46 protein-coding genes (1 of these 46 running past the window's edge) are annotated in these 57,671 nt (G+C 65.2%); 23 read left to right on the forward strand and 23 right to left on the reverse strand.

The genetic code is table 11. From position 1 onward, the window contains the following. Nucleotides 1-77: 77 nt before the first annotated feature. From QOL62_RS12315 to QOL62_RS12345, 7 genes are all read right to left on the reverse strand, one after another. Nucleotides 78-1,484, reverse strand: a complete 1,407-nt coding sequence (locus QOL62_RS12315) for an NAD(P)H-dependent flavin oxidoreductase (RefSeq protein ID WP_283406475.1) — start codon at nt 1,482-1,484, stop codon at nt 78-80. 30 nt (nt 1,485-1,514) lie between these two features. After that, nucleotides 1,515-2,282 carry a class I SAM-dependent methyltransferase gene (locus tag QOL62_RS12320; RefSeq protein WP_283406476.1) on the reverse strand — a complete coding sequence of 256 codons (768 nt, stop codon included), beginning with the start codon at nt 2,280-2,282 and terminating at the stop codon, nt 1,515-1,517. A 97-nt stretch (nt 2,283-2,379) separates the two neighbouring features. Continuing rightward, nucleotides 2,380-3,507 (reverse strand): peptide chain release factor 2, encoded by a 1,128-nt coding sequence (gene prfB, locus QOL62_RS12325; RefSeq protein WP_283406570.1) that lies wholly within the window; start codon nt 3,505-3,507, stop codon nt 2,380-2,382. 121 nt (nt 3,508-3,628) lie between these two features. Then, nucleotides 3,629-4,180: a peroxiredoxin gene (locus QOL62_RS12330; RefSeq protein WP_103730579.1), complete on the reverse strand. Its 552-nt coding sequence runs from the start codon at nt 4,178-4,180 to the stop codon at nt 3,629-3,631. 40 nt (nt 4,181-4,220) lie between these two features. Beyond that, nucleotides 4,221-4,451, reverse strand: coding sequence for a biotin/lipoyl-containing protein (locus tag QOL62_RS12335; RefSeq protein ID WP_103730634.1), 231 nt, complete (start codon nt 4,449-4,451; stop codon nt 4,221-4,223). A gap of 194 nt (nt 4,452-4,645) precedes the next feature. Further along, a complete protein-coding gene (locus QOL62_RS12340) occupies nt 4,646-6,061 on the reverse strand; it encodes an acyl-CoA reductase (protein ID WP_283406477.1) in 1,416 nt (471 codons plus the stop codon). Beyond that, nucleotides 6,058-7,407 carry a hypothetical protein gene (locus QOL62_RS12345; protein WP_283406478.1) on the reverse strand — a complete coding sequence of 450 codons (1,350 nt, stop codon included), beginning with the start codon at nt 7,405-7,407 and terminating at the stop codon, nt 6,058-6,060. The genes QOL62_RS12340 and QOL62_RS12345 overlap by 4 nt, the downstream gene beginning before the upstream one ends. A 128-nt stretch (nt 7,408-7,535) precedes the next feature. On the opposite strand from QOL62_RS12345, the gene QOL62_RS12350 reads away from it, so the two are divergent. The 4 genes from QOL62_RS12350 (at nt 7,536) to QOL62_RS12365 (ending at nt 11,530) form a co-directional block, all read left to right on the forward strand. Continuing rightward, complete coding sequence (locus QOL62_RS12350) at nt 7,536-8,186, forward strand: TetR/AcrR family transcriptional regulator (RefSeq protein ID WP_283406479.1); 651 nt, start codon at nt 7,536-7,538, stop codon at nt 8,184-8,186. A gap of 56 nt (nt 8,187-8,242) precedes the next feature. Continuing rightward, nucleotides 8,243-9,484: an MFS transporter gene (locus QOL62_RS12355; RefSeq protein WP_283406480.1), complete on the forward strand. Its 1,242-nt coding sequence runs from the start codon at nt 8,243-8,245 to the stop codon at nt 9,482-9,484. Nucleotides 9,485-9,509: 25 nt separating this feature from the next. Continuing rightward, on the forward strand, nt 9,510-10,370 hold the full coding sequence (locus tag QOL62_RS12360; protein ID WP_283406481.1) for an SDR family NAD(P)-dependent oxidoreductase: 861 nt from the start codon (nt 9,510-9,512) through the stop codon (nt 10,368-10,370). A 281-nt stretch (nt 10,371-10,651) separates the two neighbouring features. Then, nucleotides 10,652-11,530, forward strand: a complete 879-nt coding sequence (locus QOL62_RS12365) for an HpcH/HpaI aldolase/citrate lyase family protein (RefSeq protein ID WP_283406482.1) — start codon at nt 10,652-10,654, stop codon at nt 11,528-11,530. Nucleotides 11,531-11,594: 64 nt separating this feature from the next. On the opposite strand, the gene QOL62_RS12370 is transcribed toward QOL62_RS12365, so the two are convergent. Beyond that, nucleotides 11,595-12,965, reverse strand: coding sequence for a M28 family peptidase (locus QOL62_RS12370; RefSeq protein WP_283406483.1), 1,371 nt, complete (start codon nt 12,963-12,965; stop codon nt 11,595-11,597). Between the two features lie 217 nt (nt 12,966-13,182). On the opposite strand from QOL62_RS12370, the gene ettA reads away from it, so the two are divergent. The 3 genes from ettA (at nt 13,183) to QOL62_RS12385 (ending at nt 16,769) form a co-directional block, all read left to right on the forward strand. Then, entirely contained in the window at nt 13,183-14,862 is a 1,680-nt protein-coding gene (gene ettA / locus QOL62_RS12375) for an energy-dependent translational throttle protein EttA (RefSeq protein ID WP_103730571.1), read from the forward strand. Between the two features lie 188 nt (nt 14,863-15,050). Beyond that, nucleotides 15,051-15,965, forward strand: coding sequence for an RcnB family protein (locus QOL62_RS12380; protein ID WP_283406484.1), 915 nt, complete (start codon nt 15,051-15,053; stop codon nt 15,963-15,965). A 138-nt stretch (nt 15,966-16,103) separates the two neighbouring features. Then, entirely contained in the window at nt 16,104-16,769 is a 666-nt protein-coding gene (locus tag QOL62_RS12385; RefSeq protein WP_283406485.1) for a prolyl hydroxylase family protein, read from the forward strand. A gap of 43 nt (nt 16,770-16,812) precedes the next feature. Here the strand turns inward: QOL62_RS12385 and QOL62_RS12390 are convergent, their stop codons facing one another. From QOL62_RS12390 to QOL62_RS12400, 3 genes are all read right to left on the reverse strand, one after another. After that, complete coding sequence (locus tag QOL62_RS12390) at nt 16,813-18,411, reverse strand: lysine--tRNA ligase (protein WP_283406486.1); 1,599 nt, start codon at nt 18,409-18,411, stop codon at nt 16,813-16,815. Between the two features lie 104 nt (nt 18,412-18,515). Next, nucleotides 18,516-18,806 (reverse strand): DUF2218 domain-containing protein, encoded by a 291-nt coding sequence (locus QOL62_RS12395; protein WP_283406487.1) that lies wholly within the window; start codon nt 18,804-18,806, stop codon nt 18,516-18,518. 2 nt (nt 18,807-18,808) lie between these two features. Beyond that, a complete protein-coding gene (locus QOL62_RS12400) occupies nt 18,809-19,462 on the reverse strand; it encodes a PadR family transcriptional regulator (RefSeq protein ID WP_283406488.1) in 654 nt (217 codons plus the stop codon). A 143-nt stretch (nt 19,463-19,605) separates the two neighbouring features. Between QOL62_RS12400 and QOL62_RS12405 the strand changes: the two genes are divergently transcribed. Continuing rightward, nucleotides 19,606-22,335 (forward strand): ATP-dependent DNA helicase, encoded by a 2,730-nt coding sequence (locus tag QOL62_RS12405; RefSeq protein WP_283406489.1) that lies wholly within the window; start codon nt 19,606-19,608, stop codon nt 22,333-22,335. 36 nt (nt 22,336-22,371) lie between these two features. Next, nucleotides 22,372-22,917 carry a SixA phosphatase family protein gene (locus QOL62_RS12410; RefSeq protein ID WP_103730564.1) on the forward strand — a complete coding sequence of 182 codons (546 nt, stop codon included), beginning with the start codon at nt 22,372-22,374 and terminating at the stop codon, nt 22,915-22,917. Between the two features lie 45 nt (nt 22,918-22,962). Here the strand turns inward: QOL62_RS12410 and trxB are convergent, their stop codons facing one another. Beyond that, nucleotides 22,963-23,937, reverse strand: coding sequence for a thioredoxin-disulfide reductase (trxB, locus tag QOL62_RS12415; protein ID WP_103730563.1), 975 nt, complete (start codon nt 23,935-23,937; stop codon nt 22,963-22,965). A 171-nt stretch (nt 23,938-24,108) separates the two neighbouring features. Between trxB and QOL62_RS12420 the strand changes: the two genes are divergently transcribed. Beyond that, entirely contained in the window at nt 24,109-24,981 is an 873-nt protein-coding gene (locus QOL62_RS12420; RefSeq protein WP_283406571.1) for an alpha/beta fold hydrolase, read from the forward strand. A gap of 455 nt (nt 24,982-25,436) precedes the next feature. On the opposite strand, the gene QOL62_RS12425 is transcribed toward QOL62_RS12420, so the two are convergent. Then, on the reverse strand, nt 25,437-26,219 hold the full coding sequence (locus QOL62_RS12425) for a tyrosine-protein phosphatase (RefSeq protein ID WP_283406490.1): 783 nt from the start codon (nt 26,217-26,219) through the stop codon (nt 25,437-25,439). 103 nt (nt 26,220-26,322) lie between these two features. After that, a complete protein-coding gene (locus tag QOL62_RS12430; RefSeq protein ID WP_283406491.1) occupies nt 26,323-26,526 on the reverse strand; it encodes a hypothetical protein in 204 nt (67 codons plus the stop codon). A 324-nt stretch (nt 26,527-26,850) separates the two neighbouring features. Between QOL62_RS12430 and QOL62_RS12435 the strand changes: the two genes are divergently transcribed. The 4 genes from QOL62_RS12435 (at nt 26,851) to QOL62_RS12450 (ending at nt 29,389) form a co-directional block, all read left to right on the forward strand. After that, a complete protein-coding gene (locus tag QOL62_RS12435; protein WP_283406492.1) occupies nt 26,851-27,231 on the forward strand; it encodes a winged helix-turn-helix domain-containing protein in 381 nt (126 codons plus the stop codon). A 65-nt stretch (nt 27,232-27,296) separates the two neighbouring features. Continuing rightward, the gene (gene modA, locus QOL62_RS12440) at nt 27,297-28,070 is read left to right on the forward strand and encodes a molybdate ABC transporter substrate-binding protein (RefSeq protein ID WP_283406493.1); all 774 of its coding nucleotides are present in this window, start codon (nt 27,297-27,299) and stop codon (nt 28,068-28,070) included. A gap of 10 nt (nt 28,071-28,080) precedes the next feature. Beyond that, nucleotides 28,081-28,782, forward strand: a complete 702-nt coding sequence (modB, locus tag QOL62_RS12445) for a molybdate ABC transporter permease subunit (protein ID WP_283406494.1) — start codon at nt 28,081-28,083, stop codon at nt 28,780-28,782. After that, nucleotides 28,772-29,389, forward strand: coding sequence for an ATP-binding cassette domain-containing protein (locus tag QOL62_RS12450; protein ID WP_283406495.1), 618 nt, complete (start codon nt 28,772-28,774; stop codon nt 29,387-29,389). The genes modB and QOL62_RS12450 overlap by 11 nt, the downstream gene beginning before the upstream one ends. Here the strand turns inward: QOL62_RS12450 and QOL62_RS12455 are convergent. From QOL62_RS12455 to QOL62_RS12475, 5 genes are all read right to left on the reverse strand, one after another. After that, nucleotides 29,386-29,706 (reverse strand): 2Fe-2S iron-sulfur cluster-binding protein, encoded by a 321-nt coding sequence (locus QOL62_RS12455; RefSeq protein WP_283406496.1) that lies wholly within the window; start codon nt 29,704-29,706, stop codon nt 29,386-29,388. The genes QOL62_RS12450 and QOL62_RS12455 overlap by 4 nt on opposite strands. A 9-nt stretch (nt 29,707-29,715) precedes the next feature. Then, nucleotides 29,716-30,924 carry a cytochrome P450 gene (locus QOL62_RS12460; protein ID WP_283406497.1) on the reverse strand — a complete coding sequence of 403 codons (1,209 nt, stop codon included), beginning with the start codon at nt 30,922-30,924 and terminating at the stop codon, nt 29,716-29,718. Between the two features lie 138 nt (nt 30,925-31,062). Then, nucleotides 31,063-32,220 (reverse strand): isovaleryl-CoA dehydrogenase, encoded by a 1,158-nt coding sequence (locus tag QOL62_RS12465; RefSeq protein WP_103730556.1) that lies wholly within the window; start codon nt 32,218-32,220, stop codon nt 31,063-31,065. Between the two features lie 100 nt (nt 32,221-32,320). Continuing rightward, on the reverse strand, nt 32,321-33,808 hold the full coding sequence (locus tag QOL62_RS12470; protein WP_283406572.1) for an MFS transporter: 1,488 nt from the start codon (nt 33,806-33,808) through the stop codon (nt 32,321-32,323). Nucleotides 33,809-33,991: 183 nt separating this feature from the next. Further along, complete coding sequence (locus tag QOL62_RS12475) at nt 33,992-35,053, reverse strand: LacI family DNA-binding transcriptional regulator (RefSeq protein WP_103730555.1); 1,062 nt, start codon at nt 35,051-35,053, stop codon at nt 33,992-33,994. A 274-nt stretch (nt 35,054-35,327) separates the two neighbouring features. On the opposite strand from QOL62_RS12475, the gene QOL62_RS12480 reads away from it, so the two are divergent. From QOL62_RS12480 to QOL62_RS12495, 4 genes are all read left to right on the forward strand, one after another. Next, on the forward strand, nt 35,328-38,102 hold the full coding sequence (locus QOL62_RS12480) for a TonB-dependent receptor (protein WP_283406498.1): 2,775 nt from the start codon (nt 35,328-35,330) through the stop codon (nt 38,100-38,102). Between the two features lie 205 nt (nt 38,103-38,307). Next, on the forward strand, nt 38,308-40,131 hold the full coding sequence (locus QOL62_RS12485) for an alpha-amylase family glycosyl hydrolase (RefSeq protein WP_283406573.1): 1,824 nt from the start codon (nt 38,308-38,310) through the stop codon (nt 40,129-40,131). A gap of 40 nt (nt 40,132-40,171) precedes the next feature. Next, nucleotides 40,172-41,788 carry an alpha-amylase family glycosyl hydrolase gene (locus tag QOL62_RS12490; RefSeq protein ID WP_283406499.1) on the forward strand — a complete coding sequence of 539 codons (1,617 nt, stop codon included), beginning with the start codon at nt 40,172-40,174 and terminating at the stop codon, nt 41,786-41,788. Beyond that, entirely contained in the window at nt 41,785-43,839 is a 2,055-nt protein-coding gene (locus tag QOL62_RS12495; protein ID WP_283406500.1) for a glycoside hydrolase family 97 protein, read from the forward strand. The genes QOL62_RS12490 and QOL62_RS12495 overlap by 4 nt, the downstream gene beginning before the upstream one ends. A gap of 16 nt (nt 43,840-43,855) precedes the next feature. On the opposite strand, the gene QOL62_RS12500 is transcribed toward QOL62_RS12495, so the two are convergent. The 3 genes from QOL62_RS12500 to QOL62_RS12510 are packed head-to-tail and all read right to left on the reverse strand — an operon-like array spanning nt 43,856 to nt 46,901. Then, nucleotides 43,856-44,506, reverse strand: coding sequence for a TadE/TadG family type IV pilus assembly protein (locus QOL62_RS12500; protein WP_283406501.1), 651 nt, complete (start codon nt 44,504-44,506; stop codon nt 43,856-43,858). Nucleotides 44,507-44,514: 8 nt separating this feature from the next. Further along, nucleotides 44,515-45,108, reverse strand: coding sequence for a TadE/TadG family type IV pilus assembly protein (locus QOL62_RS12505; RefSeq protein ID WP_283406502.1), 594 nt, complete (start codon nt 45,106-45,108; stop codon nt 44,515-44,517). After that, nucleotides 45,105-46,901, reverse strand: coding sequence for a pilus assembly protein TadG-related protein (locus QOL62_RS12510; RefSeq protein WP_283406503.1), 1,797 nt, complete (start codon nt 46,899-46,901; stop codon nt 45,105-45,107). Before QOL62_RS12510 ends, QOL62_RS12505 begins: the two co-directional genes overlap by 4 nt. Before the next feature lie 239 nt (nt 46,902-47,140). Between QOL62_RS12510 and QOL62_RS12515 the strand changes: the two genes are divergently transcribed. From QOL62_RS12515 to QOL62_RS12535, 5 genes are all read left to right on the forward strand, one after another. After that, nucleotides 47,141-50,242, forward strand: a complete 3,102-nt coding sequence (locus QOL62_RS12515; RefSeq protein WP_283406504.1) for a response regulator — start codon at nt 47,141-47,143, stop codon at nt 50,240-50,242. After that, the gene (locus QOL62_RS12520; RefSeq protein WP_283406505.1) at nt 50,239-51,105 is read left to right on the forward strand and encodes a CheR family methyltransferase; all 867 of its coding nucleotides are present in this window, start codon (nt 50,239-50,241) and stop codon (nt 51,103-51,105) included. Before QOL62_RS12515 ends, QOL62_RS12520 begins: the two co-directional genes overlap by 4 nt. After that, nucleotides 51,095-52,918, forward strand: coding sequence for a response regulator (locus QOL62_RS12525; protein WP_283406506.1), 1,824 nt, complete (start codon nt 51,095-51,097; stop codon nt 52,916-52,918). Before QOL62_RS12520 ends, QOL62_RS12525 begins: the two co-directional genes overlap by 11 nt. Before the next feature lie 247 nt (nt 52,919-53,165). Next, on the forward strand, nt 53,166-53,948 hold the full coding sequence (purC, locus tag QOL62_RS12530) for a phosphoribosylaminoimidazolesuccinocarboxamide synthase (RefSeq protein ID WP_103730545.1): 783 nt from the start codon (nt 53,166-53,168) through the stop codon (nt 53,946-53,948). Between the two features lie 161 nt (nt 53,949-54,109). After that, complete coding sequence (locus QOL62_RS12535) at nt 54,110-56,941, forward strand: M16 family metallopeptidase (RefSeq protein WP_283406507.1); 2,832 nt, start codon at nt 54,110-54,112, stop codon at nt 56,939-56,941. Here QOL62_RS12535 and QOL62_RS12540 read toward each other — a convergent pair. After that, on the reverse strand, nt 56,938-57,671 hold the 3' portion of the coding sequence (locus QOL62_RS12540) for an isocitrate lyase/PEP mutase family protein (protein WP_283406508.1). It continues 145 nt past the right edge of the window; only the last 734 of its 879 coding nucleotides appear in the window; the start codon falls outside the window, past its right edge — the gene reads right to left on this strand; the stop codon is at nt 56,938-56,940. The genes QOL62_RS12535 and QOL62_RS12540 overlap by 4 nt on opposite strands.

A 57,671-nucleotide genomic window follows, 5' to 3' on the forward strand; every position in this document is an offset into this window, starting at 1 on the left:
CATGTCCTCAGACCCCGATACACGACGACCGACGCCGAAATCTCCGCGCCGGTCGTTCCTGGTAGTCCGTTGCCCGATCAGTCGCCCGTGAGGATGCGATCGACGAGTTCTTTTACCGTGGGCGTGAAGCCGTTGGAGTAGAACGGATCCTGCTTGAACTTGTACGCCGCATGCCCGGCGAACATGAGATTCTGGTCCACTGGTCCGCCGTGGGCGATGTCCTGCAAGGTCTTCTGGATGCAGAAGCTCCGGGGATCGGCGAGCCGCCCGGTGGTGTAGTCGTCGTGATCCTTCCAAGACGAAAACCCGCAATGGGAAAGACAGCCCATGCAGTCAGCCTGGTCCTGACGGATCTCGTCACGCTCGGCCGGGTTCACGAAGATAATCGTATCATCCGGGGTGCGCAGTCCTTCAGTGAAGCCCTGCGCCGACCAGTTGCGGGCACGTTCCAGATCGCGGGGCGCAACCCAGAAGTTCTTACCCTTTACCCCGACGTCCAGGCGCACGGTGTGCTCGCCCGCTTCCACCTTGGAATAGGGAATCTGGCGTTCTGACCGCGCTTCGAGATTGCGCAGGAAGGGGTTGCGCACTGCCGAGGAATAGAAACCCGTCGGCGAAAAGCGATGCAGCAGGACATCGCCCGGCTCAAGCTTGCGCAGTTCATCCTTCCAGGCTTGCGGGATCGGGCTTTCATGCGTGAGCAAGGGACGGGTGCCGTACTGGAAGGCGATGGAGCCGAGTTCCGGATTGTCGATCCAGTCGTTCCAGTCGCGCAGAAACCACACGCCGCCGGCCATGACGATGGGAACACTGTCGGGGATGCCTTCGGCACGCATCGTCTCACGCAGCGCCTTCACGCGCGGATACGGGTTCTCGGGCTTGAGCGGATCTTCCGCGTTCGACAGGCCGTTATGCCCGCCTGCCAACCACGGATCTTCGTAGACCACCGCCGCCATGAGGTCGGCGACCTTGTGGTATGCGCGCTTCCACAAGGCACGGAACGCGCGGGCGGAACTCACGATGGGCAGGTAATTGACGTTGAAGCGGGCGGCGATTTCCGACAGCTTGTAGGGCATGCCGGCACCGCAGGTGACACCCGCCACCATCCCGCGGGTCTTTTCGAGAACGCCTTCAAGGACAGGCTGCGCACCGCCCATTTCCCACAGCACGTTGATGTTGATGGCACCCTGGCCATTCGAGATCTCGTACGCCCGGCGCACCTGCTCGACGGCACCGTCAATTGCGTAGTTGATCAGTTCCTGGTGCCGCTCCTTGCGCGTAAGGGCATTGTAGACCTGCGGAATGATCTTGCCTTCAGCATCGTAGCTGTCGGCATTCACCGCACTGACCGTGCCGATACCACCAGCTGCCGCCCAAGCGCCGGAGCTCATGTGGTTCGTTGCGGCAACGCCTTTGCCGCCCTCGACCAGCGGCCACACTTCCCGGCCGCCGTACATGATTGGCTTGAGACCCTTGAAACTCATCGTACTCTCGTCTTTCCCTAGGCTTGGCGTTCAGCCCTGCGATCCATGATTTTTCGGCGCCGCTTCGCCTGAAATGCGGCACGGCGTGATAGCCGCCGGCTCCGGCCGTGCTCCTACGGCCTCAAACTGCGCATAATAGCCCTGAAGCTCGGGCTTGCGAACAAATTCCGTCAGTCGAAATCCCACTGCCGCGAATTCGCAGAAAAGCAAAGGCGGCGCGATCCCGTGGCGATCCGTAGGCCGATCCACGTCGACCACGATCACCCGCCCCCCCGGTCGAAGCGACGGTCGCAGACGCCACAGGAAGGCGTAAGGCTCGCTCACTTCATGATACATGTGGACCATGAATACGCGATCGAAGCTCTTGGCAGGCAGCCGCGGATCGTCTTCCGTGCCGAGCTTGATGGACACGTTGTCCAGTTGCTCGCGCAGCACGCGACTGCCCAGCCGCTCGTTGGCTTCCTGGTTGATGTCTTCCGCGAGTACCCGTCCCTGGGGGCCGACACGCTGTGCTAGGCGCACCGTATAGTAGCCCTCACCCGCGCCGATATCAGCCACGCTCATTCCCGGAACGATCCTGGCGAGGTCCATGACCACATTGGCCTCGTTCACGCTGTCGCGCTGCGTCTCCGACGCGAAGTTCGCGGCGTCCGCCTTGGAAAAGGGGCGATCGGCCGTGGGAAAGGCGCGCGCCGTTTCCGCTCTTCCATCATCGGAGACCGGTTGCTGACAACCGCCAACCGCGAGGACAAGGCCAAGCAGGTAAGCCGCTGAAACAAGAGCGCGCGCGCGAAACATTGCGGCCCCTTAGCGAGTCCCCGCCGACTTGGCAAAACGGTTCGATTCCATCAAGCCTCCCCGCGCGTCCCGCGGGGAGACGCTCGCCCTCGCGCCGTCAATCGGCCTCGTCGACCTCGACCTTTTCGCCTGTCACGCGCTGCGACAAGGCCGCGGCCATGAACGGATCCAGTTCGCCGTCGAGGACATCGTCCGGCGAAGTCGAAACCACGCCTGTCCGCAGGTCCTTCACCTGCTGGTACGGCTGCAGCACGTACGAACGGATCTGGTGGCCCCAGCCGATATCGCTCTTGCTGGCGTGCTCGGCGCTGGCGGCCTCCTCACGCTTGCGCATCTCCTCCTCGAAGAGGCGCGCCTTGAGCATGCCCATCGCGATTTCGCGGTTCTTGTGCTGCGAGCGATCGATCTGGCTCGCCACCACGATGCCGGAGGGTTGGTGCGTAATACGCACGGCCGAATCGGTCGTGTTGACGTGCTGTCCGCCCGCGCCCGAGGCACGATAGGTATCAATCTTCAGGTCGGCCGGATTGACTTCGATCTCGAAGCTATCGTCGATGACCGGGTAGACCCAGACTGAAGAGAAGCTGGTGTGCCGTCTTGCGGAACTGTCGTAGGGGCTGATGCGGACCAGGCGGTGCACGCCGCTTTCGGTCTTGGCATAGCCGTAGGCGTTCTCGCCCTTGATCAGCAGGGTACAGCTCTTGATGCCCGCAGCTTCGCCAGCATGGTAATCGACCAGCTCGACCTTGTATCCGTGACGTTCTGCCCAGCGGGTGTACATGCGCTGCAGCATCTCGGCCCAATCCTGGCTTTCCGTTCCGCCGGCACCGGCATGAACTTCCAGGTAGGTGTCGTTCGCATCGGCCTCACCCGCGAGAAGCGCCTGCACCTTGTCGGCATCGGCGCGATCGGCGAGAGCCGCCAAGGTCGCGATGCCCTCGTCGACCGTGGCTTCATCGCCTTCCATTTCGCCAAGCTCGATGAATTCGATCGCATCCTGCATTTCGCGACTGATCGTGTTCACCGCGCCGATCGAGGCCTCAAGCCGACGGCGCTCCTTCATGACCGCCTCGGCCTCCTTGGGCTTGTCCCACAAGGTCGGATCTTCGACGCGCGCGTTCAACTCATCGAACCGCCGCAAGGCGCGGTCCCAGTCGAGGAACTTGCGGACCAGCGCGAGGGCCTTCTCGATACGCGCAATGTGGGCCTGCCCTTCGGCACGCATGACGACAAACTCCAATGAACCGCCGAGATTTGCCCGGCCGGACAAGATCAAGCCGCACCGCTTAGCGCAGTACGCCCGATTGTAAAGTGGCGCTCACCGCGCCGGCCGCATTAAGGGAAGCTCAGCCCGGACGCTTCGTCCTCATCGCCTTGATGGCCGCAAGCGTCATCCTCACGTGCGCGCGGTAGTCCATGTCGGCATGGACGAACGCCACCTGTCCGCTTTGGTCGATCACGTAGCTGACCCTCTGGGTCATGTTGCCGGACATTCCGGGCCGCGAAAGCGCTACGTCATAACCCTTGATCACTTGCGGGCTCGCTGTCGCGACCGTGAATTTATCCCGGCACTCCTCTTTGGAGAACTTTTTCAGAGTGGGAAGGTCGTCAGCGGACATGCCGACCACGGTAGCGCCCAGCGCCTCGAACTCTGGCGTCGCCTCCGCAAAGGCATGCGCCTCCAGCGTGCAGCCCTGCGTGAAAGCCTTCGGGTAGAAGTAGAGTACGACCGGCCCGCGGCTCAGGGCCTGGCGAAGATCGAAATCGACCGCCTTTCCGGCTCTCGCGCCTTTCGCGACGAAAGCAGGCGCCTTGGCACCGACCGGCAGGCTTGCTCGGGCCGGACTGGAGACGGCAAGAAGCCCGAAGGCCGCGGCGACTGCAAGAAGACGATCCATGCGTGGATAGTGATCCCCCTATCCACGCCTGTCCAGTACCTTACTCGATCCAGCCAAGAACGGTGCCGACTTCGTAGGTTTCGCCGGTCTTGCCTACGATCTTGAGAGTGCCCGAAGCCGGAGCCTCGACTTCGTTCGTGGACTTGTCCGCCTCCAGAGAGAATAGCGGCTGACCTTCAGTCACTTGCGCTCCATCGGCTACCATCCATTCGGCGATCTGCCCCTCCTGCATGGAGAAACCGATCTTCGGAAGCAGGATTTCGACGGCCATGGTGTTGATGATCCCCTCAGAGGCCTCGCAGATGCGGGCTGTCTTGACGTTGGGTAGCGCACTCCCGGGAGCAGGCAAGCGGCAGCGGCGCATATCCGCATCGGCGATGTTGCGCGTGCTTGCAATGCCGCCACGCTTCAACCTGCAAGGCGTGCCGGTAGCCCGGCACCCGCCTTGGTGGCGGTCTCACGGCATCACCGCTTCCCGTCCTCATGCGCAGTCCAGTGCACGAAACGGTGCAGCGGATACATCGCGTCGTGCGGGTTGCCGATCGTGGAGGGCCCCGCTTCGCCGAGATGGACCACCCGCTGCGCCCCACCCGCTGCAAGACGGTCGCGGTAAACCGGCATCCTATCGAAGGGCCAGAAGCCGACGGTCTGCGTGGCCACGTTGATCCACTTCACGGCATCATCCAGACTATCGACGCGGACGACATTGGCGGTCTTGTTTATCGGGTGGAAATCGACCGGCTCGTCCGACCTCACCACGAGCCCGCGACCGTCCGTGCGCCCCCAGACGCCAAATTCGTCGTCCATCAGCATCATGGATTCCACGGCTTCGCGCATCTCCATGTCCAGCGGACGCAAATCGCCGCTCTCTGCGGCCCGGCGGGCAACATGATGGTGCAGGCGCTCGCAGAAACGGTCCACCTGCTCTTCGTCTCCCTCCACGAACTGGAAGCGGCTCGCCACGCAGGCCTCCTGGTTCAGCGTCATCACATCGGCCGAGCACAGGTCGGCCACGTGGTCTATCGTAGCTTCATCGACGAGCGCCTCGCGCCCAACCATGGAGATGGAAGTCTTGGGGTCGAACGAGACCAGCTGGAACCCAGGTCCGAGATACTTGATGACGTTGTTTATGGCGTCACCCCCGCCCCAAGCCACGATCTTGTCGAAGTATTGAGGGCGGTACAGAACCCTTTCCGTCGCATCGTCGCCCCCGCGCCAGTAGACGGCGGACATGGAACGAACGATCGGATGGCCAGCGTCGATATCCGCCATCGTGCGCAGGATCGCGACCATCGTGAAGGGATCGGCGCTGCTCATCTTGAACAGGTTCACCCCCTTCACCATCGCCCCCTGAGCCACCGATTTCACGGCCACCCCGGGAGAATTGCCCGGCAGCACATGGATGAGCCTCGGCGCGAAAGCGCGGACGAAGCTCCTGCGGCCGGTGAAGTCCTCTTTCGGCACCCATTCGTCGAGCGCGCGAGGATCCGGAAAGTTCTGCTCCACCTCCGCCATCAGCACCCTCTTGTCGAGATAGGCCGCTGCATGCCGCGCGGTGTTTTCGACGACCGCCCGGGGCAGAATGTGTGTCCGGCACATACGTTCGATGCATTCCTGCATGTGCGTATTGTCGCTGGCGAGCAGGCGCTGGCCTGTCTCAACAAGAAAATCGATGATTTCCGCAAGAGGGACGTTAAGCAGCGGCGGCACTTCGGTGCGGGGAGGAACCACGCGGTCAAAGGGAATTTGCGGGGTTGCGAAAGTCACACCCAGATCGCGTGATTTTTGAATGACGTCCGTTCCATGCAGCACCTCCCCCCTGAGGAAGAACGGCGCCGAGACCAGATCCTCGTCGGCGAGCGGGCGGGTGATCTCGTTCATGCGACACCTCGTACATAGGCGTCCACCGTCCCTGCGCACCCGATCTTGTCGTCTCCCTCAAGATCGGCGTAGCGTACGATGGTGTCTCGAATGGAAGGCCCCTGATTGCCGCAGGCGCATGGGCTGTAGTCCAGGGACACTTTGTCCCCGGTGATCACCCCTCCCCATCGGCCGTCGAGCGACAGATCGAAGAAAGCCGCGCGCCCTTCCTGCTCGCCGCGTCCATGCGTGAGCGGGTTATCGCCGGACTTGTCGAGCAGGATCGGTATCACCCACGGCGGCACGTGGTAGCGGCCGCCCTGACGGCATTTAGGCATTCCGGAGTTCAGCTCTTGCATGGAGTAATTCTGGAAGTGCCGATCGGCCGGTATGTTGAACGTATCGAAAACGTATTCTTGGTAATCGACGGGAAGTTGGGCCCGCTTGAGGCCGCCACCCACGTAAATCGAGTTGTCGGGATCGAAATCCTCGCGGCCGTAGCCGGCGTCGCGCACGGCTTTCGCAACCTGCCAAAGGCCGCTCCAGAGGCCTGAGAGTTGGAGCTTGCGATGGCGGTTCTCAATGATGAACCGGGCGGTGGCCGGCACTGCGTCCGCCACCAGCCGCGCGCGCTCTGCCGAAGTTTGTTCGAAGGCCGCGATCTCATCGGGCCGAGCGGTGCCGTCCGCTATCTTCTTGCGCATCACGACCATCGCTGTCAGCGATCCCACGGTTATCGGCGGCACCGGATAGTTCCAGCGCGGCCACTCCGGATTGGCGAACGCCTCGTACTGGGCCTGGGCGATAGTGGCATTCTTCGGAACGGTCGCCACCGGCGCGCAGCCTACGATGAGCCGATCCTGCGCGGGGATGACACCTGATCCCCATGAGAAGACATTTACCGTGTCCACCTTCGACCATTCCATGTCCTTGCGGGAGGCGATCAGCATGGCGGACTTGCCCGTCGTTCCACTGGAGCACGAAATGAAGTGCCCCTGGTCGGCAAGGCGGGCGATCCAGTCGTCGATATGTTGCACACCGTCGAGTGAGACGCCCGCGACCGGGTGTGCCGAGACGGTCCCCAGCCACTTGGTCAGCCGGTCCCAACGCTCATCCATCAGGTAGCTTTCCGGATAGGATTTGTACGCGGTGTGCGGAAACAGCACCGGCACCACATCCTCAATTCGGGCGATGCGCTCCACCCCTGCATCCCGCGCCCTGAGGCCGAGCAGCTTGATCTGAGCACGGCGCTCCTGAAAGCGCTCGTCCAGAGCCGCGACCTGGGTTTCGCGCAATTCGTGAGCCGAAAACGTGAAACGCTCCGGATCTGCTACCAGCGCCATGAGCTTGTCTGCAGCGGCACCCATATCCCGACTTCTCCTCTCGTTGTCGCACATCGCTGGACAGCCTGCGCCGACTCGCTTAATGGCATCTTATGCGTTTCATTATTCACGCGGCTCTTGGCGAGGCAAGTCAATTCGGCTCCACTGCTGCTATGTTCGAACGATCCCTCCCCGCGGCTCCGGTGCGAGCCGGGCGCCCCACCCGTGAACAGGCGCAGGCTCGGCACGCAGCACTGCTCGACTGCGCTCTTCAGCACTTCCTGGAGAAGGGGTACGACGGTGCCACGATCGAGGCGATCGCAGCTGACGTGAACATGACGAAGCGGACGGTCTACGCCCGTCACCCAGACAAGGCTGCGCTGTTCCGCGCCGCGATCCGCCACGGAACCGAAGCGCGAGCCGCGCCGGCGCACGTGATCGCCGGGACTCGCAGGGAAACATTGAAAGACACACTGATCGCCATAGCGATGCTTCGTATCGCCCTCGTCTCGCAACCGGGGGGAGCCGAGCTCCAGCGGCTGATCAACACCGAGGCCTATCGTTTTCCGGACATTTTCCAGACCTACTACGAAATTGCGGCTCTGCCCTCAGTGCGCTTTCTGGCCGAGATACTGGAGAATGAAACGGAAGCGGGCCGCCTCGCCATCGAGGACGCGATACTTGCCGCGAACGTCTTCATCAGCATGGTCGTGAGTGGTCCCGTCCGCTTCATTGTCGCGGGCAACAGCCTCGCCGACGAAGATGTTGACCGCCGGGTGCGTTTTGCCGTGGACCTGTTCCTCAAGGGCGCTGAACCACGATGATCTGACCTGAAGCCACCGGCGACTCGAAAACGGGCGCATCATGGGAGAGAACGCACGTGACGTACCTGAGGGAATTCCAGGTGAACGGGACGACGCTGCTTGGCGCGGCGCTGGGCGTGGCGCTCGGAGCCGCGCTGAACCACTACATGATCAATCTGTTCGCGCCTGAACTGATCGCGGCCTTCGGCTGGGAAAAATCCCGCTTCGCCCTTGTCGGAACACTCGGCCTTGCAACCATGTTCACCGTGCCCTTCTGGGGCCGGTTCGTCGATCGCTACGGAGCACGGGTTTCAGCCTCGATCGGCTTCATTGCGATGCCGGCCAGCTTCATCGCGTTCAGCTTTATGACCGGCGACATCTACCAGTTCTTCGCGATCACAGTGTTCCAGAACCTGTTCGGCGTCCTCACCACAACACTCGTGTTCACACGGGTCGTCATTCAGAAGTTCGATGCGGCACGGGGTATGGCGCTGTCGGTTCTGATGAGCGGCCCTCCCCTGATCGGTGCCGCGGTTGTTCCGCTGGTGGGCCAGGTGATCGACGCGGAGGGCTGGCGCGCAGGATACCATCTTCTTGCGGCGATTTCGGCTCTGGGTGGCATCGCTGCGATCCTGCTCGTGGGGCGCGAAAGGCCAAAAGACCCAAGCCCGTCCGGAAAGAAGGCGCCGGCGATCACCTGGCCGCGGTTCGTACAACTGGTCCGACGCCCGGCCTTCGTCCTCATGGTGGCGGGCATGTTCTTCTGCAACGTACCGACCGTTCTGGTGTCCTCACAGCTCAAGCTCGTCCTTGTCGAAAGCGGAGCGTCGGGCCAGTTCGCCACCTGGATCATTTCCGTCTATGCCGTGGGCGTGATAATCGGCCGGTTCGCCAGCGGGCTGGCGCTGGACAAGTGTTCCCCGCAAGCCGTGGCGCTGACGGCCCTCGGCCTGCCGGCTGTAGGGTTTCTGATCCTCGCCTCGCCTGCTGACCAGTCCTGGCTTCTGGCGTCCGCGGTTCTTCTCGTCGGCCTGGCCCAGGGAGCCGAAGGCGACATCGGCGCCTATGTTGCCTCGCGAACCTTCCACGTGTCTCACTTCAGCCTCGTCTACAGCTTCCTGATCGCGTCGATGGGATTGGCCACCGCAGTAGGAGCGGTGCTGCTGAGCTCCACCTTGCGGTCGACGGGGCGGTTCGACGTCTTCCTGCTCTTCTCCGCCGGCATAACCATAGTCGGTGCCTTATGCTTCTTCCTGACCGGCAGGGGAGGAAAGCAGCCCGAAGTGGCACAGCCGCTTGAGGCGGCACCTTCCCTCTGAACACCCTCCCGGACAAGGATTGCACATGCGTTCACCGATCGATCAGGTTGCCGTCATCACCGGAGCAAGCTCCGGCATCGGCAAGGCCGCTGCCATCGAATTGCTGCGGGAAGGCTGGCACGTCATCGCGACAGGCCGGGATCCGGACCGCTGCGCGGCTGCGGAAAAGGAGCTTCGTGCACTTCCGGGCGCTCGCGTCGATTTCGTGCGAGGCGACTTCGCCGAGATGGCGGATGTGCGCCGGGTCGCACGCGAAATCGCTTCATTGACGGCTCGGGTTCATGTTCTGGTGAACAATGCCGGGGGTATTCGCGATGGGCTGTACACGTCCTCGGAGGGCCTCGAGGCCACGTTTGCCGCCAACCATCTTGCCCCGTTCCTGCTGACGAGCGAACTGCTGCCTCTTCTTGAAGCGGCGGCAAGGGACAGTTCTCCGGAAACCGTGCGGGTAATTGCTGTCTCCTCCCTTGCGCATGAGCAGTGCCCTTCGATGAATTGGGATGACCTGATGCTGACGGCGAACTTTTCAGCGGGTCACGCCTACTGCCAGGCGAAGCTCGCCAATTTGCTGTTCACGCGTGAGCTGGCCCGGCGCGTCGCTGCCTCTGGTATTGTCGCGCAGGCCATGCACCCGGGCAAGGTGGGCTCCAACTTCTCCAGCCACGGCGAAGCGACGCTTCAGGCCTACATGGCGAGCCAGGACCTGCTTCCCCCTGAAGAGGCGGCGCGTACGATCATCTGGCTTGCGACCGCTCCCGAAGGTGGACGCCCCGGAGGCCGGTATTTCCACGATTTAACGGAAGTTCCAGCGGCCCCGCAGGCGTTGAACGACGAAGCGGCCGTAAGGCTGTGGGCGGAAAGCGAACGCATCCTGAACCAGCTCTGACAGCGTCTCCCCGCGCCCGCTGCTTCGCGAGCGGGTCACGGGGTGACATGTGCGACCCTGGAAGGGCTGCCGCGGCAACTCGGAGCACGGGAGATATCCCCTGTTCCTCGCACGACGCCGAAGCGATCGTTACGGCTGCAGTCTTGATAGCACGTCAGCAAACGATTGCAAGCCACCCTCGCTTGACCGTGCCCCGCCGGCTGCGGCAGGCCCGCTTGACCGGCGGCGGTTGCCAGTTCCAAGAGAGCTCTGACAAATTGCCGTTCAAGGAAAGCCCCGCGATGACTTCAGCCACAGATCGCCCGCGTCGCAGCGCGCTTTATCTTCCTGCCTCGAACGCCAAGGCAATTGCGAAGGCGCGCACTCTCCCTTGCGACGTCGTGATACTCGACCTTGAGGACGCGGTCGCCCCGGAGGCGAAGGCCGAAGCGCGCGCCGCCGCCGTTGCAGCCGTAGAGGAAGGTGGCTTCGGTCACAGGGAAGTGGCTATTCGCACTAACAGCCTCGACACCGAATGGGGCGCCGCCGATCTTGCCGCGGCCGCAGCATCGAGAGTGGACGCGGTGCTCGTGCCAAAGGTGAACGGCCCGGGCGACCTCGATCGGTACGAAGATGCGCTCGCTTCGGCACCGCCATCGCTGCAGTTGTGGGCCATGATCGAGACTTGCGCCAGCGTCCTTGCGCTGGAGCCGATCGCAGCCAGGGCGAGCTCCACCCGGCTTTCGCTCTGGATCATGGGAACAAACGATCTTGCCAAGGAGATGCGGGCCCAGCTCACGCCGGAGCGGACCCCGTTCCTGCCGTTCCTCTCGCAGGCGGTCGCGGCCGCGCGCATGCACGGCCTTGCCATTCTCGATGGGGTCTGCAACGAATTCCGGGATCTCGATGTCTTCGCTTCAGAGGCGCGGCAGGGCCTGCTCTTCGGGTTCGACGGCAAGAGCCTCATTCATCCCGCTCAGATCGAACCGTGCAACGCCACCTTTTCCCCCAGCGAAGCCGATCTGGCCTGGGCCTGCGCCGTCATCGCGGCTTTTGCCGCGCCGGAAAACGAGGGCAAGGGCGCCATCCAGGTCAACGGCAAGATGACGGAGCTTCTTCATCTCGACCAGGCCAGACGCCTCGTCGCCATGGCCGAGCAGATCGCCGCGTCCGGCCGCTGAACCAGCCCCCGGGCGCTCTTGCGACGAAAGGATCGTGCCGGAGCGCCGGGGGAAACGATCCGGCCTACTGCGCCGACGACGGCGCCTTGCCGATCACGCCGGGCGTATTTGCCACGACCTTGAGCACGGCCGTCCAGGCATCGACGTTCTGCTGCAGGGCTGCGGGGTCGACCTTGTCCAGGGTGTCGTCCGGCGTGTGATGCAGGTCGAAGTAGTGCGTCCCGTCCTGGCCGAGATCGATCACGGCCAGATCCTGCGCCTTGATGATGGCGGCGACATCCGCTCCACCGTCGGCCGGGCCCTCGTGCGGCACGATACCCATGGGCCAAAGCGCTGCCGTCACCGCAGCCACAAGCGGCTTGTTTTCAGGCGCCGCCGTGAACTTGACCTGCCAAACGCGATCTGCGCCGAAGTCGCTTTCCATCGCAAGGGCATGAGGTTCGGCGCCATGGACCTTCGCATAATGATCGCCGCCGCCACCGCCGCCCACACCCATTTCCTCGTTCCCGGACCAGAGCACGCGGATCGTGCGCAGGGCCTGACCGTCCTTCTGCACAGCGAGGGCCGCCGCAGTGATGATCCCGCAGCCTGAAGCATCATCCACCGCGCCGGTGCCCAGATCCCAGGAATCCAGATGGCACGCGATGACGATGATCGGCAGCGTCGTGTCCCTTCCGGGCAAGTCCGCGATGACATTGCCCGAGGGCGCATTGGGGAACGGAGCCCCCGTCAGCGTGAGGTCGATCGCGAGCGGCTTGCCGCGCGCCGCGATCCGCGCGACGAGATCGGCATCGGGGTTCGATACCGCGCCCGCCGGGATCGGCTTCACATCGCTCGCGAATACGGTCACGCCGGTGTGCGGGTTGCGGTGGCGGTCCGTGCCGGCCGAGCGGATGACGACGGCCGCCGCGCCCTTGCGGGCCGCTACGCTGGGCCCCTGACGGCGCACTGCGCCATAGGGACCGTACCCCGAGCCATCCTGGGCGGGGCGCATGGCGTGGTCGATGAAGGCGACCTTCCCCTTCAGCGAACCGTCCGGCGCCGCCTCCAGCGCCGCCAGGGTCGGAAAGTAGACGAGTTCGGCCTTCAGCCCGGCCTTGGCCGTGGGCACCGAAAAGCCCAGCGCCGTAATCGCGAGCGGCTGCGTGTAAGGCGCGGTCAGCGTCGCGCTTTCCGCGCCGCGAGTCCAGGTGCGGGTGACGAAGTCCTCGATCCGCACGTTCTGGAAGCCGAGATCCTTCAGCTTCGCCGCGCCCCACTCGCGTGCGGCCTTCTCGGCCGGCGAACCCGCCGGGCGCGGGCCGATCTCGGTCGTCAGGCCTTCGACGATGTCCCAAGCCACGCCGCTGCCCTGCTGCGGGGCCGCAAGTGCGGGAATGGCGGCGGAAAGGGCGACTGCGGCGAGGGTCGCGCGAGCGGTTCGGAGTGTGTTCATGCAAGAGGTGCTACCGGAGCAACAAGTAGCTGCCAAGCTTTGATGAAGGTCCGGATTGTCCGCCGGGACGCGGCTTGCAACCGGTGAGCTTCAGCGGGAAATCCGGGCCGTTCGCCCGCACCCCACGCGGTGCCCCCTCGCCCTTGGCAACTCCGGCTCGCGCCTGTAGAGCGACGACCAACTTCCACGTACTCGAATTTCCATCCAGAGGAACCCGATGGCCGCCCAATACGCCTATGTCATGAAGGGCATGACCAAGACCTTCCCGGCAGCCCAGAAGCCGGTACTCAGCAACATCAGCCTCCAGTTCTACCAGGGTGCCAAGATCGGCATCGTCGGCCCCAACGGCGCCGGCAAGTCGACCCTGATGAAGATCATGGCCGGCATCGACACCGACTTCACCGGCGAAGCCTGGGCAGGTGAGAACATCACCGTCGGCTACCTGCCGCAGGAGCCACAGCTCGATCCCAGCAAGACCGTGCTTGAGAACGTCAAGGACGGCGCGCGCGAGATCGCGGACAAGCTCGATCGCTTCAACGAAATCTCGATGATCATGGGCGATCCGCCGGCGGACGTCGATTTCGACGCGCTCATGGAGGAGATGGGCACGCTTCAGGACCAGATCGACGCGGTCGACGGCTGGTCGCTCGACAACCAGCTTGAAGTCGCGATGGAAGCGCTGCGCTGCCCTCCCGGCGACTGGGAAGTCGAAAGCCTTTCGGGCGGTGAGAAGCGCCGCATCGCGCTGACCCGCCTCCTCATCCAGAAGCCCGACATCCTGCTGCTGGACGAACCGACCAACCACCTTGACGCCGAAAGCGTGAACTGGCTGGAAAACCACCTCAAGGAATACCACGGCGCGGTGCTGATGATCACCCACGACCGCTACTTCCTCGACAATGTGGTGGGCTGGATTCTGGAGCTCGACCGCGGAAAGTACTTCCCCTACGAGGGCAACTATTCGACCTACCTCGAGAAGAAGGCAAAGCGCCTGGCGCAGGAGGACCGCGAGGCGTCCGGCCGTCAGAAGGCGATCAACGACGAACTCGAGTGGATCCGCGCCGGAACCAAGGGCCGCCAGACCAAGTCCAAGGCCCGTATCAAGAAGTTCGAGGAACTGGTCGCCGCGCAGGACAACCGCAAGCCCGGCTCGGCGCAGATCGTCATCCAGGTTCCCGAGCGTCTTGGCGGCAAGGTCATCGAGGCGAAGAACATCTCCAAGGCCTTCGGCGACAAGCTGCTGTTCGAGGACCTCTCGTTCATCCTCCCGCCGGGCGGCATCGTCGGGGTCATCGGCCCCAACGGCGCGGGCAAGTCGACCCTGTTCAAGCTCATCACCGGCCAGGAGACGCCGGACTCGGGCGAGATCGAGATCGGTTCGACCGTCCACCTCGGCTACGTTGACCAGAACCGCGATCACCTGGACGGATCCAACAACGTCTGGGAGGAGATCTCGGACAAGCTGGACTACATGAAGGTCAACGGTCACGACATGTCGACCCGCGCCTACGTGGGTGCGTTTAACTTCAAGGGTCAGGACCAGCAGAAGAACGTCGGCAAGCTGTCGGGTGGTGAGCGCAACCGCGTTCACCTCGCCAAGATGCTCAAGCAGGGCGGCAACGTACTGCTGCTTGACGAACCGACCAACGACCTCGACGTCGAGACGCTGGCGGCGCTGGAAGAGGCGATCGAAAACTTCGCTGGCTGCGCCGTGGTCATCAGCCACGACCGCTTCTTCCTCGATCGTCTCGCAACGCACATCCTGGCGTTCGAAGGCGACAGCCATGTCGAGTGGTTCGAAGGTAACTTCGCCGCGTACGAAGAGGACAAGCGTCGTCGCCTGGGTGACGCAGCGGATCGTCCGACCCGTCTGGCGTACAAGAAACTCACCCGCTGATCCTCGCCTCAAGCGAAACGATAGTGAGCCGTCGCCCGGATGCGGACGACGGCTCATTCATTTTCAGCAATCCAACGCTGAACGAAAGGCTACGAGACGGTTCACCTGTGCGACAGCGCGAGAGTGCTAGAAACATTCCACGATGAGCCGCGATCGCCGTCCGGCAATTCGGTTTGGAGAACCGGAACATGGCAAAGATTAACAAGAAGACAGGAGCGATGCTCACCGCCGCCGCGATGGCGCTTGCGGTGACCAGCTTCGCTCCCCCCAGCTTCGCGCAGCGCGATGATCGGGGCAGCGCGCGTGCGGAACGCCCGCAGCGCGGCGGCGGCTTCGGCGAGCGACGCAGCGCACCGCCGCAACGGGCGCAGCCTGCACAGCGCCCTCAGCCTGCACAGCGCCCTCAGCGGGCGCAGCAGCCGCAGCGCATTTTCCAGGCACCGCGGGAGAACGCGCGTGTCGATCTGGGGACGCAGCTTCGCCAGGCACGCGAGCGCGAGCAGCGGCAGGTGCAGGTGCAACGCCCGCACGACCCGCGCGGCAGCTGGCAGAGCGGCCGGCCCGGGGGCGACCGCAGTCAGCGTCCGGACCGCGGCAATGATGGCCGCGACCGAGGACCGTCCTGGCGGGCGGATAATGATCGTCGCCAAGACGGCGATCGCAACCGCAATCCCGCCTGGCGCGCAGATAACGACCGACGCGACAATGACCGCTGGCGGGACAACGACCGACGCGACAATGACTCGCGGGGCAACGACCGCTGGCGCAACAGCGACGGCGGTCGCTATCAGGCCTGGAACCGCAACAACTGGCGGCGTGACAACCGGTACGACTGGCAGCGCTACCGCGACCGCAATCGCGGCATCTACCGGCCGGGCCGCTACTACGCGCCCTACAGCGGCTACGCCTATCGACGGGTGAGCATCGGCTTCTCTCTCGGCTCGATGTTCTACGGCAACCGCTACTGGATCAACGATCCGTGGCAGTACCGCCTGCCGCCGGTCTATGGCCCCTACCGCTGGATCCGTTACTACGACGACGTCATGCTGGTGGACATCTACAGCGGCCAGGTGGTCGACGTGATTTACGATTTCTTCTGGTAAGACGAGACCGCCACTGATGCTCTGATCGAACTCCCGGAGGATGCCTCCGGGAGTTTTCCTTTGACTTACCCCATGCCGCCCGGCCGATAGCTGTAGCAGGCATTGATCCCGCCCAAGATCCCGATACTCTGCGCTGTCATGGCGACTGCCGTTCATCCTGACCGAAAGGCCCTTGCCCGGATCGGCGCGACTGTTCGCGAGCGCCTCTCGCTCCAGCCGCTTGCCCGCCGCCTGCCCGAGGAACGGGCGGAGATCTATGCGATCGATAACTTTCTTCCCGCCGGCACCTGCGCCCGTCTCATCGCCCTGATCGATGCGGTGGCCACTCCGTCAAGTCTCGTCGAGCAGGACCTCTGGCCGGATTACCGAACGAGCTACTCGGGCGATATCGACGCCGGTGCTCTCTGTGTGCGCCGGCTTGAAAGGAAGCTTTCGGCCCTCACCGGCATCGCCGCCACCTGGGGCGAGGCCGCGCAGGGTCAGCGATACACCTGCGGCCAGTTCTTCCATGAGCATTGCGACTGGTTCGATACCGACGCCAGCTACTGGCGCCAGGAACGGCGCTGCGGCGGGCAGCGCAGCTGGACTGCCATGGTCTACCTCAACGCGGTCGATGAAGGCGGCACCACGGATTTTACGCGGGTCGCGCTGAGCATTCCGCCACGGACCGGCACGCTGCTCTTGTGGAACAACGCCCAGCCGGATGGCACGCCGAACCCGTGGACGATGCACGCCGCGCGACCGGTGCTGCGCGGCGTGAAGTACGTCGTCACAAAATGGTTTCGAACCCGGCTCTGGCAGTAGCAAGGCCGTCCCGTCACCCGGCTCGCGCCGGGCGGCGCGGGGCTCAGGCAGCCAGAGCCTCGGCGATGAGCTTGCGCGTTTCCGCCACCCCATAAAGCGCGATAAAGCTTCCCATGCGCGGCCCCTGCGGTGAGCCCAGCAGCGTCTCGTAGAGCGCCTTGAACCAGTCGCGCAGGCTTTCGAAGCCGTAGGTCTCGTTCTTGCCGATTTCGTAGACGATGTTCTGCAGTTCCTCCGCGGAGGCTTCATCACCGAGAGCGGCAAGCTTGTCATCGAGTTCCCGCAACGCAGCCACTTCGCCGCCAAGGGGAGCACGACGCTGCAGCGTGGGTGCGATGAAGTCCCGGTTGGTGGCGAGCGCGGCCCGCACCATCTCGGCAAGATCGGGATGGGCTTCGGGACTGGCATCGGCCACGTAGTTGCCGAGGTAGGACCAGACCTGCTCCGCCGTGGCATCGGCGCCGAGCACACCGACGAGGTTGAGCAGCAGCGAGAATGTGACCGGCACGGTATCGCCCGCGCCTTCTTCGTCGCCGTTCGCGCGCAGCAGGTGCCACACCGGGTTGCCCAGCTGCTTGTCGAGCGGCTGCCCTGGAAGGTTGCCGCGGAATTGCCAGTACTCGTCCACCGCCTTGGGGATCACGCCCACGTGGAGCTGCTTGGCGCTCTTGGGCTCACGGAAGAGGTAGAAGCCGAGCGATTCCTCGGTGCCGTACGTCAGCCACTGCTCAATGGTCAAACCATTGCCTTTGGACTTGGAGATCTTCTCCCCGTTCTCGTCCAGAAACAGCTCGTAGATCAGGCCCTCGGGCTTGCGACCGCCGAGGATCTGCACGATCTTGCCGGACTGCGTGACCGAGTCCGTAAGGTCCTTGCCGCACATCTCGTAGTCGACGCCCAGCGCGTACCAGCGCATGGCCCAGTCTACCTTCCACTGGAGCTTCGCTTTGCCCCCGAATGCCGATTGCTCAACGACGGTGCCGTCCTCGTCAGTGAAGCGGATGAGGCCGGTGGCGGGATCGAGCACTTCGACCGGAACCTGCAGCACGACGCCCGTCGTGGGCGAGACGGGCAACACGGGCGAGTACGTCTTGCGGCGTTCTTCGCGCAGGGTCGGCAGCATGACGTCAAGGATGGCCTGGTTGCATTCCAGCACCCGGGTCAGTGCGGCGTCGAATTCGCCCGAATTGTACCGGTCGCTGGCCGAGACGAATTCGTAGTCGAAGCCGAAACGGTCGAGGAAGTCGCGCAGCATCGCATTGTTGTGATGAGCGAAGCTCTCGTGCGTGCCGAAAGGATCCGGAATGCGGCTGAGAGGCTTTCCAAGGTTGGCCGCCAGCACATCCGCGTTGGGGATGTTGTCGGGCACCTTGCGCAGCCCGTCCATGTCATCGGAAAAGGCGACCAGCCGCGTGGGCGCGCCGCCGGTCAGCGCTTCGTAGGCCCGGCGCACGAGGGTGGTGCGCAGTACCTCCTGGAAAGTGCCGATATGGGGAAGCCCCGAGGGACCATACCCCGTTTCAAACAGCACGGGTGCGCCGTTTGGTTTGCCCTGCGGATAGCGCTTGAGCAGCTTCTGGGCCTCCTGAAAGGGCCAGGCCTTGGACACACGTGCGGCTTCGATCAGGGCATTGTCAGTCATGCGGCGCTAATTGGCGAAATGCGCGACTTTCGCAAGGCCGGAGTCGCCGCCTTATCGCCCTCCTGCGGGAAGCGAGCGGAACCGGCGCTCCGCTCGCCCTGATTTCAGTTCCGCCAGATCCAGTTGTACTCCAGCGGCGCTTCCCGGAAGGCGAAGCGGTCGATGTGAGTGGCGACCACGTCGGTCAGGCGCTGCACCGCCTCGCGCTCTTCCCCGGTGATGGTGATGGCGATGCTCTCGCCATCGGCGGCCATGGTGCAGACCGCGTTGGGGAAAGTCACGGTTCCCACGTCCCCATCGACCTGCGTTTCCAGCTTGTGGCTCCAGTGCTTGCAAAGCTGGCGGACGTACTTCCCGCCGTTTTCAGTCTTCACGGTGGCTTCGATAGTGTTCACGTCTAAATCCTTTCGATCGTGCGGGTCGCGTCGTCGATCACATCGGCGACCTTGAGTATGAAATCCCGGTCGGTGCCTTCCTGCGACAGCCGGTCGAAAACGGCGGTCTTAAGCGCATGGAACGCACGGCGGACAGGCGCGGGGTCGATGCGGTCCCGCTGCTCCAGCAGGGCGGAAAGTCGGCCCTTGAGTTCAGCGATGCTGTCTTCCTGTTCCCGTACCCTGGCGATGCCCCGCTCCGTGGCGGCGAATGCCTTGCTGCGACTGGCTTCGTCCGCAGCCGGAGCAATGAGGCCCGTTTCCTCCATGAAGATCAAAGCAGGATAAACCACCCCGGGACTGGGAGCGTATTCTCCACCCGAAAGCGCCTCGACCTCCCGGATGAGTTCGTAGCCGTGGCGGGGAGCTTCGACGATCAGGGCGAGCATCAGGAGCTGCAGTTCCGCCTGGTCGAACAGCCGCTTGCGCCGCGCACCACCGCGCGCGCCTCCGCCACCGAAGCCACCGCCGTCCGGGCCCATGCCCCAGCCGCGGCCGCCGCCGCCGGGGAAACCTTTGGCAAAGACGCCACCGCCGGCGTGGCGCCGCGAGCCATCCCGGCCACGCCGGGCGCCGCGTTCGGCGCGGTCTGCGTCAATACACTTCATATCGTTCATCACTTCTCATCTGTTTTGACATCTCCAAGATATATCTTGATAGAGAAGCGGCAAGCCGGAAAAGTGTATCAGTTGGTAATCTTTCTGGTGAACGGGGGCTCGATCCCGTTCCAAATCGTCTGTCGCATCCCTAAGACCGGACCATGGCTGCATTGCCCCTTCCCGCCCTACACGCCAGTCATGGCGGCTGCTGGCTGCGTGAGCAGGACCTGACGGGCAGTGGCACCAGACCCATCTCCAAGGGTGATGCGGTCATGGCGGCAGCCGATACGCCTCTTCTCATCCTCAACGCTCCGCTTCTGGCGACGCGGCTGGGGTATCCCGATCTGTCCGGGCTCGATCTGCTGGAGCTATACGCCTTCGTGCACCCGGCGCGCTTCGTCGTGCCCACGCCCAAGGGTCTGGCTCACGCGCTCAACCTGGAGGAGCCGCAGGGCGATGCGGACGTGCCGCGCCTGTTGCAGGAGGCAGCCGGTGCCCTGCTCGACATGTGCGGCAATCCCGAGTGGCCCGAGCGCGAAGGTGCCTGGACTGCACTGCAATCGCTGATCCGGATGCGATGGCCTTGGGCCACGCTGCTGACGGGGCGGATCCAGCGTCCGTCACAGGCGGAGCGGTGGCTGTTCGCCCGGCTGCCCGAGTGGGAGGAAACGCCGGAGGCTCCGCAGCCGCGTCAGGTCGTCCTCAGCGAGGAGGAGGTGCTGGAACGGCTGACGCGGCTTACCGGATCAACCGCCGAACAGCGCTCCGGCCAGCGTGCCTATGCCGTGGAGGCGGCGAACGCCTTTGCGCCGCGCGAACGCGCCGGACGACCGCATGTCCTGCTTGCCCAGGCCGGCACGGGTATCGGTAAAACGCTGGGCTATCTCGCGCCCACCTCGCTCTGGACCGAGAAGGCGGGCGGCACCGTCTGGGTCTCCACTTACACCAAGGCACTGCAGCGCCAGCTCCGGCAGGAGAGCCGCCGCGCCTGGCCCGAGCACCGGGCCGACGGCACCCGGCCGGTGGTGGTGCGCAAAGGGCGGGAAAATTACCTGTGCCTGCTCAACCTTGAAGATGCGCTTCAAGGGGGTTTTTCCGGGCGCGCCGCCGTGCTGGCGCAGCTCGTGGCGCGGTGGGCCGCCTATTCACGCGATGGCGACATGATCGGCGGCGACTTGCCCGGCTGGCTTGGAACGCTTTTTCGCCAACGCGGCATCGCGGCCCTCACTGACCGGCGCGGCGAATGCGTCTATGCGGGCTGCCCGCACTACCGCAAATGCTTCATCGAACGCGCGGCCCGCGCCAGCGTCGGCGCCGACCTCGTCATCGGAAACCATGCCCTCGTGATGGTGAACGCCGCGCGGGGACGCGATCCTGCATCACGCCCGACCCGCATCGTCTTCGACGAGGGCCACCACGTTTTCGATGCCGCCGATTCCACTTTCGCCGCCGCGCTGAGCGGAGCCGAGGCGATTGAACTGCGCCGCTGGGTGATCGGGCCTGAAAAGGCTTCGAAGGGCCGCCGCCGGGGCCTGTCCGCCCGCCTCGCCGATATCGCCAGCTACGACGAGGCCGGGGCGCAGGCGATCACCGCCGCACGCGCCGCAGCCGAGGCGCTGCCCGGCGACGGCTGGATGCAGCGCATCCTCGAGAACGCTGCCTCCGGCCCGCTGGAGGAACTGCTCGCGGCGGTGCGGGCCACGGTCTACGCCCGGGATGAAAGCGGGGGGCAGGAGGCCGGCTATGGCCTGGAGACGGAAGCCGCCGGTCTGGACGGCGCCTTCGTCGAGATCGCCCAGGCCGCGCGGATGGCGCTCGCTGAACTGCGCCAGCCGCTGATCCGTCTCGGCATGAGACTGGAAGCGCTGTTGGAGGAGCCGCCGGACTGGCTCGACGGTCCAGGCCGCGCCCGCATCGAGGGCGCCCGCCATTCGCTGACCTGGCGTGTCGAGACTCTGGCAGCGTGGGAATCGCTGCTCGATCGGCTCGGTGGCCCGGCCGATCCCGAATACGTGGACTGGCTGGCGGTCGATCGCTCGGAAGCGCGGGAGTTCGACATCGGCATTCACCGGCGCTGGCTCGATCCGATGAAGCCCTTCGCCAAGGTCGTCCTCGAACCCGCACACGGCGTTGTGATGACGTCGGCGACGCTTCGCGATGGGGAAGACTGGACGAAAGCAATCGCACGCTCAGGCACGCCGACCATCGATGTCGCGCCGCGCCTGTCCATCCATCAGAGCCCGTTCGATTACGCCAGTCAGGCGGAAGTTCTGATTGTCACGGACGTGCCCAAGGGGGACATCCCCGCCCTGTCGGCGGCTTTCGGGCGCCTGATCGAGGCGTCGGGCGGCGGCGCGCTCGGGCTGTTCACGGCGATCCGCCGCCTGCGCGCCGTTCACGGCCGCATCGCCGATCGCCTCGCGCGCGGCGGCTTGCCGCTCTACGCCCAGCATGTCGATCCCATCGACACCGGTACGCTCGTGGACATCTTCCGCGACGATCCCGCGGCCTCTCTGCTCGGCACCGATGCGCTGAGGGACGGTGTGGACGTTCCCGGGCATTCGCTGCGGCTGGTCGTCATGGAGCAGGTGCCTTGGCCTCGGCCGACGATCCTGCACCGCGCCCGGCGCCTCGCCAACGGCGGCAGCGCCTATGACGACACCCTGATCCGGGCGAAGCTGGCGCAGGCCTTCGGTCGCCTGATCCGCAGCCGCGACGATCACGGGCATTTCGTCGTCCTCTCCCCCGCTTTCCCGTCACGCCTGCTCTCCGCCTTTCCGGCGGGTACGCCAATTCGGAGAGTCTCGCTGGACGAGGCTTTACAGCGCGTGGCCGATCATGCTTCAGGGGCCACGGCCGAGACGATCGAGGCTTCAGACCCACCGAACTGATCCGCCGTACCCGACACCCTGTCCAAGAGTTCGCCCATGAAAACGCTCGGTATCTTCCGTCACGCCAAATCGGACTGGACCGACGCGCGCCTGCGGGACTTCGATCGCCCGCTGAACACGCGGGGCCGGGCCGGCGCGGGCCTGATGGGCAAGCATATCCGCGAACACGCAGTCGGCTGGAAGCGCATCCTCGCCTCACCGGCAGTCCGCGTCACGCAGACGATCGAACTGGCCGGCGAGGCGGCCGGTGAAACGCCGCCGATCACGTGGGATCGGCGCATCTATCTCGCCAGTTCGGCAACACTGATCGACGTTCTGCGCGAACAGGATTCCGATCCGCGCACGATCCTTCTTGTGGGGCACAACCCAGGGCTGGAGGATCTGATCTTCGATCTCGTGCCGGACGACGGCAGCAGCCCGCTGCGCGATGTGGTGGAGGACAAGTTCCCCACCGCGGCCTACGCGGTCATCGAACTGGACATCGAAAACTGGGCGGACCTGCGCGACGGCACCGGCCGGCTTGTCCATCTTGTGCGCCCGCGTGACCTAGACCCTTCGCTGGGGCCAAGCCTCACCGACTGAGACGCACTGCAAAAGGGGGAAACGCCGGCTCCCCCTCCGTTCTCTTCAGCCCTGCACCGTTTCCGTGATGCCGGCCAGGTGCAGCTTTTCCGCCAGGTAGCGCTCGGCGTCGAGCGCAGCCATGCAGCCAGCGCCAGCGGCGGTGATCGCCTGCCGATAGACGTGATCCGAAACGTCCCCCGCCGCGAAAACCCCGGGGATGTCAGTCTTGGGCGTGCCCGGCTCTACGATCAGGTAACCGGTTTCGTCCATGGCGAGCTTGCCCTTGAAGAGTTCAGTCGCAGGCGCGTGACCGATGGCGACGAAGGCGCCGTCGGTCAGCAGTTCGCTCTCTTCTCCGGTCTGCGTGTCGGTCAGGGCCACAGCGCGGAGCGCCCCGTCCTCTCCCGCCACGAAGCGATCGACGCGCTTGTTCCAGACGGTCTTGATCTTGGGATGGGCAAACAGGCGATCCTGCAGGATCTTCTCCGACCGCAGCGAATCGCGGCGGTGGATCAGCACGACCTCGGTCGCGTGGTTGGTGAGGTAGAGCGCTTCCTCGACCGCGGTGTTGCCGCCGCCGATGACCACCACCTTCTTGCCGCGATAGAAGAAACCGTCGCAGGTGGCGCAGGCGGAAACGCCCCGGCCCGAAAGCTCCTGTTCGCCCGGGACGCCGAGCCACTTGGCCTGCGCGCCCGTGGCGATGACGAGCGTGTCGCCTTCATAGGTGTCGCCGGAATCGCCCTGCGCGACGAAGACGTCGCCGCTGAGGTCGACATTGGTGATCGTGTCCCACATCATGCGCGTGCCGACATGCTCGGCCTGGGCCTGCATCTCCTGCATCAGCCATGGCCCCTGGATGACCTCGCGGAAGCCGGGATAGTTCTCGACGTCGGTGGTGATGGTCAGCTGGCCACCCGGCTGCAGGCCCTGCACGACGATCGGCTCCATTCCGGCGCGCGCACCGTAGATGGCGGCGGAAAGTCCGGCCGGGCCGGAACCGATGATGAGCATGCGGGTCTTGTGCGTGGTCGCCATTAAACTGTCTCCGGCGTGAATTCCTTGGCCCGCGAGATAGGGTCTCGCGCATGGGTTTGCCAAGCACGCGCGGCGCAAGCTTTTATTTCATCCCCGCAAATTGCAGGACGGCACGCGGGATCGCCACGACACATTGACCTGCGCGCAGCCGCCCCCCATCCATCGGGAATGATGAGTCAGCTTGGCCCCACTTCGAACCGCTTCGTCTCCCAGCGCCTGCGCCTTCACTACGTGGACTGGGGCAATCCCGAGGCGCCGCCGCTGATCCTGCAGCACGGCGGGCGCGATCACTGCCGCAGCTGGGACTGGGTGGCCGAGGAGCTGCGGCACGACTGGCATGTGATCTGCCCCGACCTGCGCGGTCATGGCGACAGCGAATGGTCGCCCGAAGGACACTACGGCATGGACGCCTTTGTCTATGACTTCGCCCAGCTCGTGCATACGCTGGGGCAGGACCAGGTGACGGTCGTCGCGCACTCGCTGGGAGGCAACATCGCCACGCGTTTTACCGGCCTCTACCCGGAGAAGGTGGCGAAGTTCGTCAATATCGAGGGCCTGGGCCCACCGCCCGCCATGCGGCGCGAACAGGAAGCCCGGGGCGCGGGAGAGAGGCTGCGTCAGTGGATCGAGGAGAAGCGCAAGGCGTCTGGCCGCACCGTGCGCAAATACGCTTCGCTGCGCGACGCATACCAGCGGATGAAGGAGGAGAACGGCTTCCTCACGGACGCGCAGGCGCGCCACCTCACGATCCACGGCGCGACACGCAACGAGGATGGCACCTGGAGCTGGAAGTTCGACAACTACCTGAACGTCTGGACCACGTCGGACCTGCCGACCGACCAGATCATCGCGCTGTGGGAGGCAATCACGTGCCCGGTGCTTTTGCTGTGGGGCAAGGACAGCTTCGCCACCAGCCCGGCAGGCGACGGCCGGATGGACCACTTCCCGACTGCGCAACTGATCGAATACGAGAACGCCGGCCATTGGCTGCACCACGACCAGTTCGGCCGCTTCATAGCCGATGTGAAGGGATTCCTTGCCTGACCGCCGGTACGCTGCGGACGCGCGGAAGCGCCCGCTGGCGAATGCGGGCTTTACGCCTTCGGGGAAAACGCGAAGCAAAATCGGGCCGGCGTCGGGGCGTCCCTGGTGGAACGCGGGGAGGGAGACTGTCGTGCGAACGGCCGGGTAGCAGTCAGGACAGCCCGGCGCGACCCTGTAACGGAGACGGTTCGGACAGGCCGTGCGGGTTCGCAAGACAGGGCTGTGTCCGCTTTCGTGGGAAGCTGCCTTCACGCAGAAGGCTACCGATTGCACGAAAGTTGGGGTGGAGGGGCCGCTGTGCCGCCCGTCCAGTGAACCGCTCCGGAAGGACGCTCGTGGCGTGGTCCACGGCTTTACACCCGCGCACCGCCCACGACGCCGACCCGAGACACCTTGGCGGACGAGGCCCCGTCTGCCGCAGATGGCGAGGTCTATAACCTAATAGGTTAAAGCTGTCAATCTTCGGACAGAGCGGCACGCAGCCGTTCCCGTCCGGCTGCATCGAGACCCAGCTCCCGCTCAAGATAGGTATCGCGGCTTCCGTACCGTTCATCAATGGCCGCCCAGGCGCTTTCAAGGTACGCCGCTTCAACGCCCATCAGGACGCGCAGAACCGCCTCGTCCAGCGGTCCGGTGATCGCACGAACCGTCGCCGCGCCCGATGCGATGCGAGCCTCCACGTCGCCAGCCGTGTTCGTCAGGAGGTAATCGGCAAGGATGTCGTCCGGGTGAACACCGATCGCGGCGTGAAGCAGCGCCACCGCGATGCCCGTGCGGTCCTTGCCCGCCATGCAGTTGACCAGGCTGGGCCCCTGCCCCTCCCCCAGCATCGCGAACCAGTTCCGGATCATGACCTGCAGTTCCGGGCGAAAGACTATGCGTGCGTAATTGCGGGCAAGGCTATCGCGCGTGGACTGAGCCGTCCGACCGCGAAGCCCCTTTGAGGCCGCGACATGCGCCGCGTGGCGTGTCTCGGGATCTGCGCAGAGGACAACGTGTGCGCTAAACTCCGGCGGCCGACGGCAGGGATGGCTGGCACGCTCACGCGAGGACCGCAGGTCGAAGACGCTGGCAAGGTCGAGGGCGGCTATACGGTCAAGATCGGCATCGGTGGCGGCGTGATGCTGGCCCGAGCGCCAGACCATGCGGCGCTTCATGCGCTCTCCGCCGCTGAGGGCATAGCCACCCGCGTCGCGGAAGTTGTGGACTCCTTCGAGGGAGAGGACGCGTTCGCTCATCATGGATCCCTTGCCCTGTGCGGAAGACTGCCAGGAGCAGGCTGCGGCTGCGCGCGCCCTTCCCCTGCGCTTCGTCACATCGCCAGCGCGAACACGGGCCGGGTCATCCGAGCAGGAAATACCCCAGCGCGCCCCAGCACACCACGCAAAGAAGAACCGCCATGGCCAGCCCGCGGCCGTCGTGTTCCTGCTCATGGTCGCGGCGCTGTGCGGCATAGACGCCGCCGGCCGGACGATGCGCGGCCCAGTCCGAAGAACCTCTGCCAAGCCCTTGTAGTCTAACGATATTGTCGTTCGCCACCTTCATAGGTCATCCTCTTACCTACCGGGCGATACCACAGGCTTCCCGTGCATCAGCCGCCCTTCTCCCGATCACTGTGCCTTTGCGGCGTCAGGCGATCTTTCTTTCCCATCCCTTCGTATATCGAAAACGGCGGCATTGTTCCAGAGTGGGGTCCGACCACCGGGGCTTCTGACTGATGCGGTTCCGCCGTCCGGAGACCGGCGAACCGCCGCTTTGCGCGGGGTGGCGGAACGCCGCTGGGGAAAACCCTTAACCCTTATAGCCAGCCTGACGTCCGGTATCGGTCCTGGGGTTGGCGGGGCAATGGCCGCGCTCTAGATTCGCACGATGACTGACGCGCGCCGCCTGAAGATCAAGATTCAGATCCATTCCGGCGAGGAAATCGCGATGGGGCCGGGCAAGGCCGACCTGCTCGATGCCATCCGCGAACACGGGTCCATCTCGGCTGCCGGCCGCGCCATGGGCATGAGCTACCGGCGTGCCTGGCTGCTCGTGGACACGATGAACCGCTGCTGGGACACCCCCCTGGTCCAGACCGCCCCCGGACGGTCCGCGATGAGCGGCGCGCACTTGACGGCGCAAGGGGAGAGCGTCCTCGCACACTACCGCGCCTTGCAGGCAGGGGTGGCGCGGTCAGCCCGTGGTCCGCACTACGATGCACTCGCGGCCTGCCTCCTTCCCTGCCCGCGTACCTCGCAGAAGGGGTGAATGCGCCCCTTGCCTGCCGCGCCGTGCAGTATACTGTAGGATACAGTACCCTACCGGAGATCCTGATGCGTAAGTTCGTGGCCAGCATGATGGCGGCGCTGACCTTCCTCGCCGCCACGGCCGCGACAGCCGCGCCATCGCGCAAGGAGCCGGCGCTGGTGCTGGCGGCGGCCAGCCTGCAGGAATCGATGAACGCGGCCGCCGACGCCTGGGCGCGCAAGGGCCACCCTCGCCCGCGCATCTCCTTCGCCGCCTCCTCGGCCCTCGCACGGCAGGTCGCGGGAGGCGCCCGGGCCGACCTGTTCGTCTCGGCCGACGAGCAATGGATGAACCACCTGCAGGCGCGCAACCTCCTGCGGCGCGGCACTCGGGTCTCGTTCCTGCGCAACACGCTCGTCCTCATCGCGCCAAGGGCAAGCGCCGTGCGGCTGCGTGTAGGTCCCGGAATGGCTCTGGCCCGCGCGCTCGGCAAGGGGCGGCTGGCGATTGCCGATCCCGGCGGCGTTCCTGCCGGTCTCTATGCGAAGGAGGCGCTGACGCGGCTGGGGGTCTGGGCCTCGGTCGTGGATCGACTGGCCCCGGCCGAAAGCGTGCGCGGGGCGCTGGCGCTGGTCGATCGCGGCGCGGCGCCGCTGGGGATCGTCTACGCCACGGACGCGCGCGCCGACAGCCGCGTGCGCGTGGTCGGCACTTTCCCGGCAAGCAGCCACTCGCCGATCAGCTACCCCGTCGCCACCCTTTCCAGGTCCCGCAACCCGGAGGGCGAGGCGTTCCGCCGCTACCTTGTCTCGGCACAGGGCAAGTCCCTGTTCCGCCGGTTCGGCTTCGGCACGCACTAAGCCGCCGCCGATGGCCCCGCTTTCGTCCGCAGAATGGGAGGTGCTTCTCCTTTCCCTGAAGGTGAGCGCCGTTGCCATGGCCGCCGCTCTGCCGCTCGCCTTCGCGCTCGCCTGGGTGCTCGCCCGCTGGCGCTTTCCCGGCAAGGTGCTGATCGACGCGCTTGTCCATCTGCCGCTGGTGCTGCCACCGGTGGTGACGGGCTGGCTGCTGCTCATCGCGCTCGGTCCGGATGCCGCGGCGGGTGCCTTTCTGGAGCGGACCCTGGGCCTTGCCTTCCTGTTCCGGTGGACAGGTGCGGCGCTTGCAGCCGGGATCATGGCGCTGCCCCTGATGGTGCGCGCGATGCGGCTTTCGCTGGAGGGCGTCGATCGCCGGCTGGAGAGTGCCGCCCGCACGCTCGGCGCCGGCCCCTGGCGCGCTTTCGCGACCGTCACGCTGCCACTCTGCGTCAACGGCATACTGGCCGCGCTGGTGCTGGGGTTCGCGCGCTCAGTGGGCGAGTTCGGCGCGACGATCACCTTCGCCTCCAACATCCCGGGCGAGACGCAGACCCTTCCCCTTGCGATCTACAGCGCCCTGCAGATCCCGGGGTCCGACGTGCAGGTCGCGCGGCTGGCGATGCTCTCCGTCGGCCTCTCGCTTATGGCGCTGGTGCTGTCGGAGGGGCTCGCGCGGCGCAGCGGGCAGGAAAAGGGCCGCCATGTCCTTTGACATCGCCATAACTCTTGCGCGAGGCGACCGGCGGCTTGATTACGCCTTCACCGCCGGCCCCGGTCTTACCGCCCTGTTCGGACCTTCGGGAGCGGGCAAGACGACCCTGCTGGATGCGGTAGCCGGCCTCCTGCGCCCGAGGCGCGGCCGCATCGCCGTCGCCGGAACCCCGCTGTTCGATGCCGCCGCGCGGATCGACCTTCCTCCCGAGCACCGCCGCTGCGGCTACGTGTTCCAGGACCTGCGGCTGTTCCCGCACCGCAGCGTCCGCCGAAACCTGGCATACGGACTGAGGCCGGGAGCGGGGCTGGACTGGGACCACACGCTCGACCTCCTCGGCATCACCGGCCTGCTCGATCGCATGCCCGCCACGTTATCGGGCGGCGAGGCGCAGCGCGTGGCGATCGGGCGCGCGCTGCTCTCCGACCCCGCGTTCCTGCTGATGGACGAGCCCCTCGCCTCGGTCGACGGCGCACGGCGCGAGGAAATCCTGCGGCTCATCGAACGCATTCGGGACGAGCTGCGCCTGCCGATCCTCTACGTCAGCCACGATTGCTCGGAGGTCGAGCGGCTGGCGCACACCATCGTGCCGGTGCCCGCCGCCTAGCCCTGCGATGCGGGCGTTCGCACCACCAGCCCATCCAATTCGGGCGTGACGACGATCTGGCAGGAGAGCCGCACGCCGGGATCGTCATCGCCGCTCGCCTCGATCATCGGTTCCTCGATCTCAGTGATATTGCCCGTCACACTGCGCCATTCGGGCACGACATAAACCCGGCACGTGCCGCAATAGGCATTGCCGCCGCAGACCGCCTCGATCGCCGCGATGCCACCCGCTACGGCGTTCTCCATAAGCGACAGCCCCGCTGTCGCCTCAATACGCGTTTCGCGGCCATCCACCGCGATGAACGTCACTGCCACCATGCGTCAGCCTCAGGACGGATCACAGGCGACGACCGCCCCGCGCAGTTCGTAGCCCTGGATCTGCGCGTTCCACAGCACCTGCGGCTCAGCCGTGAGGCGGATGCCCGGCAGCCGAAGCAGGCGGTCGAGAAACAACCGCGTCTCATGCAGGGCGACTTGCGCGCCGGGGCAGCGGTGGGGGCCGTCCCCAAAGCTGAGGTATGGCCCTGCCACCTTCATCCGCTTCGCGCGATCGGGGTCGATCTCGAAGGGACAGGGCCCGGTGATCGCCTCGTCCACATTGGCCTCGCGAATGGAGACGCAGGCGGTCTCCCCTTCCGCCAGCGCCATGCCGGCCGGGCCCGCCAGCGGCTCCGCCGCACGGCGGTGGAGCATCGAGGCCACAGGTTCCAGCCGCAGGATCTCCTCCAGAATCGCGATCTGGTCTTCCTCGCTGCCGGAAAGGAAACGCTCGCGCAGGGGCTGCTTTTCAAACAGGTGCCACGCCGCCATCACGATGAACTCGCGCGTGGTCATCATGCCTGCCCCGCCGTAGCTGAGGCATTCCATGATCATCCCCTTCCGGGAATAGTCCGCCTGTACCATGTGAGTGATCACGTCGTCGCGCGGCTGATGCCGGCGGGCGGCGACGGCGGGCGCCAGGTCATGCTTCCAGAAGCGCCCGACGTGGACCAGCATTCTTGCGTTGAACAGCAACCCGTTGAAGAATCCGGGCTTGCGAGTGATCGAGGATTCGAGCACGGCCTTGACCCGCCTTGCGAGATTGGCGTTGCTGTCGCTGTTGGTCAGCCCGACGATTTCCGCCGCGACATCCACCGCCATCTGCCAGCTCAGTTCATCCAGGGGTGCGGAACCCCTCTCCTGAAGCTTGGCGACGATCGTATCCATCGTGCGATCCATCACCGCCCGGTGGCGCGTCGCGATGGTCCGGGGAGCGAAGAGCCCCGCCACCGCAGCGCGGCGCTTGCGGTGAACATCCCCGTCGAGGAAGAAGAACGAGATTTCGTCCGGCTTGCTGAGATCCACCACCTCGGCACTCGCCCCCGCCTGACGCACCCTGGTAGAACGCAATATCTCGCGCGAGGCGGCAAAGGAACGGATGATGCGGGCGCCGTCCGCCGGTTTCAGATTGGCCTCGGCGATTCGGGCGCTCTTCCGGTCGTCTCGTCCGCTGTGCGCGGGGCATGCAGGCGCGGCAGCCTGTGCAGTGGTCGTCATCGTCATGGCTCTCCCGTGCCGTCCGAATATGATCCATGGTATCTCATTGAACGGCGCAGGCAAAGAAAAAGCATGGTCGGCGTCTACGGCTCGACCATGCTTTGGAGTGTCGCTTGCAGCGTCAGGCGCGCGGCTGCCTCAGGCGGCGCCGATCAGTTCCCGGCCGATGAGCATACGGCGGATCTCGTTCGTTCCGGCGCCGATGTCGAGCAGCTTGGCGTCACGCAAGTAGCGCTCCACCGGCCAGTCCTTCGTGTAACCCGCGCCGCCCAGCGCCTGGACAGCTTCCCCCGAGACGCGAAAGGCGTTCTCGCTCGCCAGCAGGATCGCGCCCGCTGCGTCAAAGCGGGTGGTCTGCCCCGCGTCGCAGGCACGAGCGACCGCATAGACGTAGGCGCGCGCCGACTGCAGCGCGACGTACATGTCCGCCACTTTCGCCTGCATCAACTGGAAAGCCCCGATCGGCTTGCCGAACTGCTTCCTCTCCCGCAGATAGGGGATGACGGTGTCGAGGCAAGCCTGCATGATGCCGAGCTGCAAGCCCGCCAGCACGACGCGCTCGTAGTCGAGGCCGCTCATAAGCACGCCCACGCCGCCATGCAGCGGACCCATGACGTTCTCTTCCGGCAGGAAACAGTCGTCAAACACCAGCTCGCAGGTGGGCGAACCGCGCATGCCCATCTTGTCGATCTTCTGCCCGATGGAGAAACCCGGCGTATCCTTCTCAACGAGGAAGGCGGTAATCCCCTTCGATCCTTCTCCGGTCTTGGCGTAGACCACGAGCGTGTCGGCGCAAGTGCCGTTGGTGATCCAGAACTTGGTGCCGTTGAGCCGGAAGCCGCCCCCAACCGCATCGGCGCGCAGCTTCATGCCGACAACGTCGGATCCGGCTCCGACCTCCGACATGGCAAGGCTGCCCACATGTTCGCCCGAGATAAGCTTGGGCAGGTAACGCGCCTTCTGTTCCTCGTTGCCCCACCGGCGGATCTGGTTGACGCACAGGTTGGAGTGGGCACCATAGGACAATCCGACCGAAGCAGAGGCGCGGCTGACTTCCTCGACGGCGATGACATGCTCGAGGTAGCCGAGGCCGATACCGCCCCAGTCTTCCTCGACGGTGATGCCGTGCAGGCCCAGTTCGCCCATTTCGGGCCAGAGTTCACGGGGGAACCAGTCCTCCGCATCGGCCCGAGCGGCAAGGGGAGCGATGCGTTCGTCGGCGAAGCGGGCAACGGTTTCGCGAATCATCTGCGCGCTCTCACCGAGAGCGAAATCAAAATCCGGGGTGGCGCGCATGGGTCCTCTCCTCTTGCCTGTGCCTGTTCGGCCCTCCTCTAGGGCAACATCGATGCTTCGCGAAGGTTTATTATTTCGCGTCGTCGCTCACATCTATCGCTCAGTCCGGCGTGGCGATCCGGAAGGAGGCAAGCGCGGCGACGAGAAGAGTGCCTGCCGCAAAAGCCATCGTCCAGATCGGCTCGCCGGGGAAGAACGCCTTCATGATCGAGCCCATGACCGTCGCCACCAGAAGTTGCGGCAGCACCACGAAGACGTTGAAGAGGCCCATGTAGATGCCCAGCTTCGACTGCGGCAGGCTGCTCGCCAGAATCGCGTAGGGCATCGCCAGGATGGAGGCCCAGGCCACGCCGATGCCAAGCTCGCACAGGATGAGCGCCGTGGGATCGCGCAGGATCATGAACCCGGCGAACCCCGCAGCCCCCGCGACGAGGCAGAGCGCGTGCGTCCTCGCTTTTCCGATCCGCGCCGAAAGCATGGGCAGCACGGCCAGCGCGGCAATGGCCGCGACACCGTTGTAGACGGAAAACAGCACGCCCACCCAGTTGCCCGCCTCCTGATAGGCGGCACTTGCCGGGTCGGCCGAGCCGAAGTGGTACTGCGCGACGACGGGCGTGGTGTTGATCCACATGATGAACAGCGCGGACCAGCTGAAGAACTGCACGAACGCGAGCCGCTTCATCAGCGGCGGCATACCGGAGAAATCGCCGACGATCCCGGCCAGCATCGACGTGCTGCGCCCCGCCCGCGCCATGCGGATCGCCAGCCCGGTCGCGATGCCGTATCCGCCGAGGAGCGCGGCCAGGAGGTAGACCTCCTTCTCCAGCGCCCATGCCCAGACGGCCAGCGCAACAAGACCGCCCGCCACGATCCACGGCAGCCCGCTCAGGATGTTGCGCCGGGCCAGAGCTCCGGCGGTGTCCGCCGCTCCGTCATCCTCCGCCTGCCCGAACGCGGCCATTTCCTGCGGGGAGTACTCCCTCGTGGAAACCACCGTCCACACGACCGCCAGAAGCAGCGCCAGGCCGCCGGCCCAGAAACTGTAGCGCACCGTATCGGGAATCTCGCCGAGCGCGGCGGCATTCGAAATGCCGAAGTGCTCCAGCGCATAGGGGAAGAGCGAACCGACGACGGCGCCCGCACCGATGAAGGCGGTCTGCACCGCGTAGCCCGCCGTGTGCTGGTCGCGACGCAGCATATCGCCGACGAAGGCGCGAAACGGCTCCATCGAGACGTTGAGGCTGGCATCCAGCATCCACAGCAGCAGCGCGGCCATGAGCAGCCCCCCGCTTGCCGGCATCCCGATGAGCGCGATCGTCGCCAGAATAGCGCCCGCAAGGAAGTAAGGCCGCCGCCGCCCCAGCCGGCCCAGCCAGGTCCGGTCGGACATATGCCCGACGATCGGCTGCACCAGCAACCCGGTCAGCGGCGCGGCGACCCAGAGCGCCGGAAGATCGTCGATGCTGGAGCCCAGCGACTGGAAGACCCGGCTCATGTTGGCGTTCTGCAACGCGAAGCCGATCTGGATGCCGAAGAAGCCGAAGCTGATGTTCCACAGCCCTGCCCAGCCCTGCCGGGGCTTGTCCATCATGGCGTCCTTCATCGCATTCCTTCCCAGATCCCCCGCCGGCCCAGATCTCCTGACGGCGTGCCTTTGGACCGGGCGCGCTGCCGCCTGCCGGTCAGTCCGTCGGACTTGCACGCCGCCTTGTCGGTCACAACATGCATACGAATGCCATGGCACCGCACGGCCGCCCTCGGTGCCTTCCGCTCAGGTCGGGGCGCCCGACCCTGCGGTGCTGCGACGGACGACAAGATGGGCGGGCAGCGTCCGGGACACCGCCTCTCCGCTTTCGATCTGGGAGGCCAGCGTCTCTACCAGCACGGCCCCTGCCCGCTTGATATCCTGCATCATCGTGGTGAGCGGCGGGTTCGTCATGCTCGCGGCGGGGAGATCGTCGAAGCCCATGACCGCCACGTCGCCCGGGATCGACAGCCCTGCCTCGGCAAGGGCGCGCATGGCGCCGATGCCGATCAGGTCGCTGGCGGCGAACACGGCGTCGAAGGGCACGCCTTCCTCGATGAGGGCGCGCATCGCTTCGCGGCCCATCTCCTCAAGGTTGACGACGTCGCGCTGGAGCCGGGGGTCGACTGCGATACCGTTGGCGATCATCGCCTCGCACAGGCCGCGGTAGCGCTTGGCAAATTCGGGATAGTGTTCGTCCGCCTGCCCGAGAAAGACGATGCGCCTCCGCCCGAGCCCCAGAAGATGCTCCCCCGCAAGACGCCCGGCGCCCAGGTTGTCCGACCCGATCGTCACGCCCGTCTCGTCCCGAGGGCTGCCCTGGTCCACGCTTCCCCAGCGCACGAAATGCGTGCCCTGCCGCACAAGCTGCCGCAGCCGGCTTTCGTAAAGCTTGTAATCGCCATAGCCCAGCAGGATCAGCCCGTCCGCCCGGTGGCTGTCCTGGTAACGCACGTGCCAGTCGTCCTCCAGCTTCTGGAAGGAGATCAGAAGATCGAGGCCGCGGTTGGCGCATTCGCGGGTGATGGCCCCCAGCATGGCCAGGAAAAAGGGGTTGATCTTCGAATCGTCGGGCGACTGCTCCTCGAAGAAAAGCAGGGCGATGGTGTTCGACCGCTGCGAGCGCAGCGAGGATGCGTTCTTGTCTACCGAGTAGTTCAGCTCCCGCGCGATCGCCTCGATCCGCGCGCGTGTCGCCGCGCTGACGGATTTGCTCCCCCGCAACGCCCGGCTCACGGTCGGCTGCGAAACTCCGGCGCGATAAGCGATATCGAAGCTGGTTGGCCGGTTCGTCGGTTTACGTCCCATTCCTCATCCTCATCCCGTGCGGCACCTTATTGCCACAGAGCCGCGTGAACCGGTTGCAGTCGTGCCCTTTCCCTAAGATGCGGCAGTTGCCCGGATGCAACGCCCCGTGCCGCAAGAGCACTCACGTATACGTATGCCATATTATGCGCAACGCCGGAGCCTCCTAAGCAGCAGCGAACAAGGGGGCTACGGCAGCAATGCGCGGGCTCCCTTCTTCAGGAGGAAACGCCGGACACCATGCGAAATGGGCCGGCCTGGTTCAGGAGAGGACGTCATGTCGCTACGCAATGAGATTTCGGCCGTCGCGGTTTCATCGCGCACGGCTGTTGCCGCAGCCCTTTTCGCGGCAGCGCTTCCCGCCGCCGCATCCGCGCAGAACGCAAGCCCCGCTGACGAGGGTGCAGCCGCCGCGGACACCATCGTCGTCACCGGCTTTCGCGCCTCGCTGCTCAACGCCATCAATGAGAAGCGCACCGCCGAGCAGATCGTCGAGAGCATTTCCGCCGAAGACATCGGCAAGCTGCCCGACGCTTCCATCGCGGAATCGATCGCCCGCCTGCCCGGCCTGACCTCGCAGCGCGTGAACGGCCGCTCGAACTCGATCGCGATCCGCGGCTTCGCGCCCGACTTCTCGACCACGCTGCTGAACGGCCGTGAACAGACGTCGACCGGTGACAACCGCGCCGTCGAATACGACCAGTACCCGTCGGAAGTCGTCAGCGCCGTCAACGTCTACAAGACGCCCATGGCAAGCCTCGTCGGCCAGGGCCTGTCGGGCACCGTCGACATGCGCACCATTCGCCCGCTGGAAGCCGGCAAGCGCATCATCTCGGTCGGCGCACGGGGTTCCTACGCCGATCTCGGCAAGCTGAACGCCGGTTCCGATGACATGGGCTACCGCATCAACGGCATGTACGTCGACCAGTTCGCCAACGACACGATCGGCGTCGCGCTGGGTGCGAGCTACACCGACGAGCCCTACCAGATCCAGGAATTCAACGCCTGGGGTTATGGCGAGACGGCCGACGGCAGCCGCGTGATCGGCGGCTCCAAGTCCTACGTCACTTCGACCAAGCTGAAGCGCCTGGGCCTCAACGGCACCCTGCAATGGCAGCCGACGCCCAACCTGACGACCACGCTCGACGGGTTCTACTCGAACTTCAAGGACGACCAGATCAAGCGCGGCGTCGAGCTGCCGTTGTCCATGGACACCGACACCGCCGTGCTGACCAACCCGACCGTGGTGGACGGGCTCGTCACGGGCGGCACCTTCACAGGCGTCAAGGGCCTCGCTCGCAACGACCTCTTCAACCGCCACGCCAAGCTCTACTCGTTTGGCTGGAACACGAAGTGGGAAGGCGACGATGGCTGGAAGGCCTTCGTGGATGTCAGCTACTCGAAGACCGACCGCAGCGAACTCAGCATCGAGACGACCGCCGGGACGGGCCGCTACCTCGTCGGCGCCTACGACACCGTCGGCTTCACGATGAGCCCGAAAGGCGCCATCTTCTCGCCGACGATCAACTACGGCGATTACGGCAGCATCCTGCTGACCAGCCCGCAGGGCTGGGGCGGTGACCAGACGGCCGTCGACGGCACCCGCATCATCAATGGCCAGGACGGCTACTACAACGACCGCCGGATCAAGGACGAGCTCTGGCAGTACCGCGTCGAAGTGGAGCATGAGTTCGAAAGCGGCTTCCTGCACTCGATCCAGGCCGGCTGGAACTACACCAACCGGTCCAAGACGCTGGTGCCCGAAGAGTACTTCCTGGGCCTTGCCGCTAACACCGACGGCCTGACCAGCGTCCCCGTTCCGGACCAGTACCGCACCGGTCTCACCAGCCTTCAGTACCTCGGCCTTGGCCAGGTCATCAGCTACGATCCGGCCGCGCTCGTGCGCGACGGCATCTACAACCGTGTCGCCAACCCCTACGGCGACGTGGTGGTCAAGAGCTACGCGATCCGCGAACGCCTGATGACCGCCTACCTGCAGGGCAACCTCGATGCGGACGTGGGTTCGGCGCACCTGACCGGCAACTTCGGCGTGCAGGCGCAGTGGACGGACCAGAACTCCCGCGGCGCCAGCGCCGTTCTGCTGGGCCAGAACCCCAACGGCTCGCCTAACGTCGGCGCGCTCGTCCGCAACGACAGCGTCGACTACCTCGATGTCCTGCCGAGCATGAACCTGTCGCTGCGCTTCCCGAGCGAAACCGTGGTGCGCTTCGCGGCGGCCCGCGAGATCATTCGCCCGCGTCTCGACGACATGCGCGCGTCGGAAAAGTTCGATTACACCATCACCGGCGGCGTCGCTCAGGTGACCGGAGAGTCGGGCAACCCGTACCTGCGTCCGTGGCGCGCAAACGCCATCGACCTGACGTTCGAGCAGTACTTCAGCGGCAAGGGCTACATCGCGGCGCAGTTCTTCTGGAAGGATCTGAAGAGCTACATCTACAACCAGCAGTTCACGGTGCCGACTGACACCCTGTCGCTGCAGGATCCAGGCAACGGCGTGGTGCTTTCGCCCACGGCGCAGCTGACGACGCCGATCAACGGCAAAGGCGGCAAGCTCTACGGCGTCGAAGTCGCCACCACCCTGCCGTTCGAGACCTTCGTCTCCGCGCTGGAAGGCTTCGGCGTCACCGGATCGGTCGCCTACACGAAGACCAAGATCAAGCCGACGCCGGATTCGCCGTCCACCGACCTGCCCGGCTACTCCAAGTGGGTCGCCAACGGCACCGCCTACTTCGAGAAGGCTGGGTTCAACGCGCGCGGCTCGGTCCGTTACCGCTCGACCTTCCTGGGTGAAGTCTCCGGCTTCGCGGCCAACCGCGTCCGCCGCCGCGCCAAGGCGGAGACCATCATCGACGCCCAGATCGGTTATGACTTCCAGGCGGGCAGCGCACTTGAAGGTCTCTCGCTCTACATTCAGGGCCAGAACCTGACGGACGAGCCTTTCGTCACCACCAACCCGGGCGATAACCGCGAAATCATCGACTACCAGCGCTACGGTCGTCGCTACCTCGCAGGTTTCTCCTACAAGTTCTGATCGTGCTGCCTTGGCGCCGAACGGGAATCTCCTCCTCCCGGGCGGCGCCACACCGGCGGAACCGGCGAAGTTCCTCCCTTCCCGGTTCCGCCTACCCATCCCGATGAAGGGATCGCTCCGCCTCCGTACTGGCAAGGCAGGGCATGACATCATCCTGTTCGCCTGGCGCGGCGCGCCCGGCACCGGCCATCTGGAGAATGCCCCGATGAACCGCCTCATCCCTTCGCTCGCCGCACTGGCGCTGGCCCTCTCACACGGCAGCGCGTTTGCCGGTCCCGCCGAGGACATGCGCGCCCGCACGCCGGAACAGGAAGTGATCTACTTCGTCCTGCCGGACCGATTCGAGAACGGCGACCCGTCGAACGATCGCGGCGGCCTTAGCGGCGGCAAGCTCGATCATGGCTTCGACCCGGCGGACAAGGCGTTCTACCATGGCGGCGACCTCAAGGGCCTGACGAACCGCCTGGATTACATCCAGAACCTTGGCGCCACCGCGATCTGGGTGGGGCCGATCTTCAAGAACAAGCCCGTGCAGGGCCCTGACGACCAGAAGAGCGCCGGATACCACGGCTACTGGATCACTGACTTCACGCAAGTCGATCCTCACTTCGGCACGAACGACGATTTCAAGGCCCTCGTCGATGCCGCCCACGCGCGCGGCATGAAGGTCTACATGGACATCATCGCCAACCACACGGCCGATGTGATCCAGTTCAAGGAGGGCATCGCCGAGGGGTATCCCTACCGCTCCAAGGCGGACTATCCCTTTTCGCGGCGCGGGGGCCTGAAAGGGCCGGCAATCAACGCCGGCTTCGCCGGCGACGCCGATCCGAGCACGGGAAATTGGGCGAAGCTGACCGATCCCTCCTTCGCGTACACACCCATCGTCCCCAGGGCCGAGAAGAACGTCAAGGTTCCGGCCTGGCTGAACGATCCGGTCTGGTACCACAACCGCGGCAACACGCATTGGAAGGGCGAAAGCGCGCAGTACGGGGACTTCGTGGGTCTCGACGACCTCGCGACGGAGAACCCGCGCGTGATCGCGGGCATGATCGATATCTACGGCGACTGGATTGACCGCTTCGGCATCGACGGCTTCCGCATCGACACGGCCCGCCACGTCAACCCGGAGTTCTGGCGCCAGTTCGTCCCCGCCATGCTTGAGCGAGCGAAGGCGAAGGGCATCCCCAACTTCCACATCTTCGGCGAAGTGGCGACGGGCGATTACGATCCCGCCCTCCTCGCTTCCTGGACCCGCGATGCGGACCTTCCCGCCGTTCTCGACTTCGCGTTCATGCGCGCCGTGAACGATGCGGTGGGCGGGGCGAAGGACGGCGGTACGGAAACCCTCGCGCGCCTGTTCACCGACGATGCGCTCTATGCGGGCGGCACCAAGGGTGCGCTCCAGCTTCCGACGTTCCTCGGCAACCATGACGCGGGCCGGCTGCCGATGTTCCTGAAGCTGGGCCAACCGCTTGCAAGCAACGACGAGCTGCTGCGCCGCTCGATGCTGGGTCACGCCATGCTGCTGACCCTGCGGGGCGTGCCGACCATCTATTACGGTGACGAGCAAGGCTTCGTCGGTCACGGCGGCGACCAGTGGGCGCGCCAGGACATGTTCGCTTCGCAAGACCCGCTGCTGACCGACGAACCCCTCCTCGGAACGGCCCGGGCGCCGACCGCCGAGCACTTCGATCCGGCGCACCCGCTCTACCGGCACATTGCCCAGCTTGCCCGACTGCGGCGCGATACCCCTGCGCTTCACGCCGGGAGCACCAAGGTCCGCGCCTCTTCCGAAAAGCCCGGCCTCTTCGCCGTATCGCGCTTCGATCCGAAGACCGGGCGGGAAGTGCTGGTGGCTTTCAACACCTCGACCGAGGAAGTGCGCGCCAATGTGGTCGTGGAGCCCGGCTCCGCCCGGTTCCGCTCACTGGCCGGGTCCGGCTGCCCGGCCGCCCCGACGGCTCCCGGCTCGCTGGGTCTGACGCTCCCGCCCCTCGGCTTCACGGTCTGCGCGGCGCAGCCCTGAGCGCCTTCGCCCCTGACTTTCCCTCCCCGGAAAAAACGCGATGACCAAAGAAACGATTTCCAATGCCCCCTGGTGGCGCGGCGCGGCCATTTATCAGATCTACCCGCGCAGCTTCGCGGACTCCAACGGCGACGGCATCGGCGATCTGAAGGGCATCGCCGCGCGGCTTGACCATGTCGCCCGGCTCGGCGTCGAAGCCGTATGGATCTCTCCGTTCTACGCCTCCCCCATGGCGGATTTCGGCTACGACATCTCGGACTACTGCGCGGTCGATCCGATGTTCGGCACGCTTGAGGACTTCGACGCCCTGGTGACGCGTGCGAAAGAGCTGAACCTCAAGATCATCATCGACCAGGTCTACGCGCACACCTCAGACCGCCATCCCTGGTTTGCCGAAAGCCGCACCTCGCGCGACAATCCGCGCGCGGACTGGTACGTCTGGGCCGATCCCAAGGCGGACGGCACTCCGCCGAACAACTGGCAGTCGATCTTCGGCGGCCCGGCATGGCGCTGGGACGCACGGCGTGGCCAGTACTACATGCACAACTTCCTGGCCGAACAACCGCAGCTCAATTGCCACAACCCCGAAGTGCAGGACGCGCTGCTGGGCGTGGCGAAGTTCTGGCTCGATCGGGGGGTCTCGGGCTTTCGCATCGACGCCCTCAACCACGCGATGCATGACCCGCTCCTGCGCGACAATCCCGCCGCTTCCGATGACACCCGCGTCCGGACCCGGCCCTATGACTTCCAGGTGCAGGTCTACAACCAGTCCCATCCTGACCTGTTCGGCTTCATCGAACGGCTGCAGGCGCTGATTGCCAGCTATCCCGGCACCTTCTCGCTTGCGGAAGTGGGCGGCGCGCGCGCGGGCGAGGAGATGAAGACCTTCACGCAAGGGCCGGACCGTCTCGACAGCGCGTACGGCTTCGATTTTCTGTACGCCGAGAACCTGACGCCCCGGCGCATCGCCGCAGCGCAGGATTACTGGCCGGACGAGGCGGACGTGGGCTGGCCCAGCTGGGCTTTTGAGAACCACGATGCGCCCCGCGCCCTCTCCCGCTGGTGCGCGCCGGAGGACATCGACGCCTTCGCGCGGATGAAGACGATGCTCCTGCTCTCCTTACGGGGCAATCCGATCCTGTTCCAGGGCGAGGAGCTCGGCCTGCTGCAGGACGAGATTCCGTTCGAGATGCTGCGTGACCCGGAAGCCATCGCCAACTGGCCGCTCACCCTTTCGCGCGACGGCGTGCGCACGCCCCTGCCTTGGCTGGCGCAGGACGAACACGGCGGCTTCACCGCCGCAACGCCCTGGCTGCCGATGAGCGCGCAGAACCTCGCCCGCGCCGTCGACCGTCAGGAGGCCGATCCGGACTCCCTGCTCCATCTCACCCGGCGGCTCGTTGCACTGCGCAGCGGCAATGCCTCGCTTCGGCGCGGTTCCTGCGAGGTCGTGGTCGCCGACGAGACACACCTGGTCCTGCGCCGCGCCTTGGACGGCCAGAGCGTTCTCACCGTGTTCAACATGGGACCGCAAGCCACGCCGTGGCCGGCCGGAGTGCCGACCACGGGTGAAGCCCTCGCCGCCGTCAACGACGCCGAAGCCGGCACGCTGCCCGCCTGGGGCGGCATCTGGATCATCGAAGGAGAAACCGCATGAAGTCGCCGCTCGCCCTGTTCGCAACGGCCGGTATCGTCCTTTCCGCTCCCGCCATAGCGCAGGACGCGAAGCCCTCCGTCACGGCGGCTTCGCCCGACGGCTCGATCGTCCTCACGGTCACCACCGATAACGACAGCCGCCCGACCTGGTCGGTGAGCCGCAAGGGCAAGCTGCTGATCGCGCCCAGCAAGCTCGGCTTCGTGCTGACGGACGGGCTGAACATGACTCGCGGCTTTGCCATCGCAGGCAGCGAGACGGCGCAGGGCAACCAGACTTGGGAGCAGCCCTGGGGCGAACGCCGCTTCGTAAAGGACACTCACAACCAGCTGACCGTGCGCTTCCGCCAGGCGGAAAACCAGGGCGCGCGCCTGATGAACGTCACGTTCCGCCTGTTCGATGACGGTATCGGCTTCCGCTACGAACTGCCCGAGCAGCCCGGGCTCAAGACGATGAAGATCGCAGACGAGACGACCGAGTTCGACATCGTGCCCAAGGGTACGGCCTGGTGGATTCCGGGCGGCGAATGGAACCGTTACGAACAGGTCTATCAGGAGACGCCGATCGAAGCCGTTTCCACGGCGCACACGCCGATCACCATGAAGCTCGAGGACGGCACTCACATGTCGTTCCACGAGGCCGCGCTGGTCGACTATGCCGGGTACTGGTTCAAGCGTGCCGACGGCCAGAAATTCCGCACCACGCTGACTCCCTCCTCCCAAGGCGCGCGCGTCGTGCGCGACCTGCCCTTCGCCACCCCCTGGCGGACCGTACGCATCACCGACGATGCGGCAGGCCTCGTCGAAAGCGATCTGGAGCTCAATCTCAACGAGCCGAACAAATTGGGCGATGTCAGCTGGGTGAAGCCGGCGCGCTACATCGGCATCTGGTGGGGCATGATCCGCAATGACTGGAGCTGGGCGGAAGGTCCGAAGCACGGCGCGACGACCAAGCGGACGATGCAGTACATCGACTATGCCGCGAAGCACAAGTTCCGCGGTGTGCTGGTGGAAGGCTGGAACAAGGGCTGGAACGGCGACTGGTTCGGCCATGGCGACGAATTCAGCTTCACGGAAGCGACGCCGGACTTCGACCTCGAAGCGGTTACGAAGTATGCCGCCCGCAAGGGTGTCCGCCTGATCGGCCACCATGAGACAGGCGGCAACATCGCCAACTACGAAGCCAACATGGACGCGGGCTTCGCGCTCTATGGCAAGCTGGGCGTGGACACGGTAAAGACCGGTTACGTCGCCGACCATGGCGGCATCATCGCCAACACGGATCACCCGGGAGCGCCGGTGGGGCCGCTGCGGATGGAGTGGCACGACGGCCAGCGGATGGTCCAGCACCACCTCGCCGTGGTGGAGACGGCCGCCAAGTACCACGTCGCGATCGACGCCCATGAGCCGGTGAAGGACACGGGCCTGCGCCGCACCTATCCGAACTGGGTATCGCGCGAGGGCGCGCGAGGCATGGAATACAACGCCTGGGGCAAGTTCGCGAACGGCCCGGAGCACGAACCCACGCTCGTCTACACGCGCATGCTTTCCGGCCCGATGGACTTCACCCCGGGCGTGCTCAGCCTTGAAGGTGCGCAAGGGCCGCTCGCCTCGACGCTCGCCAAGCAGCTGGGCCTGTATCTCGCGCTCTACTCGCCGATCCAGATGGCGGCGGACTTCATCGAGCAGTTGGACAAGCATCCCCGCGAGATGAACTTCATCGAGTCCGTTCCTACCGACTGGTCCGAAAGCCACCTCATCGCCGGTGAAGTGGGCGACTACGCCATCTTCGCACGCAAGGATCGCACCTCCAAGCGCTGGTTCGTGGGCGGCGTCAACGACGCGACAGCGCGTACCGTCACGCTGCGGTTCGACTTCCTCGAACCGGGCAAGACCTACAAGGCAAGCGTCTGGAAAGACGGCGAAGGCGCCACCTATGAAACCGAAGCGCGTCACAGGATCGCCTATGACACGCGCACGGTGCGCAAGGGTGACAGTCTCGACGTATGGCTGGCGCCTGGCGGTGGAACCGCTATCCGGTTCGAGCCGAACTGAGGCCGCTTGCAGGGCCTCAGGAGCAGCGTGACTGGGCGGGACTCGTCCCTTCCGTCACGCCTGAGGCCGTGCTGGCGCGAAGGTCGCGATCGTCACGCACGATGAACGCGGCTTCGCGCCGGAAGGTGGGCCGGCCGACGAACCAGGAGCCGAACAGCGGCTGGTACGTATAGCTGACCTCGGCGAACATCACCGCCGAATTGGGCACGGCGGTGATCAGGGGACTGCCCATCCCGGCCAACGTGGTTCCGGTCAACCCGGCCTTCTCCCTGCCGTACCGCGACACGACCGCCAGCTTGCCACGGCAGCGTTGCCAGTGGATGTACTGTCGCCCGGTTGCCGAATCGCGCTCAAGGCTGGACAGGATGATCCGTCCATTGTCCTCGAACTTGAAGCTTGAGCCCTGAACCAGCGCCCCGGTCATGACCGAGTCCACCATGGTCTCCGTGACGGTCGGAGACACCGCACTGTTGTCCGTCTGCCCCAGGCGCGAGGCGTTGTCGGCCACGGTTGAGGCGATCTGTCCGACCTGCATGTTGACCGTCGCCATCCATGCCAGTTCGGTGCCGTAGAAGCCCAGCGTCACCAGAATGGGCAGGATCAGCGCGAACTCCATGAATGAGACGCCGCGCTGGTCGCGCTTCAGGCGCCGTGCGAACCTAATCACTTGGCACATCATGAGCAGGTTCCCGACGAGGAGCCGTACTTTTCCTGAAGCGCAAACGGCTGGTTCTTCTGCACGGCGGTCGCGCTCTGGGTGCGCAACGCGCCGCCGTTCGGCATGAAGGGCACCACGAACACAGGCTTGTACTTGACGGTCGCCGTGTAGAGGACGACGTCGTTCGCCCCGCCGTTGTCGTTGGTGCCGACGTCCGCATCCCAACGGTTGTTCCTGTTCTCGTCGGTGTAGATCTCGGCGTTGTCGCAGCGCCCGTTACCGTTCTTGTCATTCCAAAGCTCGGCGCGCTTGATGTCGGCGAAATCGTAGTAACTGACCCGCTTAAAGGTGACCGCGGCTGCAGGCGCGACGGTCTTGACCATTTTCTCCACGTAGGCATCCGACTGCGCGGTATTGGCGATCTCCAGGCTGTTGCGCCGCGACGCTTCCTGCACTGCGCCCCGCAGCACCGACACGATGTAGGCGTTGTAGGCCATGTCGAAGATACCCATCAGCAACAGGATCAGAACCGGCGCGGCGACCGCGAACTCGATGATGGTGGCACCCCGCGCGTCGTCGCGAAGCCGCCTGAGGCTGGCCGGGATCCTCACTCCACCACCCTCAGTTCACCGACTTGCTTGGCGATCTCCTGGAACGCCGCGTTCAGTTCCGTGGAGTTGTTCGCCACATAGGAGCTTGAATCGGACGCGCAGGCCTTCAGGTCGGAGTTGATGCTGGTCGTGAAGGCGATGACCCAGACGCGGATGCCCTTGTCCTTGATCGCCTCGCAGACCGCGCGAAAGCGGCTGGTATGACGCGCGGCATCGTTCGAATAGCCGTCGCTCGTAACGCGGCGATCATAGTACTCGATGCCCCAGGCCTGCTGGATCAGGTAATTCGGCTCCATCTCACCATCGGTCATGAAGATGAGATGGCGCGACACTTCGCCGCCGTTTCGCGGTTCCTCGTTCACCACCGACGACCACAGCCCCTGCGGCGAGAGCAAGCGACCGCCCCAGATCATGCCGATGTCGAGATAGGTGCTACCCTCGGCCTGAAGAGAGTCCGCGTAGGCGTTGAAGGCGCTCTGGCTCATCGGTGCGAGAAGCTGCGCGCGAACCGGGCAATAAGAATTCGCGGCACCACCGTTTGAGGTCTTGGCTGTCGTGTAATTGCTGCGGCTGTCCCAGCGGAGGAAGGCCACCTCGGGCCACATCGGCTTCCACTTCGTCGCATCGCGGTTCACGTCGGGCGCACCATCGAGGTCGAGATCAAGCGCGCCCGCAGGGCTGATGCCAAGGATTGACGAGTAGCTGAAGGCGCTCTGCGCCACAGTCTGGCGTTCCTCGATGCAGCCGGCCCAGACGGAGGAGACGTTGGCACCGTTGGTTCCGGTGGGCGTAGTGGCGCGGGCGAAGGTCTTGTAGACGCTCGTGTCGTACTCCTGCGGCTGATAGGACCAGCCCTGCGTCACCGACCGCGACTGATAGCGTTCGTTGACGATGTAGACCGTGCGGCAATTGAAGATCAGGAACGAGCATACACGCGTCTCCTGGCAGCTGTACTCGTATTTGCGCTGCGTGCCACTATCGGCGTCCTCGAAATCGGACGAGTTCGGCGGTTTGTTGGCGTTGCACTCCGCCAGCGTGTTGTAGTTGTCTGCAGCATTCGATCGCGACCAGCTGGTGAAGCTGCTCGGTGTGCCGTACGACGCCTCCCACACGCGCGATTGGTATGTCTGCTTGTCGACGATATAGCGGCGATCGCGGTCCATGATGAGCCGGCCGACGTTCACCGACGAGCTGTAAGGCACGAACCCGTACCGCACACGCGCGTTGCTGCTGGCCGTGGCCGCCGCGATCGTGCCGTAGAAGTTCTTCATCGCCGCACGCAGGGCCTGAATGCGGGTCTGCGAGCCGGTCAGGGTCGTGTTCATGGAACCGGTGGTGTCGAGCACCATCATGACGTCCGAGTTGCCCACGCCCATGGAACTGCTGCAGGTCACCCGGATGTCGAAGGTGTTGCGCCCGAAGACACGCATGACCAGCGTGTCCAAAACCGTTGTGGCGGTGCCAACCACCGTCTGCCCATTGTCTGGGGAGCTAAAGTCGGGAACGACAGTGCCCAGTTTCAGGTTCGCACTACGAACATTCGTCGCGAAATACGCCAGAGCCGCATCTTTAGAAGCCTTATCGAACCCTTCGGTCGTGACCGTGCGCCGCCCGGCCAGAGCGCCGGCATCGCACGCAGCCTGCATCTGGCTGCGCACAAGGTAACTGCGGCTGATGTCGATGGCGGAGCCCACGATGGCAACGGCCACCAGCATGCCAACTGCCGCGATCGGCAGGACGTTGCCTGAGGTGTCACGAAACAGTTTTGCCGCGAAATCAAATGCTTTACGCATCGTCAACCAAGCTGTCCTTGCATTTGTCCCGTTCTTCCCGATGTTAATACCGCGAATATCTTAAGGAAGTTTTCGCATCGGCTCCGGCGGCATCCGCCAGAAGCGGCATCAGGCGGAGCGAAAAAATTTATATCGCCGGGAACCAGCAATGCCCTTCGGGCGTTGTTTGCCCGATCCGAAGGACCGCGCGCAGGGGGGCGGTTCCGAATTCCAGGCAGTTATCCCTGCGAGTTGAGTGAATGGCGACGGCGCGCGGACTGGATAACTCAAAGCTCCTCTACATCCTGCTTCCCCTTGTAATCGGATTGACTTTCGTCGCCGACACGCTGCTGCCGCTGGGAACCTCGATCTGGGTGATCTACCTGCTGCCAACGGTTCTGGCGTACCTGGCGCCGCACCGTCTGGCGCCGATCGCGGTGGCTGCCGTGGCCACGGTGCTGGTGGTCGTGGGCTATCACGTCGCCCCCACGGGCGTGGGGCAGAGCGTGGCCCTCATCAATCGTACGCTGGGCACGATCACCAATCTTCTTCTCGCCGGCATCGGCGCGGCGTTCATCTCGTACCGCAATGCGACTCGTGCGCTGCAGGCCGTCCGAGAAGGTGAAGCCACGCTGTCACGGAACGTCGCGGGCAACCTGGCGCTTCAGGAGCTCGCCCAGCGAGCCCTGACCTTCCTTGCGGAGCGTTTCGACGCCTCGGCCGGTGTCATCTATGTCGAACAGGATGGCACTTACAATCGTGTCGCAAGCTATGGCGTTCCCTCCAGCGCGGACGTGCCTCACAAGCTGCAGCCCGGCGACGGTCTGCTGGGCGAAGTGATGCGTGATGGCCGCTCGCGGATCATCACCAAAGTGCCGGCTGGCTATCTCGCCTTCGGAAGCGCGCTCGGCCATGCCGCCCTCGACAAGCTGGTCCTTGGCGGAACCGTGATCGACGGCAAGATCAACGCCGTGATCGAGCTCGGCTTCCTCGACGATGCCGAATCGCGAGCGCCCGAAGCTCTGCAATTCCTCGATGTCGTCAGCGCCTCGCTTGGCCTCAGCCTGCGCGCGGCCAAGTACCGCGCCCGGCTTGAGCAACTGCTTGCCGAAACACAGCAGCAGGCCGAGGAGCTCGCCAACCAGAGCGAGGAACTGCGCACCACCAACGATGAGCTCGAAGCCCAGAGCAAGGTCCTGCTCCACTCGCAGGCTCAGCTCGAGGAGCAGCAGGCCGAACTCGAACGGTCGAACGCACAGCTGGAGGAGCAGGCCAACTCACTCGAGGCGCAGCGTGACGAGCTGACCCGCGCGCAGGCCCTGCTGCGCGGCCAGGCCGAGGATCTCGAACAGGCGAGCCGCTACAAGAGCGAGTTCCTGGCGAACATGAGCCACGAACTGCGCACCCCGCTCAACTCCCTGCTTATCATGGCGCGCCTTCTGGCGGACAATCGCAGCGGCAATCTCAGCGACGAACAGGTCCGATTCGCCGAGACGATCGAGACCTCGGGCAACGACCTGCTCACCCTCATCAACGATGTTCTCGACATCTCCAAGATCGAGGCCGGCAAGCTCGACCTGGAGCCGCGGACGGTGCCGGTCTCGGCCATCGTCTCCAAGCTGCGCGACACCTTCGCGGCTTCCGCCGCCAAGAAGAACCTGGATCTACGGCTTGAGATCGCCAGCGACGCGCCGATCGAGATTGAAACGGACCCGCTGCGCCTCGAACAGGTTCTCAAGAACTTCCTGTCCAACGCCATCAAGTTCACCGAGCGCGGCCATGTCGCGCTGGAAGTCACGCAAGCCGGGGATCGGATGGCCTTTACGGTGCGCGACACCGGCACGGGCATCCCGGAAGACCAGCAGGGCACCATCTTCGAGGCCTTCCGGCAGGCGGACGGCGGAATTGCCCGCAAGTACGGCGGCACCGGCCTCGGCCTTTCGATCTCCCGCGAACTGGCGCAGCTTCTCGGCGGCGCGATCACGCTGGAGAGCACGCCCGGCAAGGGCAGTGCGTTCACTCTCACCCTGCCCCGGCGCTTCGACGCGGCTTCCGCTCCTGAGCATGTCCGCCAGCCCTCCCCCACGCCGCTTGCCAGCCCGCCGGTCCCCGGCCCCACTGTCAGCCGGCGTATCGCCGCGGTGCCGGACGATCGTGAGACGCTGAGCGGCGATTCGCGCATCATCCTCATCGTCGAGGATGATCCCGCATTCGCCCGTATCCTGGCGGATCTGGCTCACGAAGTCGGCTTCTCGTGCCTCATCGCAGGTACGGCCGACGAAGGCGCGCTTCTTGCCCGCCAGTACCTTCCGCAGGCCGTCATCCTCGACATGCACCTGCCCGACCACACCGGGCTTTCCGTGCTCGACCGCATCAAGCGCGACGCGCGCACGCGCCACATTCCGGTCCACATCGTCTCTGCCGATCACGACGATCACGCCGCCCTGGCAAGCGGCGCGGTCGGCTACCTGTTCAAGCCGGTCAGCCGCGACACGCTAGTCGATATGCTGGAAGGGCTTGAAGCCCGGATGGCGCAGCGCCTGCGCCGCGTCCTTGTGGTGGAGGACGACGCGCAGCAGGCCCAGGCGATCCACCATCTCCTCGCCTCGCGCGACGTCGAAACGGTCGAGGTCCACTCGGCGGCGGAGTGCCTCGACAGCCTCGGCGCCGAAACCTACGACTGCATGGTCCTTGACCTCAACCTCCCCGACATGTCGGGCCTGGACCTGCTCGAACGCCTCTCCCACGACGAAAGCGTCGGCTTCCCGCCGGTCATCGTCTACACCGGCCGCGATCTCTCGGCCGAAGAGGAGATGCGGCTGCGGCGCTACTCCAAGTCGATCATCGTCAAGGGAGCCAAGAGCCCCGAGCGCCTGCTCGACGAAGTGACGCTGTTTCTCCACCAGGTCGTGTCCGACCTTCCGGCGGAAAAGCAACAGCTTCTGGCCCGCTCCCTGGGTCGCGATCAGGCGCTTGAAGGCCGGCAGGTCCTCGTGGTCGAAGACGATATTCGCAACGTCTATGCGCTCACATCGGTGCTCGAACCGCATGGCGTATCCGTACGGATCGCCCGTAACGGCATCGAGGCCCTGGGCGAACTGGCCCGCGTGGCCGATAGCGACGGTTCGGCGGTCGATCTCATCCTGATGGACGTGATGATGCCCGAGATGGACGGCCTCACCTGCATGCGCGAGATCCGCAAGGATGCGCAATGGTCGCGTCTGCCGATCATCGCCCTCACCGCCAAGGCCACCGAGCGCGACCACCGCGAGTGCCTTGAGGCCGGCGCGAACGACTATCTTTCCAAGCCGCTGGACGTGGACAAGCTGCTCAGCCTGGTGCGCGTCTGGATGCCGCGATGATGGTGATCCGGTCCGACGACACGCTTGCGGATATCGAGCTCGACCTCATCGTCGAGGCCATCTGGCGGCGGTACCAGTATGACTTCCGGGACTACTCGCGCGCATCGCTGCGCCGCAGGCTGGAGCACGCGCAGGCCCACTTCGGCCTGCCGCACATGTCCAGCCTTCTCGATGTCATTCTGCATGATCCGCAGAGCCTGCCTGTGCTGATCGGCACCCTGACCATCCAGGTCAGCGAGATGTTCCGCGATCCGTCGTACTTCCGCGCGATCCGCGAGCAGGTCATCCCGCACCTTGCCACATGGCCGTCGGTCAAGGTCTGGGTTGCGGGCTGCGCCAACGGGGAGGAGTTCTATTCGCTGGCGATCCTCTTCCGCGAGGCCGGGCTTGAGGAGCGCACGCACTTCTACTGCACCGACATCAGCCGTGCGGCCCTGGCGAAGGCGGAAGCGGGCATCTACGAAATCGAACGCATCGCCGGGTTCTCGCGCAATTACATCGAGGCCGGCGGACTGGGCTCGCTGTCGGACTACTACACAGCCAGCTACGGTGTCGCCCGCTTCGATCCCGCCCTGCGTCGCCGCGCCGTCTTCGCGGACCACAACCTTGCCAGCGACGCGGTCTTCTCCGAGGTCCAGCTGGTTTCCAGCCGCAACGTCCTGATCTACTTCGACCGGACCTTGCAGGACCGCGCCCTCGGCCTTTTTGCCCGGTCGCTCCCCCCCGGCGGTTTCCTCGGCCTGGGCGCACGGGAGACCATCAACTTCTCGGCCGAAACCGAGAGCTTCGCTGAGTTCGCGCCGCAGGAGAAGATCTGGCGGCGCACGACTCACGACGCGCTGGAGGCCAATTTTGCTGAATGAGCCTCTGAAAATCCTTGCGGTCGATGACATCCGCGAGAACCTCGTCGCGCTGGAGGCCGCGCTTGATCAGCCCGGCGTCGAGCTTGTGACGGCATCCTCCGGGTTTGAGGCGCTCGAATTGCTCCTCAAGCACGATTTCGTCCTCGCCCTGCTCGATGTGCAGATGCCCGAGATGGACGGGTTCGAACTGGCCGAACTGATGCGCGGCACCGAGCGTACGCGCGGCGTTCCGATCATCTTCCTGACCGCCGTCGCCACGGACGAACGGCGCAAGTTTCAGGGCTTCGAAGCCGGGGCGGTCGATTACCTCCTCAAGCCGATCGACATCACCGTCCTCAACTCCAAGGTTGCAGTGTTCGTCGAACTGGCCCGCCAGCGACGCGAACTCGCGTTCCAGCGGGACGAACTCGGCGCCGCGCTCAGCCGCCTGCGGGCGCATGGCGACAATTCGCCGCTTGCGGTGCTGGAGATCGATTCCTCCCTTCGCATCGTCGGCTGGTACAAGAGCGCCGAGCGGACGCTGGGCTACCTGGGTTCCGAAGTGCTGGGTCAGTCGCTGCACGATGCGCCTTTTCTGCCGCCGAATGCCGGACGGGAGGAGTTCCTCAACGGCATGGCCGCCCTGATCGAAGGCGGTGATCGCCGCGCCATGCAGGAACACAGCTACTGCCGGGCAGACGGCATGCTGCGCGAGGGGGAATGGTACTGCTCTTCCCTGGCGGGCAACGGCCTGAGGCCCGGGAGCGTGATGATCGAAATGCTCGACATCACCGAACGCCGCCGCGCCGAGGAGACGCAGCGGTTGCTCATCGGTGAATTGAACCATCGCGTGAAGAACACGCTGGCGACAGTCCAGGCCATCGCTTCCCAGGGATTCCGACACGCCCGGTCGCACAAGGACTTCCAGGACGCCTTCACCGGCCGCCTCCAGGCTCTGTCCAGAGCGCACTCGATGCTGAGTGCGACCACCTGGGAAAGCGCCGGACTGCGCAGCCTCATTGCCGATCATGTCGCCATCGGCGCCGTAAGCGAGGAGCGCCTGCTGCTGGACGGCCCCGATGTCGATCTTTCGCCGGAACTGGCGCTGCGCTTCTCTCTGGTGTTCCACGAATTGGCCACGAACGCGCACAAGTACGGGGCTTTCTCCAATGCCGTCGGCACGGTGCGCCTGACGTGGACCTGCACGGACAATGTCCTGCACATGGAATGGCTCGAGCGGGGCGGTCCGCCTGTCCAGCCGCCAGAACGGCGCGGCTTTGGCTCCACCCTGATCGAGCACAGCATGCTTGCCGACGGGGCGCAGATCGTGTCGGACTTCGCTCCGGAAGGCGTGACGTGGACGATGACCCTTCCGCTCGGACCCGCTGTCGTCGGCGGAGCGGTCAAGCCGCCCCCGCCGCCGGTCTGCGCCAGGCCGGACCGTCCCGCCGCTTCGGAGCCACTCCCGCACCTGCGCATCCTGGTGGTCGAGGACGAGCCACTGGTGGCAATCGAACTGATGATGGAGATAGAGAACGGCGGCTGCGTGCCACTCGGTCCTGCCACTTCCTGCGACCAGGCCCTTGCGCTCATCAAGGAGACCGGCCCCGATCTTGCCCTTCTCGACGGCAACCTCAACGGCGAGAAGATCGGCCCGGTGGCCGACGAGCTGGCCCGGCGGCGCACACCGTTTGCCTTCATCAGCGGCTACGACCGCGAGCACCTGCCACAGGCGCATTGCGACCGTCCTATGCTAAACAAGCCTTTCCTATCGGCAGATGTTCGGAACATGCTGCTCGAACTGGCGGAGAGCGCAAAGGACCGCGTACCGTAAGGCCGCCGCAGGAACGCGCCGCCACCCCGGAGCGCTTTCGGCGATTCGCGCCTCGTCGCCCGTCGCGGCAGAGGCGTGACAATGGCACCACGCCTTGTCTCTTTCGCCCCTTTGCGTCCGAAGCGGCGCGGGCAATCCTGAGCGCGGTTTGCTTTTACACCCGCTTGCACTATATGCGCGCTCGAACGCCCCGGCCGTCCCCAAGGCGCCGGGGCTTGCTCTTTTGATCGTTTCAAGGACCACGCGCATGTCCCGTCGCCGCCAGATCTACGAAGGCAAGGCCAAGATCCTCTACGAAGGCCCCGAGCCCGGCACGCTGATCCAGTACTTCAAGGACGACGCGACCGCTTTCAACGCGCAGAAGAAGGGCACCATCCAGGGCAAGGGTGTCATCAACAACCGCATCAGCGAGTATGTGTTCACGCGCCTGAATCACATCGGCGTGCCCAACCACTTCATTCGCCGTCTGAACATGCGCGAGCAGCTCGTCCGGCAGGTCGAGATCATCCCGATCGAGGTGGTTGTGCGCAACGTGGCGGCCGGCTCCATCTCCAAGCGGCTCGGCATCGCCGAGGGCGAGATGCTGCCTCACACGCTTATCGAGTACTATTACAAGGACGATGCGCTCGGCGACCCGATGGTCGCTGAAGAACACATCGCCTGCTTCGGCTGGGCCAACCACGACGAGATGCAGGACATCGCCGCCATGGCGATCCGCGTGAACGACTTCATGGCCGGCATGTTCGCCGCCATCAACATCCGCCTCGTCGACTTCAAGCTTGAGTTCGGCCGCATCTGGGATGGCGACTACAGCCGCGTGATCCTGGCCGACGAGATCAGCCCGGACGGCTGCCGCCTGTGGGACATGGTCACCGGCGAAAAGCTCGACAAAGACCGCTTCCGTCGCGACCTCGGCGGGGAGGAGGAAGCCTACCAGGAAGTCGCCCGCCGTCTCGGCCTGCTCCAGGATGATGCCGGCCCGAGCGAGGTGCTCGACCTGTCGAAGCACCGCAAGCTGCGCGGCAAGTAAGCCACAGGCGAGATGAAACAAGAAGGAGCGGTGCTTTGCGGGCGCCGCTCTTCTCGTTTCGGAATCACGCCTGCCGGCTTCGACTTTCCCGCACGCTGCGCCACCACCCCCTTGCCACCGCTGCCGCCCCTTCGCTACGTCGTGGCGCGATGAGAGGTTCCTTGATCGCGCTTCTCCTCGTGCTGGTGCCCCCGCCACTGGCAGCGAAGGAGAAAGCCCCCCACGCCGACATGACCTGGGCTTTCCAGCACAGCGACGTACCCGTCGATCCCGCGTTCCGCTTCGGGCGGCTCAAAAACGGCATGCGGTATGTCATCCGTCGCAACGCGACACCCGCCGGGACCGCCGTCGTTCGCCTGAACGTCGAGGTGGGATCGCTGGACGAAGGGCCTGCCGAACACGGCTTTGCGCACTTCGTCGAACACATGGCCTTCAACGGTTCCACGCGCGTGCCGGAAGGCCAGATGGTGCCCCTTCTGGAGCGGGAGGGCCTTGCCTTTGGTGCCGACACGAACGCTTCCACCAGCTTCGAGCGCACGGTCTACAAGCTCGATCTGCCGCGCAATGATCCCGCGCTGATCGACACGGCGCTGATGCTGATGCGCGAGACCGCCGGCAACCTCACCATCGCGCAGGCAGCGGTCGATCGGGAGCGCGGGGTCATCCTCTCGGAAATGCGGGACCGCAATTCCTGGGCCTTGCGCAACGCCATCGAGTCCACCCGCTTCTTCTACCCGGGTTCGCTTTACGCGCAGCGCTTCCCTATCGGCACGGCCGAGACACTCCAGGCCGCCAGCGCAGCAAGCCTGCGCGCCTTCTACGAACGCGAGTACGTTCCCGCGCGCACGACCCTCGTGATCGTCGGTGACTTCGACGTGGATGCCGTGGAAGCGGGCATTCTGCGGCACTTCAACGACTGGGCGCCCAAGCCGGCCGAGCCTCAGCCCGCACCAGGCCCCTTCTCGCGCAAGGACAGGAACCGCGCGTCCGCCTACCTCGACCCCGCCTTGTCCGAGCGCATCACCGTCCAGCGAAACGGCACATCGCTGCACAAGCCCGACACGATCGCGGAGCGGCGCGAGAGGCTGCTGCGCTCGATCGGCTACGACATCGTCAACCGACGGCTCCAGCGCCTCGCCCGCAGCGCACAGCCTCCTTTTCGGGGCGCGGGTTTCGGCACGGGCGACGTGTTCAAGGCCGCCCGGTCGACACGACTTATCGTCGATACCGTCGACGGCAAGTGGCGCGCGGGTCTCGAAGCCGCCGGCCGGGAATACCGCCGCGCCCTCGCCTACGGCTTTTCCGAGGCGGAAGTGGCCGAGCAGGTCGCGCAGCTTCGCACGGCAAGCGTGAACGCGGCGGCCGCCGCCTCTACCCGCAGCAACGCCATGCTGGCGCAGCTTGCCCTCACGCTCGTTGAAGACCGCCTCGTGCCGTCGACGCCGCAGTCCTCGCTCGAACGGTTCGAGGCTTTCGCCCCCGACATCACACCCGCTGCCGTGCTCGCCGCACTGAAGCGCGAGGCGCTGGGGCTTGATGCTCCGCTCATCCGCTTCCAGGGGCGTCAGGCGCTCGAAGGCGGCGAAGCGGCGCTGCAGGCGGCCTGGAACGATGTGATGCACGGAAAGGTGGAGAGGCCCACCGCCGCCGACACCGCGCAGTTCGCCTATACGGACTTCGGCCCGCCCGGACAGATCACCTCGGACACGCGCCGGGACGATCTCGGCCTGCGGGAGGTGCGCTTCGCCAACGGCGTGATGCTCAACCTCAAACGGACGGACCTCGAGAAGGACCGTGTGCGCGTCAGCCTCTCCATCGACGGTGGGGATCGGCTCAACACCCGCGACAACCCTCACGCCACGCAACTGGTGCCTAACCTCGAGGATGGCGGCCTCGGCCGGCACAGCCGCGACGAACTCGATACGATCCTTGCGGGGCGCAGCGTGTCGCTGGGTCTCGGCCGGGGAGAAAGCAGCTTCGACACGCGTCTGGTCACCACGCCGCGCGATCTGGAAATCCAGCTCCAGCTCCTGACGGCGCTCATCACCGACCCGGGCTACCGGCCTGAGGGAGAGGTGCGCTACCGGCAGGCCATCAACAACTTCTTTGCCCAGCTCGACGCTACGCCCGCCTCCGCTCTTGGCGCGCGGCTTGGCGCAATCCTGAGCGACAGCGATCCGCGCTTCAGCCTTGGGGACGTTGAGGCGTACCGGCAACTCACTTACGCGAAGCTGCGGAACGATATCGGCGACCGGCTTGCCAAAGGTGCGGTGGAAATCGCGCTTGTCGGTGACATCGACGAGGATACCGCGATCGCCCTTGTCGCTCGGACGTTCGGCGCGCTTCCGCCACGTGAAAGGGGCTTTCACGAAGAGTCGGCCGGCCCGCCGCGCCCGTTCACCCGCGACCGCTCCCTGCGAATCGTGCGGCACTCCGGCCCCGCCGACCAAGCGCTGCTGCGCATTACCTGGCCCACCCGTGACGACAGCGACGCGGTCGAAGCGCTGGCGCTGGAGATGCTGGAGCGCGTCATGCGCGTCGAACTCACCGACCAGCTGAGGGAAGCGCTGGGCAAGGCTTACTCACCCTCGGCAGCCAGCAGCCTCTCGCGCGGATGGAAGGGCTACGGCACCTTCTCCGTCAACGCCTCCATCGATGTGACGGACGTGCCCGCCACGCGCAAGGCGATTGCACAGGTGGTCGACGAACTGCGCGCCGCGCCGGTAAGCGAAGACATCCTGCGCCGCGCACGGCAGCCGCTCATCGAAGCCTACCAGAACGCGCTGAAGACCAACGGCGGCTGGATGGCGCTGGCGGCCCGGGCGCAATCGCAACCAGACCGGATCGAGCGTTTCCGGAACGCTCGGGATCGGCTGCTGGCGCTTACACCGGCAGACGTGCAGGCTGTTGCCCGCCGCTATCTCGTGCAAGGCGCGGGAGTCGAGGTGCTGGCACTGCCCAAGGATGCGGCAGTACCCGCTCCCACCTCCTAGCGGGCGTGGTTCGGACGGGTTTCCCTGCCCGTCCGCTCCGCCCAGTCGACGATCAGGTCGTCGTACAGCTTCTGGTCGATCAGCTCGTACTTTTCCTTGAAGTCGCCGAATGCGGCGGCTGCGCTCGCGACCGAGCCGGTTTCCATGAGCTCCCGCGCCATCTTCAGGTGGTTGACCGCGGCGGAGACCCAGCCCCAGCCCGTGGAAAGGGTGAAGCGGGTATCGGGCAAGTTGAAGCCGAGGGTGCAGACGGGGATCGGCATGTGCGGAATGACCTGCGCCTGCTGTTCGGGCGGAGCGCTGGCAAAGACGATGGCATCCGCACCCGCCTCGGCGTAGGCCTTGCCCCGCCGGATGGCCTCTTCCACAGATCCGGTGCCGCCGCCGCCGTTCGCGCTGGTGTACAACTCGTCGCAGCGCGCGATGATGACGAGGCCCGAATCGCCACGCGCCTTGACGCCGGCCTCGATCCGGCACTGCATCTCTTCCACCGGGCAGAGCCCGTTCACATGCTTGGAGTGCTTGGGGTTCACCTCGTCCTCGACGTGGTACCCGGCCACCCCGGCTGCGACGTACATCTTCGTGAAGCGATAGGCGTCCGCCACTGTCTCGCCCAGGGTGTCGGCATCGGCGACAAGGGGGATATCCATGGCCTGCGCGATCCTTCCCGCTTGATCGATCTGCTCGATCTGGCTGAAGATGCCGTTGTCGGGCACCGCGTAGTGGAAGG

The sequence above is a fragment of the Novosphingobium panipatense genome (genome assembly GCF_900182875.1).
GTDB classification, from domain to species: Bacteria; Pseudomonadota; Alphaproteobacteria; order Sphingomonadales; family Sphingomonadaceae; genus Novosphingobium; species Novosphingobium panipatense.

Coding starts and splice junctions, on each gene's coding strand:
- QOL62_RS12360 (WP_283406481.1), top strand. CDS start 9,510: ATGCGTTCACCGATCGATCAGGTTGCCGTCATCACCGGAGCAAGCTCC.
- QOL62_RS12450 (WP_283406495.1), top strand. CDS start 28,772: ATGTCCTTTGACATCGCCATAACTCTTGCGCGAGGCGACCGGCGGCTT.
- QOL62_RS12510 (WP_283406503.1), bottom strand. CDS start 46,901: ATGCGTAAAGCATTTGATTTCGCGGCAAAACTGTTTCGTGACACCTCA.
- QOL62_RS12470 (WP_283406572.1), bottom strand. CDS start 33,808: ATGGACAAGCCCCGGCAGGGCTGGGCAGGGCTGTGGAACATCAGCTTC.
- QOL62_RS12480 (WP_283406498.1), top strand. CDS start 35,328: ATGTCGCTACGCAATGAGATTTCGGCCGTCGCGGTTTCATCGCGCACG.
- QOL62_RS12420 (WP_283406571.1), top strand. CDS start 24,109: ATGAGTCAGCTTGGCCCCACTTCGAACCGCTTCGTCTCCCAGCGCCTG.
- QOL62_RS12455 (WP_283406496.1), bottom strand. CDS start 29,706: ATGGTGGCAGTGACGTTCATCGCGGTGGATGGCCGCGAAACGCGTATT.
- QOL62_RS12460 (WP_283406497.1), bottom strand. CDS start 30,924: ATGACGACCACTGCACAGGCTGCCGCGCCTGCATGCCCCGCGCACAGC.
- QOL62_RS12430 (WP_283406491.1), bottom strand. CDS start 26,526: ATGAAGGTGGCGAACGACAATATCGTTAGACTACAAGGGCTTGGCAGA.
- QOL62_RS12520 (WP_283406505.1), top strand. CDS start 50,239: ATGATGGTGATCCGGTCCGACGACACGCTTGCGGATATCGAGCTCGAC.
- QOL62_RS12410 (WP_103730564.1), top strand. CDS start 22,372: ATGAAAACGCTCGGTATCTTCCGTCACGCCAAATCGGACTGGACCGAC.
- QOL62_RS12495 (WP_283406500.1), top strand. CDS start 41,785: ATGAAGTCGCCGCTCGCCCTGTTCGCAACGGCCGGTATCGTCCTTTCC.
- QOL62_RS12330 (WP_103730579.1), bottom strand. CDS start 4,180: ATGGATCGTCTTCTTGCAGTCGCCGCGGCCTTCGGGCTTCTTGCCGTC.
- QOL62_RS12315 (WP_283406475.1), bottom strand. CDS start 1,484: ATGAGTTTCAAGGGTCTCAAGCCAATCATGTACGGCGGCCGGGAAGTG.
- QOL62_RS12465 (WP_103730556.1), bottom strand. CDS start 32,220: ATGCGCGCCACCCCGGATTTTGATTTCGCTCTCGGTGAGAGCGCGCAG.
- QOL62_RS12425 (WP_283406490.1), bottom strand. CDS start 26,219: ATGAGCGAACGCGTCCTCTCCCTCGAAGGAGTCCACAACTTCCGCGAC.
- QOL62_RS12380 (WP_283406484.1), top strand. CDS start 15,051: ATGGCAAAGATTAACAAGAAGACAGGAGCGATGCTCACCGCCGCCGCG.
- QOL62_RS12345 (WP_283406478.1), bottom strand. CDS start 7,407: ATGGGTGCCGCTGCAGACAAGCTCATGGCGCTGGTAGCAGATCCGGAG.
- QOL62_RS12340 (WP_283406477.1), bottom strand. CDS start 6,061: ATGAACGAGATCACCCGCCCGCTCGCCGACGAGGATCTGGTCTCGGCG.
- QOL62_RS12515 (WP_283406504.1), top strand. CDS start 47,141: ATGGCGACGGCGCGCGGACTGGATAACTCAAAGCTCCTCTACATCCTG.
- QOL62_RS12370 (WP_283406483.1), bottom strand. CDS start 12,965: ATGAACACACTCCGAACCGCTCGCGCGACCCTCGCCGCAGTCGCCCTT.
- modA (WP_283406493.1), top strand. CDS start 27,297: ATGCGTAAGTTCGTGGCCAGCATGATGGCGGCGCTGACCTTCCTCGCC.
- QOL62_RS12390 (WP_283406486.1), bottom strand. CDS start 18,411: ATGACTGACAATGCCCTGATCGAAGCCGCACGTGTGTCCAAGGCCTGG.
- QOL62_RS12435 (WP_283406492.1), top strand. CDS start 26,851: ATGACTGACGCGCGCCGCCTGAAGATCAAGATTCAGATCCATTCCGGC.
- QOL62_RS12475 (WP_103730555.1), bottom strand. CDS start 35,053: ATGGGACGTAAACCGACGAACCGGCCAACCAGCTTCGATATCGCTTAT.
- purC (WP_103730545.1), top strand. CDS start 53,166: ATGTCCCGTCGCCGCCAGATCTACGAAGGCAAGGCCAAGATCCTCTAC.
- QOL62_RS12400 (WP_283406488.1), bottom strand. CDS start 19,462: ATGAACGATATGAAGTGTATTGACGCAGACCGCGCCGAACGCGGCGCC.
- QOL62_RS12405 (WP_283406489.1), top strand. CDS start 19,606: ATGGCTGCATTGCCCCTTCCCGCCCTACACGCCAGTCATGGCGGCTGC.
- QOL62_RS12365 (WP_283406482.1), top strand. CDS start 10,652: ATGACTTCAGCCACAGATCGCCCGCGTCGCAGCGCGCTTTATCTTCCT.
- ettA (WP_103730571.1), top strand. CDS start 13,183: ATGGCCGCCCAATACGCCTATGTCATGAAGGGCATGACCAAGACCTTC.
- QOL62_RS12350 (WP_283406479.1), top strand. CDS start 7,536: ATGTTCGAACGATCCCTCCCCGCGGCTCCGGTGCGAGCCGGGCGCCCC.
- QOL62_RS12385 (WP_283406485.1), top strand. CDS start 16,104: ATGGCGACTGCCGTTCATCCTGACCGAAAGGCCCTTGCCCGGATCGGC.
- QOL62_RS12485 (WP_283406573.1), top strand. CDS start 38,308: ATGAACCGCCTCATCCCTTCGCTCGCCGCACTGGCGCTGGCCCTCTCA.
- prfB (WP_283406570.1), bottom strand. CDS start 3,507: ATGCGTGCCGAAGGGCAGGCCCACATTGCGCGTATCGAGAAGGCCCTC.
- QOL62_RS12320 (WP_283406476.1), bottom strand. CDS start 2,282: ATGTTTCGCGCGCGCGCTCTTGTTTCAGCGGCTTACCTGCTTGGCCTT.
- QOL62_RS12490 (WP_283406499.1), top strand. CDS start 40,172: ATGACCAAAGAAACGATTTCCAATGCCCCCTGGTGGCGCGGCGCGGCC.
- modB (WP_283406494.1), top strand. CDS start 28,081: ATGGCCCCGCTTTCGTCCGCAGAATGGGAGGTGCTTCTCCTTTCCCTG.
- QOL62_RS12335 (WP_103730634.1), bottom strand. CDS start 4,451: ATGGCCGTCGAAATCCTGCTTCCGAAGATCGGTTTCTCCATGCAGGAG.
- trxB (WP_103730563.1), bottom strand. CDS start 23,937: ATGGCGACCACGCACAAGACCCGCATGCTCATCATCGGTTCCGGCCCG.